The organism is Leifsonia sp. HAY1-4F, assembly GCF_056755275.1.
This window is the reverse complement of sequence record NZ_JBNDHX010000020.1, coordinates 1-46,131: the sequence shown is the minus strand read 5'-3', so window position 1 is coordinate 46,131 and position 46,131 is coordinate 1. Positions and strand designations below refer to the sequence as shown.

The 46,131-nt window shown below is 70.0% G+C and carries 40 protein-coding genes; 30 read left to right on the top strand and 10 right to left on the bottom strand.

The features are described 5' to 3' along the window. Positions 1–227: tyrosine-type recombinase/integrase (locus ACPYOG_RS06495; RefSeq protein WP_481293427.1), on the top strand; the 227-nt coding region annotated here is incomplete at its 5' end. Positions 228–234: 7 nt separating this feature from the next. On the opposite strand, the gene ACPYOG_RS06490 is transcribed toward ACPYOG_RS06495, so the two are convergent. Next, the gene (locus ACPYOG_RS06490; protein ID WP_481293426.1) at positions 235–822 is read right to left on the bottom strand and encodes a M23 family metallopeptidase; all 588 of its coding nucleotides are present in this window, start codon (positions 820–822) and stop codon (positions 235–237) included. A gap of 338 nt (positions 823–1,160) precedes the next feature. Here ACPYOG_RS06490 and ACPYOG_RS06485 point away from each other — a divergent pair, with 338 nt between their 5' ends. The 10 genes from ACPYOG_RS06485 to ACPYOG_RS06440 all read left to right on the top strand — a co-directional run bounded on the left by ACPYOG_RS06485 (position 1,161) and on the right by ACPYOG_RS06440 (position 9,565). Beyond that, positions 1,161–2,597, top strand: a complete 1,437-nt coding sequence (locus ACPYOG_RS06485; RefSeq protein ID WP_481293430.1) for a sugar porter family MFS transporter — start codon at positions 1,161–1,163, stop codon at positions 2,595–2,597. 224 nt (positions 2,598–2,821) lie between these two features. Beyond that, on the top strand, positions 2,822–3,811 hold the full coding sequence (rpsB, locus tag ACPYOG_RS06480) for a 30S ribosomal protein S2 (protein WP_481293425.1): 990 nt from the start codon (positions 2,822–2,824) through the stop codon (positions 3,809–3,811). Positions 3,812–3,858: 47 nt separating this feature from the next. After that, positions 3,859–4,689, top strand: coding sequence for a translation elongation factor Ts (tsf, locus tag ACPYOG_RS06475; RefSeq protein WP_481293424.1), 831 nt, complete (start codon positions 3,859–3,861; stop codon positions 4,687–4,689). Positions 4,690–4,816: 127 nt separating this feature from the next. Beyond that, the gene (pyrH, locus tag ACPYOG_RS06470) at positions 4,817–5,545 is read left to right on the top strand and encodes a UMP kinase (protein WP_481293423.1); all 729 of its coding nucleotides are present in this window, start codon (positions 4,817–4,819) and stop codon (positions 5,543–5,545) included. A 57-nt stretch (positions 5,546–5,602) separates the two neighbouring features. Then, a complete protein-coding gene (gene frr / locus ACPYOG_RS06465; protein WP_090040203.1) occupies positions 5,603–6,157 on the top strand; it encodes a ribosome recycling factor in 555 nt (184 codons plus the stop codon). A gap of 3 nt (positions 6,158–6,160) precedes the next feature. After that, complete coding sequence (locus ACPYOG_RS06460; RefSeq protein ID WP_481293422.1) at positions 6,161–7,135, top strand: phosphatidate cytidylyltransferase; 975 nt, start codon at positions 6,161–6,163, stop codon at positions 7,133–7,135. A gap of 12 nt (positions 7,136–7,147) precedes the next feature. Further along, complete coding sequence (locus ACPYOG_RS06455; protein ID WP_481293421.1) at positions 7,148–7,693, top strand: DivIVA domain-containing protein; 546 nt, start codon at positions 7,148–7,150, stop codon at positions 7,691–7,693. 54 nt (positions 7,694–7,747) lie between these two features. Further along, positions 7,748–8,440: an aggregation-promoting factor C-terminal-like domain-containing protein gene (locus ACPYOG_RS06450; RefSeq protein ID WP_481293420.1), complete on the top strand. Its 693-nt coding sequence runs from the start codon at positions 7,748–7,750 to the stop codon at positions 8,438–8,440. Positions 8,441–8,474: 34 nt separating this feature from the next. After that, positions 8,475–8,774, top strand: a complete 300-nt coding sequence (locus tag ACPYOG_RS06445) for a hypothetical protein (protein ID WP_481293419.1) — start codon at positions 8,475–8,477, stop codon at positions 8,772–8,774. A gap of 11 nt (positions 8,775–8,785) precedes the next feature. After that, a complete protein-coding gene (locus ACPYOG_RS06440; protein WP_481293429.1) occupies positions 8,786–9,565 on the top strand; it encodes an alpha/beta hydrolase in 780 nt (259 codons plus the stop codon). Here the strand turns inward: ACPYOG_RS06440 and ACPYOG_RS06435 are convergent. Then, a complete protein-coding gene (locus ACPYOG_RS06435) occupies positions 9,562–10,599 on the bottom strand; it encodes an AI-2E family transporter (RefSeq protein ID WP_090040191.1) in 1,038 nt (345 codons plus the stop codon). The genes ACPYOG_RS06440 and ACPYOG_RS06435 overlap by 4 nt on opposite strands. Positions 10,600–10,675: 76 nt before the next feature. Continuing rightward, a complete protein-coding gene (locus tag ACPYOG_RS06430) occupies positions 10,676–13,510 on the bottom strand; it encodes a DivIVA domain-containing protein (protein WP_481293418.1) in 2,835 nt (944 codons plus the stop codon). Positions 13,511–13,697: 187 nt separating this feature from the next. Between ACPYOG_RS06430 and ACPYOG_RS06425 the strand changes: the two genes are divergently transcribed. The 3 genes from ACPYOG_RS06425 to ACPYOG_RS06415 all read left to right on the top strand — a co-directional run bounded on the left by ACPYOG_RS06425 (position 13,698) and on the right by ACPYOG_RS06415 (position 17,635). Beyond that, entirely contained in the window at positions 13,698–15,605 is a 1,908-nt protein-coding gene (locus ACPYOG_RS06425; RefSeq protein WP_481293417.1) for a DUF8094 domain-containing protein, read from the top strand. 129 nt (positions 15,606–15,734) lie between these two features. After that, a complete protein-coding gene (locus tag ACPYOG_RS06420) occupies positions 15,735–16,712 on the top strand; it encodes a tetratricopeptide repeat protein (protein ID WP_481293416.1) in 978 nt (325 codons plus the stop codon). Between the two features lie 125 nt (positions 16,713–16,837). Continuing rightward, positions 16,838–17,635: an SDR family oxidoreductase gene (locus tag ACPYOG_RS06415; RefSeq protein WP_481293415.1), complete on the top strand. Its 798-nt coding sequence runs from the start codon at positions 16,838–16,840 to the stop codon at positions 17,633–17,635. Positions 17,636–17,699: 64 nt separating this feature from the next. On the opposite strand, the gene glgB is transcribed toward ACPYOG_RS06415, so the two are convergent. Together glgB and ACPYOG_RS06405 are read right to left on the bottom strand one after the other, a co-directional pair. Beyond that, complete coding sequence (gene glgB / locus ACPYOG_RS06410) at positions 17,700–19,961, bottom strand: 1,4-alpha-glucan branching protein GlgB (protein ID WP_481293414.1); 2,262 nt, start codon at positions 19,959–19,961, stop codon at positions 17,700–17,702. Between the two features lie 41 nt (positions 19,962–20,002). Continuing rightward, positions 20,003–21,985: an alpha-1,4-glucan--maltose-1-phosphate maltosyltransferase gene (locus ACPYOG_RS06405; protein ID WP_481293428.1), complete on the bottom strand. Its 1,983-nt coding sequence runs from the start codon at positions 21,983–21,985 to the stop codon at positions 20,003–20,005. 265 nt (positions 21,986–22,250) lie between these two features. Between ACPYOG_RS06405 and glgP the strand changes: the two genes are divergently transcribed. After that, entirely contained in the window at positions 22,251–24,824 is a 2,574-nt protein-coding gene (gene glgP, locus ACPYOG_RS06400; RefSeq protein WP_481293413.1) for an alpha-glucan family phosphorylase, read from the top strand. A 136-nt stretch (positions 24,825–24,960) separates the two neighbouring features. Here glgP and ybaK read toward each other — a convergent pair whose 3' ends face one another. Both ybaK and ACPYOG_RS06390 read right to left on the bottom strand, forming a co-directional pair. Next, positions 24,961–25,449, bottom strand: coding sequence for a Cys-tRNA(Pro) deacylase (gene ybaK / locus ACPYOG_RS06395; protein WP_481293412.1), 489 nt, complete (start codon positions 25,447–25,449; stop codon positions 24,961–24,963). Beyond that, the gene (locus ACPYOG_RS06390; RefSeq protein WP_481293411.1) at positions 25,449–27,653 is read right to left on the bottom strand and encodes a glycogen debranching protein; all 2,205 of its coding nucleotides are present in this window, start codon (positions 27,651–27,653) and stop codon (positions 25,449–25,451) included. The genes ybaK and ACPYOG_RS06390 overlap by 1 nt, the downstream gene beginning before the upstream one ends. A gap of 48 nt (positions 27,654–27,701) precedes the next feature. On the opposite strand from ACPYOG_RS06390, the gene ACPYOG_RS06385 reads away from it, so the two are divergent. The 10 genes from ACPYOG_RS06385 to ACPYOG_RS06340 all read left to right on the top strand — a co-directional run bounded on the left by ACPYOG_RS06385 (position 27,702) and on the right by ACPYOG_RS06340 (position 39,826). Continuing rightward, entirely contained in the window at positions 27,702–28,889 is a 1,188-nt protein-coding gene (locus ACPYOG_RS06385; protein ID WP_481293410.1) for a cysteine desulfurase family protein, read from the top strand. A gap of 270 nt (positions 28,890–29,159) precedes the next feature. After that, positions 29,160–30,260: a tRNA 2-thiouridine(34) synthase MnmA gene (gene mnmA / locus ACPYOG_RS06380; RefSeq protein ID WP_481293409.1), complete on the top strand. Its 1,101-nt coding sequence runs from the start codon at positions 29,160–29,162 to the stop codon at positions 30,258–30,260. 54 nt (positions 30,261–30,314) lie between these two features. Next, positions 30,315–32,573 (top strand): NAD-dependent DNA ligase LigA, encoded by a 2,259-nt coding sequence (gene ligA, locus ACPYOG_RS06375; protein WP_481293408.1) that lies wholly within the window; start codon positions 30,315–30,317, stop codon positions 32,571–32,573. Between the two features lie 352 nt (positions 32,574–32,925). After that, on the top strand, positions 32,926–34,134 hold the full coding sequence (locus tag ACPYOG_RS06370) for an alpha/beta hydrolase (RefSeq protein ID WP_481293407.1): 1,209 nt from the start codon (positions 32,926–32,928) through the stop codon (positions 34,132–34,134). 120 nt (positions 34,135–34,254) lie between these two features. Next, positions 34,255–34,566, top strand: a complete 312-nt coding sequence (gene gatC, locus ACPYOG_RS06365) for an Asp-tRNA(Asn)/Glu-tRNA(Gln) amidotransferase subunit GatC (protein WP_481293406.1) — start codon at positions 34,255–34,257, stop codon at positions 34,564–34,566. Between the two features lie 4 nt (positions 34,567–34,570). Beyond that, on the top strand, positions 34,571–36,118 hold the full coding sequence (gene gatA, locus ACPYOG_RS06360; RefSeq protein WP_481293405.1) for an Asp-tRNA(Asn)/Glu-tRNA(Gln) amidotransferase subunit GatA: 1,548 nt from the start codon (positions 34,571–34,573) through the stop codon (positions 36,116–36,118). Beyond that, positions 36,118–37,638 (top strand): Asp-tRNA(Asn)/Glu-tRNA(Gln) amidotransferase subunit GatB, encoded by a 1,521-nt coding sequence (gene gatB, locus ACPYOG_RS06355; protein ID WP_481293404.1) that lies wholly within the window; start codon positions 36,118–36,120, stop codon positions 37,636–37,638. Before gatA ends, gatB begins: the two co-directional genes overlap by 1 nt. A 118-nt stretch (positions 37,639–37,756) precedes the next feature. Further along, positions 37,757–38,311, top strand: coding sequence for a YbaK/EbsC family protein (locus tag ACPYOG_RS06350; protein ID WP_481293403.1), 555 nt, complete (start codon positions 37,757–37,759; stop codon positions 38,309–38,311). 50 nt (positions 38,312–38,361) lie between these two features. Continuing rightward, positions 38,362–39,306 carry an oxygenase MpaB family protein gene (locus ACPYOG_RS06345; RefSeq protein ID WP_481293402.1) on the top strand — a complete coding sequence of 315 codons (945 nt, stop codon included), beginning with the start codon at positions 38,362–38,364 and terminating at the stop codon, positions 39,304–39,306. Between the two features lie 4 nt (positions 39,307–39,310). Beyond that, positions 39,311–39,826 carry a PaaI family thioesterase gene (locus ACPYOG_RS06340; protein WP_481293401.1) on the top strand — a complete coding sequence of 172 codons (516 nt, stop codon included), beginning with the start codon at positions 39,311–39,313 and terminating at the stop codon, positions 39,824–39,826. 3 nt (positions 39,827–39,829) lie between these two features. Here the strand turns inward: ACPYOG_RS06340 and ACPYOG_RS06335 are convergent, their stop codons facing one another. Next, a complete protein-coding gene (locus tag ACPYOG_RS06335; protein ID WP_481293400.1) occupies positions 39,830–41,542 on the bottom strand; it encodes a long-chain-fatty-acid--CoA ligase in 1,713 nt (570 codons plus the stop codon). Between the two features lie 10 nt (positions 41,543–41,552). Continuing rightward, positions 41,553–42,215: an SDR family oxidoreductase gene (locus ACPYOG_RS06330; protein WP_481293399.1), complete on the bottom strand. Its 663-nt coding sequence runs from the start codon at positions 42,213–42,215 to the stop codon at positions 41,553–41,555. A 99-nt stretch (positions 42,216–42,314) separates the two neighbouring features. Here ACPYOG_RS06330 and ACPYOG_RS06325 point away from each other — a divergent pair, with 99 nt between their 5' ends. The 4 genes from ACPYOG_RS06325 to ACPYOG_RS06310 all read left to right on the top strand — a co-directional run bounded on the left by ACPYOG_RS06325 (position 42,315) and on the right by ACPYOG_RS06310 (position 44,594). After that, entirely contained in the window at positions 42,315–42,617 is a 303-nt protein-coding gene (locus ACPYOG_RS06325; protein ID WP_481293398.1) for a DUF6412 domain-containing protein, read from the top strand. A gap of 90 nt (positions 42,618–42,707) precedes the next feature. Then, positions 42,708–43,481: a YidC/Oxa1 family membrane protein insertase gene (locus tag ACPYOG_RS06320; protein WP_481293397.1), complete on the top strand. Its 774-nt coding sequence runs from the start codon at positions 42,708–42,710 to the stop codon at positions 43,479–43,481. Between the two features lie 34 nt (positions 43,482–43,515). Beyond that, on the top strand, positions 43,516–43,839 hold the full coding sequence (locus ACPYOG_RS06315; protein WP_481293396.1) for a hypothetical protein: 324 nt from the start codon (positions 43,516–43,518) through the stop codon (positions 43,837–43,839). Between the two features lie 53 nt (positions 43,840–43,892). Next, positions 43,893–44,594 carry a hypothetical protein gene (locus ACPYOG_RS06310; protein WP_481293395.1) on the top strand — a complete coding sequence of 234 codons (702 nt, stop codon included), beginning with the start codon at positions 43,893–43,895 and terminating at the stop codon, positions 44,592–44,594. 13 nt (positions 44,595–44,607) lie between these two features. On the opposite strand, the gene ACPYOG_RS06305 is transcribed toward ACPYOG_RS06310, so the two are convergent. Beyond that, a complete protein-coding gene (locus ACPYOG_RS06305; RefSeq protein WP_481293394.1) occupies positions 44,608–45,612 on the bottom strand; it encodes an aldo/keto reductase family protein in 1,005 nt (334 codons plus the stop codon). Positions 45,613–45,824: 212 nt separating this feature from the next. Between ACPYOG_RS06305 and ACPYOG_RS06300 the strand changes: the two genes are divergently transcribed. Continuing rightward, positions 45,825–46,131 (top strand): Y-family DNA polymerase (locus ACPYOG_RS06300; RefSeq protein ID WP_481293393.1); only part of this gene is annotated, 307 nt, incomplete at its 3' end.

Here is a 46,131-nt window from a genome sequence, read left to right as displayed (position 1 = left end):
TCTACCAACTGGTGGCCGGGCTCCTGGCCGATATCCCTGGGCGCGGTCCCTCCGGACCCCACGCCCTCCGCCACACCGCTGCCACGCACCTCCTCGACGGCGGAGCCGACCTCCGTGCTGTGCAGGAACTCCTCGGACACGCGAGCCTCGGCACCACGCAGATCTACACCCACGTCTCCACCGAGCGCCTCAAGGAGGCCTACCGCCTGGCGCACCCGCGGGCGTGAGGCCGCCTCATCGATTTCCGAGGGGGAGGAGGATCGCCGGCGGCACCCGAGCGAAGAAGAGCAGAGGTGAGACGTACTCGCCGTCCACTCGTACGCCGACGTGCAGGCACGCCGCCTGGCAGTGACCGCCGCCTGCGACGGCGCCCACGACGGAGCCCCGTGCGACCACGGTGCCCACCGGCAGTTCCGATGCGACCGGCTCGTAGCTCGAGAGGATGCCGCCGCCGTGATCCAAGGTCAGCACCGGTCGATCGACGACGACGCCGGAGAAGCGGACCACCGCATCGTCCGGCGCACTCACCGGCGTGCCCCTGACGGCGGACAGATCGATGCCGCGATGCCCTGCCGCGTACCGGGTCGCAGGGGCGGCGTAGGGAGCCGTCAGCGAATGCGATGCCAGCGGCCACTCCCATCGCGGTTCCGCGTCCGGCAACATGGTTGAGCTGAGTGAGGCGGTGGTGACCAGTGCCGCTGTGCCAGCGTCTCGCCATTCCACCTCTGCGCCCGCCGACGGCCCCACGGCCGACAGCACGAGAAGGATGAAGGACAAGACCCCGCCCGCCGCCCGGCCTGCGGCCCGCTCAACCACTCTCATCAGCCGCATCCCCGGCCCCCTTCCTTCCACCGAATCGCCCGCTCCCGCGTGGCAACGCCCGATTCGACCACCCTGCCTCCGTCTCGGCATTGAGCGGTCGTCACGGCCTGACTCTGTGGACAACTCCCGCATCCGGCGCCTTGTGAGCACCACTCCACCCCGACATCCCGACTCTTCTCCGGTGCGAGATCGGGGCGTACCGTGACGTCTGCCCCTGGCGGCGCCCCCTCCCGGCACCGCTAAATGCGGGGCGCGACGCGAAGAGGGATGACATGGCTGACGAGAGCAGGAACGTAACCGTAACGACGGACGACAACGCACCACGGCCGACCCCGGCGATGCGGAGGAGGGTCACGGGACTCGCGATCGCCGCGGCCGTCGGTGGATTCTTGTTCGGCTTCGACTCGTCCGTCATCAACGGCGCGGTCAACTCGGTGCAGCACAATTTCGCGCTGAACGCCGTCGTCACCGGCTTCATCGTCGCGATCGCCCTCCTGGGCTGCGCGGCCGGCGCCTTCGCCGCCGGACGGCTCGCCGATCGCTGGGGACGCCTGCGCGTCATGCTGATGGGCGCGGTCCTCTTCCTGGCGAGCTCCATCGGTGCCGGTCTCGCGTTCTCGGCCTGGGATCTGGGCTTCTGGCGCATCGTCGGCGGTCTGGGAATCGGGATCGCCTCCGTCGTCGCGCCCGCCTACATCGCGGAGATCTCGCCGAGGCAGTCGCGCGGCCGTCTGGCCTCATTGCAGCAGCTCGCGATCACCGTCGGAATCTTCGTGGCGCTGCTCTCCGACGCGCTCCTCGCCGGCGTGGCCGGTTCTGCCGACGATCAGCTGTGGCTCGGGCTCGAGGCCTGGAGGTGGATGTTCCTGGTCGGCGTCATCCCGTCGGTCGTCTACGGCATCCTGGCGCTGACGCTGCCCGAGTCTCCGCGGTTCCTGCTCGCCACGGGCCGTCGCGACGAGGCCCGTCGCATCTTCACGACCCTGGTGCCGGAGGACGACGTCGACCGGCAGATCGGGGACATCCAGCGCGCCATCGAGGAGGACAAGGAGGGCGCGAAGGCCACCCTCGCGGGAAACCGGCTCGGCCTCAAGCCGATCGTCTGGATCGGGATCATCCTGTCGGTGTTCCAGCAGTTCGTCGGTATCAACGTGATCTTCTACTACTCCACGACCCTCTGGCGGGCGGTGGGGTTCACCGAGAGCAATTCGCTCCTCATCACCGTGATCACCTCCATCACCAACGTGCTCGTCACGATCGTGGCGATCCTCCTGGTGGACCGCGTGGGCCGGAGGCCGATCCTGCTCACCGGCTCCGTCGGGATGGCCCTGTCCCTCGGCGTCATGGCCCTGTCGTTCGCGTTCGCGGTCAAGCACGACGGTGCCGTGTCCCTCCCGAGCCCCTGGGGGCCGATCGCGCTGGTGGCGGCCAACGTGTTCGTGGTCTGCTTCGGCGCCTCGTGGGGCCCGCTGGTCTGGGTGCTGCTGGGAGAGATCTTCCCGACCCGGATCCGCGGGAAGGCGCTGGGGGTCGCGGCCGCCGCGCAGTGGGTGGCCAACTTCCTCGTGACGGTCTCCTTCCCGGCGATGTCCGACTTCTCGCTACCCTTCACGTACGGGATGTACGCCGTCTTCGCCGCGCTGTCGTTCTTCTTCGTCTTCTTCAAGATCCCGGAGACGAACGGGATGGCGCTGGAGCACGCCGAGACCCTGTTCCGCGAGGCGGGCGGTCGCGCGCGCGGCGTCCAGGTGCGCTCCAGCGGGGACTCGGCCTAGTCCGGCTTCCTGCTACGATGTCTGAAGCACTCCGCTGATCGGAGTGACTACGCGTGCCCGAACGCCCTGCCGGTTCTGCTGGTCGGGGTGGGGCGCGCATCCACCGGTCTCCCATCCATTCTCACGGCGACAGTCGTGCGAGCGGAGGGATGCGGATGCGCGCGGGGCACCAGGAGTGGCGGCCGCCGGCCGTCGCAGACAACCGCAACAAAAGGAGAACGGCAATGGCCGTCGTCACCATGCGCCAGCTGCTCGACAGCGGCGTCCACTTCGGACACCAGACCCGCCGCTGGAACCCGAAGATGAAGCGCTTCATCCTCACCGAGCGCTCGGGCAGCTACATCATCGACCTCCAGCAGTCGCTGGCGTACATCGACAAGACGTACGACTTCGTCCGCGAGACCGTCGCCCACGGCGGCACCATCCTCTTCGTCGGCACCAAGAAGCAGGCTCAGCAGGCGATCGCCGAGCAGGCGACCCGCGTCGGCCAGCCCTACGTCAACCAGCGCTGGCTGGGTGGCCTGCTGACCAACTTCTCGACCGTGTCCAAGCGCCTCGCGCGCATGAAGGAGCTCGAGGAGCTCGACTTCGAGGGCACCACGAGCGGCTTCACCAAGAAGGAGCTGCTCATCAAGAAGCGGGAGCTGGACAAGCTCCACAAGTCGTTGGGCGGCATCCGCAACCTCAGCAAGACGCCGAGCGCGCTCTGGGTGGTCGACACCAAGAAGGAGCACCTCGCGATCGACGAAGCCAAGAAGCTCGGCATCCCGGTCATCGGCATCCTCGACACGAACTGCGACCCGGACGAGGTCCAGTACCCGATCCCGGGCAACGACGACGCGATCCGCTCCGTGACCCTGCTGACCCGCATCGTGGCCGACGCCGCGGCCGAGGGCCTCATCCAGCGTCACCAGAAGCCGGAGGAGGGCGCAGAGCCCGCCGAGCCGCTGGCCGAGTGGGAGCAGGAGCTCCTGCAGACCTCCGACGAGGTCCAGGCGAGCGCCGAGACCACAAAGGCTGCCGACGCCGATCTGGCTGAGGCCAAGACCGATTCGGCCGAGGTCGTCGCCGAGGGTGAGGCCATCGCCGAGGTCGTGGCCGTCGAGGGCGAGTCCACCGAGGCCGCCGCCACCGAGGTCGAGGCCGCCGAGGTCACCGAGGTCGAGCCGGCCGTCGAGGCCGCCGACGCGGACGCGGACGCCGAGTCCAAGTAATCGCGTCCCCCAGAAGTCTTCGAGTAGAAGAAGGTTCCAGTCAGAACATGGCAAACATCAGCATCGCCGACATCAAGTCACTCCGTGAGCAGCTCGGCACGGGCATGGTCGACACCAAGAAGGCGCTCGAGGAGGCCGATGGCGACATCGAGAAGGCCACCGAGATCCTGCGCCTGAAGGGTGCGAAGGGCAACGCGAAGCGCGCCGACCGCTCCACGAGCGAAGGCCTCGTCGCGGCCAAGAAGAACAGCAACGGCACCGCCACGATGATCGAGCTCGCCTGCGAGACCGACTTCGTCGCGAAGGGCGAGAAGTTCATCGCCCTCTCCGAGAAGGTGCTCGACGCGGTCGCAGCCGCCGGCGCGACCACCGTCGAGGAGGGCCTCGCGGCCCCCGCCGGCAGCCAGACCGTCGCCGAGCTCATCGGTGACGAGGCCGCCATCCTCGGCGAGAAGGTGGAGCTCCGCCGCATCGCCGTCGTCAACGGCGAGAACTTCGCGATCTACCTGCACAAGACCTCCAAGGACCTGCCGCCGCAGGTCGGTGTCGTCGTCGGCTACGCCGGTGGCGACGCGGAGACCGCCCGCAGCATCGCGCAGCACATCTCGTTCGCCAACCCGACCTACCTCACCCGAGAGGACGTCCCGGCCGACGAGGTCGAGAACGAGCGTCGCATCGTCGAGGAGATCTCGCGCAACGAGGGCAAGCCCGAGGCCGCGCTCCCGAAGATCATCGAGGGTCGCCTCGGCGCCTTCTTCAAGCAGGTCGCCCTGCTCGAGCAGGAGTACGCCCGCGACAACAAGCTGACCATCGCCCAGGTGCTGAAGGATTCGGGTCTCACCGTCTCCGGCTTCGCCCGGTTCAAGGTCGGCGCGTAAGCAGACGATGAAGGAGTCCGGATCGTGACAACGATCCGGACTCCTTTTCTGTGCGCGGGACGCTCTCCGGCTTCAGCGCGCACCCACTAGCGTTAATCAGAACCACACGGAAGGACGCTCCTCACGCATGTCGGCAGCCACTCAGAGACATCCAGCACAGCGACGCAGGGTCCTTCTCAAGCTCTCGGGCGAGGCGTTCGGAGCCGGCCAGCTGGGCGTCAACCCGGACGTCGTCAGCGGCATCGCGCGTGAGATCGCGCAGGCGGCCGAGGACGTCGAGATCGCCATCGTCGTCGGCGGAGGCAACTTCTTCCGCGGCGCAGAGCTCTCGCAGCGCGGCATGGACCGCGGACGCGCCGACTACATGGGGATGCTCGGGACGGTCATGAACGCGCTGGCCCTCCAGGACTTCCTGGAGCAGGCGGGCGCCGAGACGCGCGTCCAGTCCGCGATCGCGATGACCCAGGTGGCCGAGCCCTACATCCCTCGCCGTGCCGAGCGGCACCTGGAGAAGGGCCGCGTCGTGATCTTCGGGGCGGGCGCGGGCCTGCCGTACTTCTCGACCGACACGGTGGCCGCGCAGCGCGCGCTCGAGATCAGTGCCGATCTGGTCCTCGTCGCCAAGAACGGCGTCGACGGGATGTACGACGACGACCCCCGGACCAATCCGGATGCCCGCAAGATCGAGCAGATCTCGCATCAGGAGGCGCTGCAGCAGAACCTGAAGGCGGTCGACTCGACCGCTCTCAGCCTGTGCATGGACAACGGGATGCCCATGCGGATCTTCGGGATCGAGCCGGCGGGCAACGTCACCGCCGCCCTGCTCGGCGCCGAGATCGGGACACTGCTCGGCTGAGCGGCGCGAGGCGCGCAATAGACTAGACAGCGACCCACCGATGAACAAGGAGACACCGTGATCGCGGATGTGATTTCCGACGCCCGTCAGCGCATGAGCAAGACCGTGGACGCGGCTAAGGAGGAATTCGGCACCGTGAGCGCGGGCCGGGCGAATCCGACTCTGTTCCAGAAGGTGCTCGTGGACTACTACGGCTCGCCGACGCCCCTCGCGCAGCTGGCCGGGCTGCAGAACCCGGAGGCGCGTGTGCTCCTGGTGACGCCGTACGACAAGTCCGCGCTCAAGGAGATCGAGAAGGCGATCGTCAACATGCCGAACCTGTCGGCGAACGTCGGCAACGACGGCGAGATCGTCCGTGTCACGCTCCCCGAGCTCACCGAGGATCGCCGCAAGGAGTTCGTCAAGATCGTGCGCGGCAAGGGCGAGGACGCCAAGGTCGCTCTCCGCAACATCCGCCGCCGCTCCAAGGACGAGCTGGATGCGCTGAAGGGCGAGATCGGCGAGGACGAGCTGGCACGTGCCGAGAAGGAGCTCGAGACCATCACCCGTACGCACGTCGATGCCGTCGACGAGGCGTTGAAGCGCAAGGAAGCCGAACTTCTCGAGGTCTAGCCGATGAGCGACGACAGCAGCCCCGGCCGCCGGGGCAAGGCGAGATCGCGGGAGGAGTTCCGCGCCCAGGTGCAGGCCACCCGTGCGGACTTCGAGAGGCAGGTTCAGGCGCGCAAGGCGCAGCTCGATGCCACCAACGAGCGGATCGCCGCGCGTACCGGACGGAACCTCGTCGTCGCGACGATCATCGGCCTCGCGGTCGGTGCCCTCGTGGTAGTCAGTCTCATCTTCATCAAAGAGTTGTTCCTGGTGTTCGGGATGACGATGGCGGGCTTCGCCACCTTCGAGCTCCTCCAGGCCTTCCGAGGCTCCGGGCGACGGGTGCCCCGGATTCCGTCGGTGGTCGCAGCGGTCGGGATCGTGCCGGCGACGTTCTTCCTGCACGCCGGCGGCCAGCTGGTGTCGCTTTCGGCCGGCATCCTCGTCGTCGTCGTGTGGCGGCTGGTGGAGGAAGTGGCCGTCCCGCGCTCGCGGCGCGGTCCGCGAGCGGTCGGCAAGGACGTCCTGTGGGCCGTCTTCGTGCAGCTGTACGTCAGCCTGCTGGCCAGCTTCACCATCCTGCTCCTCGCGGAGCCCGGTGGGGAGTGGTGGGTGCTGGCGTTCCTCATCCTCGTCGTCTCGGTGGACACGGGGGCGTACGTGAGCGGTCTGTCGTGGGGCAAGCACCCGATGGCCCCCACCATCAGCCCGAAGAAGACCTGGGAGGGCTTCGCCGGGGCGGCCGCCGCTGCGGTGATTGCAGGTATTCTGCTGTCCGTTTTCATGCTCGGCGAGTCGTGGTGGTTCGGCATCGTGTTCGGTGTCGTGCTGCTGCTGACGGCGACGGCCGGCGACCTGGCGGAGTCGCTCATCAAGCGCGATCTGGGCGTCAAGGACATGAGTTCGTGGCTGCCGGGGCACGGCGGCTTCCTCGACCGGCTGGACTCCATCCTCCCCTCGGCAGCGGCCACCTACGTCCTCTTCCTCGTCTTCCGATGACAGAATGGGGGAGTGAGCACCTTCCCCCGAAGCCCCAAGTCCAAGCCGGGCTACAACGTCGATCAGGTGGATGAGTTCCTGCAGACGGCGCGCCGGGCCTACGACGGCGACCAGGACACACCCGAGCTGATGGCCGATGACATCCGCCATGTGGCCTTCGCGATGTCGAAGGGCGGGTATTCGACGACACACGTGGATGCGGCGCTCGAGCGACTCGAAGACGCCTTCGCGGCGCGCGAACGGGAGACGACGCGGGCGAAGCACGGTGACACAGGCTGGTTCGAGGAGGCGCGCACCACGGCGCAGGTCGTGCTGAACCGGCTGGACCGCCCTCTCGGCCACCGGTTCGATCGCGTGAACGTCCTCACGCTCGGGTACAACCGCAACGACGTCGACCGGTTCGCGAACCGTCTGGTGCGCTATTTCCAGGACGGACGGCCGATGAGCGTCGAGGAGGTGCGGACGGTCACCTTCCGCGAGCAGCGTGGCGGATATCGCGAAGTCCAGGTCGATCTGCTGCTCGACAGTGTCACCGATGTCATGCTGGCCGTTCGCTGAATGCGCGGCTCGATTCTTGGGTTTCGGCCGAATCTCCGTTATCGTTCTGTGATCGTGGGTAGACGAGAAGCAGCAGAGATCGTGCCGCTGACTCCGGCCAACCCGGTCGGCGTCGCGTTCAGACGTTCCCGGCGTCCGCACATCCGGTCACGGGCCGCCCTCTGGGGATTCGCATTCACGGCAGCCGTAGGCTTCGCGCTGGTGAACGTGGTCGACCCGTTCTCCGGCACGACCACCACGCCGGCCTACGCGGAGGCGCAGCAGAACATCCCCGCATCGTCGCGTTACGGCGGCGCTCCGACCCAGACGTTGACGGCGCCCGAGTCCGCAGCCTTGACGGTGACGCGCGACACCCTGGCGGTCAAGCAGAAGCCCACGCCGACACCGACGCCCACTCCGACGCCGACCAAGTCGTCGTCCGGCGGAGGCGGCGCCCCGTCGGCGCCTGTCCCCGACCCCGGCACCGCGAAGGCGATCGCCTACCAGATGGTCCACGACCGGGGATGGGGAGACGACCAGTATTCCTGCCTCGTGCAGCTGTGGAATCACGAGTCGGGCTGGCGTGTCAACGCGTCCAACCCGAGCGGCGCCTACGGCATCCCGCAGGCTCTCCCCGGAAGCAAGATGGGTCCGGGGTGGGAGACCGATGCGGGCGTTCAGATCACGTGGGGCCTGGGCTACGTCGCCGGTCGCTACGGAACCCCGTGCGGTGCCTGGTCGGTGTGGCAGTCCCAGGGCTGGTACTGACCGGGCCGGTTCTGACCGCACCTAGACTGGAGAGATGCCGCGCAGCAACCGACCCCGAGGCCGCCAGAGCGGCCCGAGGGACGAAGAGCCGGACGGCCTGGAGCGCCTGCTCAGCGGCTGGCGGCGCACCGAGACCCGACGTGGCGTCGAGTGGAACGTGCAACCCGTCTCTGCGGCGCAGGCCCAGAAGAGCTACGTCTGCCCGGGGTGCAGCCGCGACATCCCGCCCGGGGTGGCGCATCTCGTCATCTGGCGGGCTGACGGCGTCCTGGGCGACGCGGCGGATCTCGCGGCACGCCGACACTGGCACGAGTCCTGCTGGAGGATCGTATGAGCACCGACCCGATGAGCACCGACCCGGCCGGCACCGACCCGAACGGGACGGTCGCACCGGTGGAGATCCGCGGGGGCGTGGAGCTGCCCGCTCGTCGCGAGGACATCGAACTTCGCACGCGTGACGGCCTGATCCTCGTCGGCGAGCTCTCCAGCCCGCTTGAGCGCGAACCGGCCGCGACGCTGGTCACGCTGCACCCGCTCCCGACCGGTGGCGGGTTCATGGATTCGCACATCCTCCGGAAGGCCGCAGGACGCCTCCCGGCGCTGGCCGACATCGCGGTGCTCCGGTTCAACACCCGCGGGACGTCGTCTCCGCGAGGCCGTAGCGAGGGCGCCTTCGACGAGGGCATCGGCGAGCGCTTCGATCTGGAGGCGGCGATGGCGTTCGTCACCGAGCGCGGCCTCCCGCACCCCTGGCTCCTGGGATGGTCCTTCGGAACCGAGCTGGCGCTGATGTACGGGCGGGGGTTCCCGGTGGACGGGGTCATCCTGCTCTCCCCGCCGCTGCATCGCGCGAAGCCGGAGCACCTGGCCGCCTGGGCGGGGGACCGGCGGCCGATCGTCGCCCTCATCCCGGAACACGACAACTATCTCCGGCCGGCAGAGGCGGAGAAGCGCTTCGCCCCGTTGCCTCAGGTCGAGCTGGTGGATGTGGAGGGCGGCAAGCACCTGTGGGTGGGGGAGAACCAGACCCGCCGCGTGCTCAGCGAGATCGTCGAACGTCTCAACCCGTCGGCCCTGCCTCTGCCGGCGCAATGGCCTCCGGTGGCGGAGAGTGCTCCGCTCTAGAGCTCGTTCTGACGGGGGATGAGGACCTGTTTGACGATCAGCAGGATCGCCGCGGCGAACGGGATGGCGACCAGCGCGCCGAGGATGCCGAGCAGCGTGCCGCCGGCGAGGGCGGCGACGACGACCAGTGCGCCCGGGACGGAGACGGCCCGGTTCATGATGCGCGGACTGAGGAAGTACGCCTCCACCTGCATGTAGGCCAGGTAGTAGATGGCGGCGGTGATGGCAGTCGGCGGTCCGGAGAGGAAGCAGACCGCAACGATGATGACCGAGCCGGTGATCGTCCCGACCAGCGGGATCAGCGAGAAGAAGAAGGCGATCGACGCGAGCAGGATCGGGAACTTCGCGCCGATCACGGTCAGGAAGATGGCGCTGAGCACGCCGTTGACCAACGCCAGCGCGACCTGCCCCATGACGTACTTGCCGACGGCGTCGGTGATCTGGTCGCCGAGGTCGGCGAAGCGCGCCCGGCGGGAGGCCGGAACGAGCTGGTAGGCGGAGCGTTTGATGCTCGGCAGCGACGCGGTGAAGTAGATCGTCAGGATGACGACGATGAGCACGCCGAACAGGCCCTGGACGATGCCGACGCCGGTCTGCAGAACCTTCGACGTGATGTCGGGCAGGTTCTGCTGCAGCCATTGCGTGACAGCATCGATGTTCTGCTGGTTGACCACGGAGGGGAACTGATGCTGGAGGCCGAGGAACCAGTTCTCGGCTCCGCCGTTGTTCACCCAGGTGATGGTGTTCTGGACCAGCTGGGTCGCCTGGCTGACGGCGACCGGAACGATGGCCCAGATCAGGCCGATGAAAGCGCCGATGATCACGACGAGGGAGACGACGAGAGCCAGCCAGCGCGGGAAGCTGCGACGCTCGAGGAACGCGATCAGCGGTTCGATGCCCAGGGCGAGGAACAGTGCGGCACCGATGTAGGTGATGATCGTCGCGAGGCTCGTGACCGAGCTGAGGATGAGGATCCCGAGCCCGACGCCGAGCGTACCGATCAGGCCCACGCGGAACGGGTTCTGGATCTTCACGTATCCCCCAAGGTTCGAGACGCCGGCTGTGATCGGACGCCGGCTGTGATCGGACGTCGGCTGCGACGCCGGATGGTCAGTCGCGGTCGGAGGACACCTGCTCGGCCTGCTGGAGCACACCTCGAAGGTTCTCGAAGTAGCCGGCCACCGCCTCGCGCTCAATCCTAATCTGGGCGAGTCGCTCTTCCGCGTCGGCGACCAGGCGTTGCGTCCGCTCCTCGGTCTCCTCGAGGATGGCAGCGGCCCGCTCCTCCGCGTCCCGGACGATCCCGGCGGCGACCTCCTCGGCCTGCTTGCGCGAGTCCGTCACCGTGCGGCGGCCCTCGATCTGGAAGGCCTCCGCCTCCGAGCGGGCCTGGGCCGTCCGCTTGACGGCATCGGCGAGCTGCAGGTTGGCCTCGTCGAGGTACTTCTGGGTCTGGGCGACCGCTTCCTGGTGGCGCGCGAGGTGCTCCTTCTCGGCTTCGTCGCGCCGGGCGCGCAGTTCGACGTCGAGGTCGATGCGTGCCTGCTCGATCTCGCGGGTGCGCGCAGCGACCTCATCCAGGGTCGTGGTGCGCAGCTGCTCGAGCTCGCCGTCGAGCGCCGTGCGGTTGTTCACGGCCTCCTCCTCGAAGGCCGCCTTGCGCTCGGCGAGCTCCGCCTCCAGCGCCGTGCGGGCCTCGGCGAGCTCTCGCGCCAGGGTGGCGCGCGCCTCGGCCGTCTCCTTCTCGAGGGCGGCCCGGGTCTGCTGCGTCTCGTCGGCGAAGGCCACCCGGAGGCGCTCGGACTCGCGCTCGAGCTCCAGTCGCTGCTGCTCCCGCTGGTCGGCCAGCTCGTTCGCGGTGGATTCGCGCTGATCAGCCAGCTCGAGCGCGGTACGCCGGACGTCCTCGGCGAGACGGCTTCTGGTCTCCTCCGTCTCGGCGGCAAGGGTCGCCTTCGTCGTCTCGACGTCCCTCGCCAGGCGCTTCGTGGTCTGCTCCACCTCGGTGGCGAGAGCCGACTTCGTCGTCGCGACCTCGGTCTCCAGGGCGGACTTCGTCTGCTCCACTTCGGCGGCGAGCTCGTTCTTGGTCTGCTCGACCTCGGCTGCCAGTTCGGTCCGTGTGCGCTCGACCTCGTCGGCCAGCGCGGCCTTCGTGGTGGTGACCTCGGTCTCGAGGGCCGACTTCGTCTGCTCGACCTCGGCGGCGAGAGCGGCCTTGGTCGTCGTCACCTCGGTGTCGAGGGCGGACTTCGACTGCTCGACCTCGGTGGCCAGCGCCGAGGTCGTGGACTCGACCTCGGCGGCGAGGCGGGCGCGCTCCGCGGTCAGCTCCGCCTCGACGGCGCTTCTCTCGCGCGCGATCTCGTCGGCCAGGGCGGTACGCGCCGTGTCGACCTCTGTGGCCAGCTGCGCTCGCAGCTCGGCTGCCTCCGCATCGAGTTCGCGGCGCTGCCGGTCCGCCTCGGCGGCAAGACGCGCCCGGGCCTGCTCGATCTCGGTAGCGAGCTCGCTCGCCGTCTGCTCGCGGTCGGCCGCGAGCTGCGCGGTGGTCGCGGCGCGGTCCGCCTCGAGCGTGGCGCGGGTCTCGGTCTTCTCCTTCTCCAGAGTGGTTCGGGTCTGGAGCGTGTCATCGGCGAGCCGCTTCGTCGTCCGCTCGACCTCCTCGGCGAGGGCCGACTTGGTGGTGGTGACCTCGTTCTCGAGGGCGGCGCGTGTGGAGGTCACCTCGTTCTCGAGCGCGGAGCGCGTCGTCGTGACCTCGGTCTCCAGCTCGGACTTCGTCCGGGTGACCTCCTCGGTCAGCGCGGAGCGGGTGCGGGTGACCTCGTCGGCCAGCTCTGCTTTCGTCCGCTCGACCTCGTCCGTCAGCGCGCGGCGTTCGGCGCTCACGTCGGCCTCGAGCGCAGAGCGGGTCTGCGTGACCTCTGCGGCAAGCGCCGCCTTCGTCTGCTGAACCTCTGCGGCGAGGGACTTCGTGGTCTGCTCGACCTCGGTGGCGAGTGCGAGGCGGCGGGTCTTCTCCTCGTTCTCCAGGTCGGCGCGGGTCTGTGCGACGTCGGAGGCGAGGACGGAGCGCTGCTCCTCGACCTCGGCGGCGAGGTCCGCCCGGGCCTGGGCGGCCTCAGCGGCGAGGGTGTTGCGGGTCTCGGCTTCCTGAGCCGCGAGACGATCCGCGGTCTCCGCCACACGGCGGTCGAGCTCGAGGCGGGTCTGCGCCGCTTCGCGTTCGAAGGCGGCGCGGTCATCCGCCAGTGCGTTCTCGAGCTCGGAGCGCCGCGCAGCGATGGTGCGGTCGAGCTCGGCGGCTTCGGCGCGCGCCGCCTCGGCCTCACGGGAGGCGACGGCCTTCAGCTCTGCGGCCTCGCGGTCCGCCTCCGCGCGGACCGCTGCGGCCTCGCGCTTGCTCGTTGCGCGCACCTCTGCGGCTTCCGTGGCGACCGCCCCGCGGATGGCCGCAGCCTCGCGCATGGCGTCGTTGAGCAGGGTCTCCTTGTCGGAGCGCGTCTTCGCGAGGAGCTCGCCGGACTCGATCTGGGCGTCCTCGAGCAGCGTGGTGGCGCGGGCCTGGGCGTCGGCGAGCACCCGCTCGGCCTGGGCGGCGGCCGCCTTCTTGATCTTCTCGATCTCGGCGGCGACACCGGCGCGCAGCCTCTCGGCGTCGATGTCGGCCTGGGCGATGAGGCGCGTCGACTGCTCCTCGGCCACCCGGAGCGTGTTCTCGAGCTTGGTGCCGAGCCCCGAATAGGTCGGGCTGCCGACTTCCTCGATCTCGGCGTTCAGGTCCTCGATCCGCGCCTGCAGCCGCTTGACCTCCTTGAGGGCGTCCGCAGACTGCGTGTTCGACTTGATCAGTTCGCGCCGCAGCTCCTGCAGCGCCTTGTCGACCTCGTCCTTGTCGTAGCCTCGGAAGACCTGCGTGAAGTTGGATTCGTCGGTGGCCACTGTTGCTACTCCTGGGGGATCTTCGGGTCGACTCGCCGCGCGCGTGCCGGGTCGATCCTACAATTCAGGGGTAGGCGCCCGCACCGCATGCGCCTGTGCGCACGGAAGGGTTAGCTGCCTCTCAGGCATGTCCGATATCGTCGGGTGACTGTGCCCGCCCCCGAACTACGGCACACGAGGAGCTTTTTTGCGTTTCGTACTCGCCATCGTCGCGTTCGTCGTCGCCGCGGTCATGATCGTGGCCGGGATCGCCCAGCGTACCGTCTTCGCACCTCCCACCCATGTCGAAGCCGGCACGTCCATCGCCGGAGACGCGCGTTTCGTGGTGATCGACGGGTCCGTGCTGAACGCGCATCCCGGGCAGCAGACCCTCCGGGTGACGGGTGCGCCCGACCCCACCAAGCAGGTGGTGGCTTACGGCCGCACAGCGGACATGAAGGCGTGGCTGGAAGACCAGAAGTACGTCGCCGTCGGGTATCGGAAGACCACGGGCACCCTGACGACGAAGAGCGTCACGGCCAAGCCGGCGCCGTCCGGCGACGTGCACAGCAGCGGAACGGGGACTCCGGCGCCGACGGAGACGCCTGCACCGACCCCCAGCCCGGCGCCGTCCGCGTCCGCCGGCGCGACCGCCGCTACGGGGTCGACCACGAAGACCAGCGGCCCGAACCCCGCCGGCTCCGATCTCTGGCTCGAGGAGTTCGACGGGACGGCCGCGCAGGTCACGCGGATGAACATCCCGAACGACGTCAGCGTGATCGTCGCCTCGGACGGCAACAAACCGGCGCCCTCGCACGTGACGGTGACCTGGCCGGTGGATTCCAGCACCCCGTGGGCCTTTCCGCTGATCATCGGTGGCCTCGGCCTCCTCCTGATCGGCATCGTCCTCTATCTGTGGGGGCTCTACACCCACCGCCGCGCGCGCGGCCCACGGCGCAAGAGCGGTCCGAAGATGCCCAAGCTTCCGAAAGCCCCGAAGTACAAGCCGACGGCGATGATCGAGACCACCCCGCGCGGACGCCGTTCCACACGGCGCGCCCGCGTCATCCTCCCCGCCGCCCTCGCCGGAGCCCTGGCGCTGACCGGCTGCACGGCCGGCACGAGCGCGTCGAACACGCCGGCGAAGACGGCCACGCCGCTCACCACCCAGGCGCCGAACCCGAAGGACCAGCTGCCGCCGGCGGTCACCGTCCCGCAGCTCGAGCGCATCGTCAAGCGGATCTCGGATTCGGCGACCCAGGCCGACGCCAAGGCCAGCCCCGACCTGGCGAAGGTCCGCTTCACCGGTCCGGCGCTCCAGCTCCGCGAGGCGAACTACGCCATCCGCGCGAAGAAGGCGGACGAGCCGCCGCTTCCGGCCATCCCGGCCAGCCCCATCGTGCTGTCGCTGCCGCAGGCGACCGACACGTGGCCTCGGATGGTCGCGGCCGTGATCCAGACGCCGAAGGATGCCAAGGGCAACGACCAGGCGCCGATCGCCCTCACGATGGTGCAGGCGACGCCGCGCGAGAACTATCAGGTGGAGTACGCGGTCTCGCTCGAGCCCAAGGCCAAGGTCCCGAACCTGGCGCCGGCGAGTATCGGCTCCGCGGTCGTCCCGCCCGACTCGAAGCTGCTCGCCCTTCCCCCCGGGAAGCTGGCGGCTGCGTATTCCGACATCCTGATGAACGGCGAGAAGAGCCGGTACGCGGACCTGTTCGACAGCGCGTCCGACCAGTTGCAGCCGCAGGTGGGAGCCGCATGGAAGCAGAAGCAGCAGCAGCAGCTGGCCGCGCAGTTCGGGAACACCTCGTCCCTCTCGTGGACCCCGGGCACCGGTCCCGGCGACGTGATCGCCATGGCGACGAACGACTCCGGCGCCATCGTGTGGGTGAACCCGCGCGAGACCCAGCTGCACAAGGTCACCGAGGCGGGAGCCCAGGTGATCGCGGGTGCGACCACGGCGGCGCTGAGCGGCGTGGCCTCCTCCAACACCGGCATCGAGTCGGTGTTCGACTACCAGCTGGCGTTCTACGTCCCGCCCGCCGGCTCCAAGGAGAAGATCCGGCTGCTCGGCTACGCACAGGGCCTGGTCTCGGCGAAGCAGGTCGGCTGAGCCGAGCCGGCCCCGGCCGCAGTGGCCGCCTGGCCGACCCGGGCCGCCCGGGGCGGACCGGGGGAGCGCGACGCGAGTATCCTTGATACTGGTGCTGCACCGCTTACGAAGCGCGCATCTGGAGGAACAATGAGCAACGTCCCGCCCCCGCCCACCAACCTGCGCGGAGCCGTCGACCTCAGCTCGCTGGTCAGCCGGCAAGCCCAGGCCGGCACGCCGGCCGAGTCGGCGACCGGCCAGCCGCCCGCCGAAGCTCTGACGCTGCCCAGCCTGTACTTCGAGGGCACCGACGCGAACTTCAACGACTTCATCGACCTGTCGATGCGCGTGCCCGTGATCGTCGACCTCGGCGCCGAGTGGTCGGAGCCGTGGAAGCAGCTTACGTCGCTCCTCGACCGTCTGATCGCCGGCTTCGGCGGCCGCCTGGTGATCGTGAAGGTCGATGTGGATGCGAATCCGCAGCTCGCGCAGGCTTTCCAGGCGCAGTCGGTTCCGGCTGTGGCGGCCCTCGTCGCCGGGCGTCCGGTGCAGCTGTTCGTCGGAGCGCCGCCGGAGGACCAGCTCCGCGACGTCTTCGAGCAGCTGCTCGAACTCGCCGCCCAGAACGGCGTGACCGGCACGGTCACCGTCGAGGGCGGGGAGGCGCCAGGAGACGTGGAGGGTGCGGCCGCGGAGCCGGCGCCCGAACCGCCGCTGCCACCGCTGCATGCGGAGGCGTACGACGCGATCGAGCGTGGCGACTTCGAGGCGGCGATCCAGGCGTACCGCACGGCGATCGCACAGGATCCGCGCGATTCGCTCGCGGTGGCCGGCCTTGCGCAGGTGAGCCTGCTTGCGCGGCTGAGCGGCCACACGTCGGACGAGTTGCGCGCTGCGGCGGCCGAGGCGCCGAAGGATGTTGCGGCGCAGCTCGGCGTCGCCGACCTCGACATCTCCGGTGGGCACGTCGAGGACGCGTTCGACCGCCTCCTCAAGCTCTTCCCGACACTCGACGCCGCGGGCAAGGAGGAGGTGCGCACGCGCATCCTCGAGTATTTCGAGATCGTCGGCGCTGACGACCCGCGTGTGGGCAAGGCGCGGGCTAGGCTGGCCTCGCTGCTGTACTGAGCCGCCCCCCTGCACGTCCCCCCGCGCAGCGGCCGACGGCCGTCCATCGCCCGTCTCGCTGTCGGCCCTCCCACGGGAGGCCGGGTTCCGCCACGGGCTCGCCCCCAATGGAGGAGTGACTGCGCATGTCCCGTGTTCTCGTCGTCGGAGGCACCGGCCTGGCCGGTCGGGCCGTGACCGCTGAAGCGATCGAGCGGGGGCACGACGTGGTGGTCGCCGCACGCCGGGTTCCCGACGACGACGCGGATCCGTACGTCCCGGGGGCGTCGTACGTCACCGCCGATCTCGTGACCGGAGTCGGGCTGGAGGAGGCGGTGGATGGCGTGGATGTCGTCATCGACACGAGCAACGCGCTGGGCAAGCAGGCGGCGAACGTGTTCGCGACGGGTGCCCAGAACCTCGTGCACACTGCGGCACGCTTCGGCGTGAGCCGGGCGGTGCTGCTCTCCATCGTGGGCGCCGATCGCTCCGCCTACGGCTACTACCGGGCCAAGGTCTCGCAGGAGCGGGCCTATCTGGACTCGGCGCTCGACACCTGCATCGTCCGGGCCACGCAGTTCCACGACTTCGTCACCGCCATCATCGACCGTGGCCGGCCCTTCGGCGCGTTCCTGTCGCCCACCAGGACGAAGTTCCAGCCCATCGCGGTCACGGATGTCGCCCGCGTCCTCGTCGACGCCGGGGAGAGCATGCGCGAGGGCAGGGCGCAACCGGACACCATCATCCACATCGGCGGCCCGCGCGTGGAGTCCGCCCGGGCGCTCGCCGAGCAGCGCAAGCGCGCCACGGGCAGCCGCCGCTTCATTCTGCCGGTCCGGCTCGGCGGTCCCCTCGGCGCCACCTGGCGCGCTGGGCGCAACCTCGTTCCGGAGAATGCCGTGGACGGCGTCCGCTACGGCGCCTGGCTCGACTCAGGCGCCTGAACGGCGCGTCAGCCCGTCAGCCCGTCGGTTCGTCCGTCGGTCGGCCCGTCAACCCGTCGGCCCCTCAGCGTCGCGGCTTGAGCCAGAGCGCTCCGAGCGGCGGCAGGTTCAGCACCGCCGACGCCGGGCGTCCCATCCACGGCTCGTCCACCGCGGTCACCGCGCCGAAGTTGCCGACACCGGAGCCGCCGAAGGTCTCCGCATCCGTGTTGAGGAGCTCCTCCCACTCGCCGGCGAAGGGCAGCCCGACACGGTAGTCGTTGTGCGGGTTGCCGGAGAAGTTGAACAGCACGGCGATGGGCTCGCCGTCCCGGTCCTTCCGCAGGAACGCGAGGACGTTTCCCTGCGCGTCCGATCCGTCCAGCCATTCGAAGCCGCGCGGCTCGTTGTCGCAGATCCAGAGCGCCGGATTGTCGCGGTAGACGGCATTCAACTGCGCCACGAGCTTCCACAGGCCGCGGTGGGCCGGCTGGTCGAGGATCCACCAGTCCAGCCCCCGCTCCTCGCTCCATTCCGAGGGCTGGCCGAACTCCTGACCCATGAACAGCAGCTGCTTGCCGGGGTGCGCCCACATGAACGCGAGGAACGCCCGGACGTTCGCCAGCTGCTGCCAGTGGTCGCCCGGCATCTTGGTCAGCAGCGAGCCTTTGCCGTGCACGACCTCGTCGTGACTGATCGGCAGCAGGAAGTTCTCACTCCAGGCGTACACGAACGAGAACGTGATCTCGCTGTGGTGGTAGCTGCGGTACATCGGGTTCTCGTGGATGTACTGCAGCGCGTCGTGCATCCAGCCCATGTTCCACTTCAGGCCGAAGCCGAGGCCGCCGGAGGAGGTAGGGGCGGTGACGCCGGTGTAGCTGGTCGACTCCTCGGCGATCATCACCGTGCCCGGGTTGCGCTTGTAGGCGGTCGCCGTGACCTCCTGCAGGAAGCCGATCGCCTCCAGGTTCTCCCGGCCGCCGTGGATATTCGGCTCCCACTCGCCGTCCTCACGCGAGTAGTCGAGGTAGAGCATGGAGGCGACGGCGTCGACACGCAGCCCGTCGACGTGGAACTCCTCCAGCCAGTACAGAGCGTTGGCGACGAGGAAGTTGCGCACCTGGGAGTTGCCGTAGTCGAAGATGTAGGTGCCCCAGTCCTTGTGCTCTCCGCGCCGCGGGTCCGGGTGCTCGTAGAGCGCCTGGCCGTCGAAGCGGGCGAGCGCCCAGTCGTCCTTGGGGAAGTGGCCGGGGACCCAGTCGAGGATGACGCCGATGCCGGCCTGGTGCAGCCGGTCGATGAGGTACTTGAGGTCGTCGGGCGAGCCGAACCGGCTGGTCGGGGCGTAGTAGCCGGTCACCTGGTAGCCCCACGAACCGCCGAAGGGATGCTCCGACAGCGGCAGGAACTCGATGTGCGTGTACCCGAGGGCGCCGACGTAGTCGATGAGCTCGTCGGCCGCCTCGCGGTAGCCGAGCCCCGGCCTCCAGGAGCCGAGGTGGAGCTCGTAGACGCTCATCGGGCCCGCGTGGGGGTCGCGCCCGGCGCGGGCGCGCATCCACTCGTCGTCGGCCCACTCGTGGCGGCTGACGGTGATGCGGGAGGCCGTGGCCGGCGGGGTCTCGGCGAACTGGGCGACCGGGTCGATCTTTCGGACCCAGCGGCCGTCCTGACCGAGGATGTCGTACTTGTAGATCTGGCCCTCGGTGAGCCCGGGGATGAACAGCTCCCAGACGCCGGAGGCGCCCATGTTCCTCATGGCGTACAGGGTGCCGTCCCAGCCGTTGAAGTCGCCGACTACGCGGACCGCGCGGGCGTGCGGCGCCCAGACGGCGAATCCGGTCCCGACGACACCGCCGAGGTCGCGCACGTGCGCGCCCAGAGCCGTCCAGAGGGTCTCGTGGCGTCCCTCGGCGATCAGGTGCAGGTCGAGCTGGCCGATGGTCGGCAGGAAGCGGTACGGGTCGTCCGCGGTCCAGACGCTGCCGTCCCCGTACCGCGCCTCGATCTCGTAGGCGCCGGGGCCGACGATGTCGATGCCCTGCCAGACGCCGTGCCCGATGTGGCCGAGCTCCAGGTGGGCGCCGTTCGCGAGGATCGCGAAGACCTCGGTGGCGAGGGGCCTGAGGGTGCGGATCACGGTGACCGGGTCGGCGATCCCAGGCGATGTGACCTCGTGCTGGCCGAGCACCGCGTGGGGGTCGTGGTGGCTGCCCGCCGCGATGGCGGCGAGCACAGCGTCGTCCAGGGCAGGCAGGTCGACGACGGCGGCACCGCTGTAGTTCCTGGGCTCGGGGCTGTACGGCTCAGGGCTGTGCGGGTCGGACTCCGGACGGATCGTGGACATGCGCGAACTCCTCAGGTCTCGGTTCAGGTCTCGGTCGGCGGTCACAGCGGACGGACGGACAGGATGTGGACGGGCTCGGTGAACGCATCCAGGCGGACGTAGTCGTCGGCGCCCCACGTCCAGCGCTGACCGGTCACGTGGTCCTTCACCTCGAACTGCGCTCCGAGCGGGATGCCGAACGCCGTCACATCCAGGTGGACGATGGTCTCGCGGACGGAGTGCGGGTCGACGTTGGCGACCACGATGACCGCGTCCGACTTGCCCGTGCGGGTGAACCGGCCATCCAGATACTTCGAGTAGACGAGGATGCTGTCGTCCTCGCTGGTCTGCAGGTGCAGGTTGCGCAGCTGGCGGAGCGCCGGGTGCTCGCTTCGCGCCCGGTTGAGCATCGCCAGGTAGCCCGCGAGCGAGCGGCCCTGCGCCTGCGCCTTGGCGTAGTCGCGGGGACGGAACTCGAACTTCTCGTTGTCGATGTACTCCTCGGCGCCGCTGCGGGCGACGTTCTCGAACAGCTCGTAGCCCGAGTAGACGCCCCAGGTCGGCGCGGCCGTCGCGGCGATCGCCGCGCGCACCTTGAAGGCGGCCGGCCCGCCGAACTGCAGGTACTCGGTGAGGATGTCCGGCGTGTTGACGAACAGGTTCGGGCGCAGGTAGTCGGCCGTCTCGTGGGCGATCGAGTCGAGGAACTCCTCGAGCTCCTCCTTCGTGTTCCGCCAGGTGAAGTAGGAGTACGACTGCTGGAACCCGGCCTTGGCGAGAGTGCGCATGACGGCCGGGCGGGTGAACGCCTCCGCCAGGAACACCACATCCGGGTCGGTGGCGTTCACGGTGTGGATGAGCCACTCCCAGAAGTGCAGCGGCTTGGTGTGCGGATTGTCGACGCGGAAGATGCGGACGCCGAGCGACATCCAGTGGCGGACGATGCGGAGCACCTCCTGGCGGAGGCCCTCGTAGTCGTTGTCGAAGTTGATGGGATAGATGTCCTGGTACTTCTTCGGCGGGTTCTCGGCGTACGCGATGGTGCCGTCGGGAAGGGTGGTGAACCACTCCGGGTGCTCGGTCACCCAGGGGTGGTCCGGTGACGCCTGCAGCGCGAGGTCGAGGGCGACCTCGAGGCCCGCCTGCTTGGCCTTGCCCAGGAAGTAGGTGAAGTCCTTCTCCGTGCCGAGGTCCGGGTGGATGGCGTCGTGCCCGCCCTCGGCGGAGCCGATGGCCCACGGCGAGCCCGGATCGTTCTCGCCGGCCTCGAGCGTGTTGTTCGGGCCCTTGCGGAACGTGCGCCCGATGGGATGGATGGGCGGGACGTAGACGACGTCGAAGCCCATGGCGGCGACCTCGGGGAGGCGCCTGGCCGCGGTGCGGAAGGTGCCGGACTGCCACGAGCCGTCGGGCAGCTTCTTGGCGCCCTCGGAGCGGGGGAAGAACTCGTACCAGCTGCCGACGCCGGCCCGGGTCCGCTCCACCAGGACGGCCCGGGTGGCGGACAGCGACGGGAGGCTGACGACGGGCCGCTCGGTCAGCACCTTCTGGATGCGATCGTCGATCGACGCCTGGAACCGCTCATCCACGGTCCGCTTCTCATCGGCGACGACCTTGGCCGCCTCGGAGAGGTGACGCCGCTCGGCGGTGCTGCGCCGCTTGTCCTGGGAGGCGCGCAAGAGCAGGTCGTGACCCATCCTGAGCATCAGCTCCACATCCATCCCGGCGGGCACCTTCACCTCGGCGTTGTGCCGCCAGGTCGCGTACTCGTCGGCGTACGCCTGGACGCGGTAGCGCCACAGCCCCGTCTGCTCGAGCTGCACCTCCACTTCCCAGCGGTCCGTGCCCGGGGTGAGGGAATGCATGTGGTGCTCGGTCTGGACGCCGGAGGGGTCGAGCAGCAGCAGGTCGACGCCGATCTTGTCGTGCCCCTCCCGGAAGGCGGTCGCGCGGAAGGGGATCACCTCGCCGCTGAACGCGCTCGCCGCCCAGAGGCCCTCATCGACCTGGGGCGACAGCTCCAGGATGGGGATGCGGGGGAGCAGGGGCTCGTACGATCCCGCCGGCGCATCGGTGGGGCGGGCGGTGACGATCTCGGGCGCGTTCGTCCGATCCGTTCTCTCCGTCGCGCTCTTCCGCGCGTTCTTGGATGTGTTCGTCTCGGGTCCCGCCGCGTCATTCCGGGCGGGCGGTTTCACCGTGGCCGCCTCTGTCGCTGCGGCTGCTGACCTGGTCGCTGCGTTCTTCACCACGCCCCCGACCGTACACTCATTAACCCGCCCGACATGCGCCTCCCTTACAGTGGACCGAGTGAAGGCCATCCGAAGATTCACCGTCCGAGCCGTACTCCCCGAGAACCTCTCCGCATTGGAGGAGATCGCAGGCAACCTCCGCTGGTCCTGGCATGAGCCGACCAAGGAGTTGTTCGCCCGCATCTCGCCGGAGCTCTGGCAGCAGGTGCGGCACGACCCCATCGCCCTGCTGGGCGCCGTCGACCCCGCGCGCCTGGCCGAGCTGGCGGGCGACCAGGGCTACGTGGACTGGGCGAACCACATCCGCGACGACCTCCACGCGTACCTCCGCGAGCCGCGCTGGTACCAGTCGCTCGGCGAGGACGCGCCCAAGACGATCGCCTACTTCTCGCCCGAGTACGGGATCGCGGCAACTCTGCCGCAGTACTCCGGCGGCCTCGGCATCCTCGCCGGGGACCACCTGAAGGCGGCCAGCGACCTCGGTGTGCCGCTCGTGGCGGCCGGCCTGTTCTACCGCTCCGGCTACTTCTCCCAGGCGATCACACCCGACGGCTGGCAGCTCGAGCGCTACCCGGTCCTCGACCCGGACGGCCTGCCGCTCAGTGTACTGCGCGACCCGGACGGATCGCCGGTGCAGATCACGCTGGCGCTGCCCGACGGCGTCCTCCATGCGCGCGTCTGGCAGGCTGCGGTCGGCCGGGTGACGCTGCTCCTGCTCGACACGGACATCCCGGACAACGAGGAGCGACTGCGCTCGGTGACCGACCGCCTCTACGGCGGTGGGGGAGAGCATCGGCTGCTGCAGGAGCTGCTGCTCGGCATCGGCGGCGTGCGCGCCGTGAAGGCCTGGACCGAGCTGACTGGGGCGCCCGAGGCGGAGGTCTTCCACACCAACGAGGGCCACGCCGGGTTCCTCGGACTGGAGCGCATCTCCGACCTGATCGGCGAGGGGCTGACCTTCGACCAGGCGCTGCAGGTGGTGCGTGCCGGCACGGTGTTCACCACGCACACCCCCGTCCCCGCCGGCATCGACCGGTTCGACCGGCCGTTGGTCCAGCGGTACTTCTCCACGACGCTGCTCCCCGGTGTGACCGCGGACCAGGTGCTCCCGCTCGGCGCGGAGGACTACCCGGGAGGATCGCCGGACGTCTTCAACATGGCGGTCATGGGCCTGCGGCTCGGCCAGCACGCAAACGGCGTGTCGCAGCTGCACGGGGAGGTCTCCCGCCAGATGTTCAACGGCCTCTATCCCGGGTTCGACCCGCAGGAGGTGCCGATCGACTCGGTCACCAACGGCGTCCACGCGCCCACCTGGACGGATCCGATGCTGCGAGCGCTGGCGCTCGAACGGCTCGGCACCGAGGACACCACGCACGCCGACTGGGGCAACGCCGGCACGGTGAGCGACGGCGACCTGTGGGGTGTCCGCAACCGGATGCGCGAGCAGCTGGTGCAGGACGCCCGGCGGCGGCTCGAGGCGGCCTGGGAGGAGCAGAACCCGGGCGGGATCGCTCCGGCCTGGATGGAGGATCTGCTCGACCCGAATGTCCTCACCATCGGCTTCGCCCGGCGCGTTCCCACGTACAAGCGGCTCACCCTGATGCTGCACGACCCCGACCGGTTGCGCCGCATCCTCACCGACCCCCACCGGCCGGTGCAGTTCGTGATCGCCGGCAAGTCGCATCCGGCCGACGACGAGGGCAAGCGCCTGATCCAGAAGCTCGTGCAGTTCGCGTCGGAGGCCGACATCCGGCAGCGGATGGTGTTCCTGCCCGACTACGACATCGGCATGGCGCAGCTGCTGTACCCGGGGACGGATGTGTGGCTCAACAACCCGCTGCGCCCCCTCGAGGCGTGCGGCACGTCGGGCATGAAGGCGGCGCTGAACGGCGGGCTGAACCTGTCCATCCTCGACGGCTGGTGGAACGAGTTCTACGACGGAGAGAACGGCTGGGCGATCCCGTCGGCCGACGCGGCCGGCGACGGCGCCGAGCGTGACGCGCTCGAGGCCGAGGCGATGTACGACCTGATCGAGCACCAGATCGCGCCGCGCTTCTATGAGCGCGACGGCGACGGCGTGCCGACGGCCTGGGTGGCACGCATCCGTCACACGCTGGCGACCCTGTCCTCGCCGCTGTCGGCGGAGCGGATGGTGCGCGAGTACGTCGAGCGCCTGTACCTGCCGGCGGCCGGCTACGAGGACCGCCTCAGCGCGGACGACTACCTCGCAGCCCGCGACCTCGCTGCATGGAAGACGCGGGTGCAGGCCGCCTGGCCGGGCGTCAACGTCGCGCATGTCGACGCGGGAGGGCTGGACGCGGTGCCGCAGGTCGGCGACGAACTGCACGTCCGCGCGCTGGTGCACCTCAACGGCCTGGCGCCGGAGGACGTGCAGGTGCAGGTCGTCTACGGCCGCAGTCACGACGGCGGCGACCTGATCGATGTGCACCGGCAGCCGCTCACGGTCGACTCCGCCATCCCGGGGATCGGCGATCCGTCGGTGGCGCACGAGTTCGTCGGCACCGTCCGCCTCGCCTGGGCCGGCTCGTTCGGCTACACGGTCCGCGTCGTCCCGGTGAACGACCTGCTCCTCACCCCCGCAGAGCTCGGCCTCGTCACCACCGCCTCCTGACGCCCCGCCCCCCACCTGACGCCCCGCCCCCCGTCGAGCCCGCCCCACCGTCGAGTCCGCACAGATTGCACGTCGGAAGCGCTTTCCGTGTGCAGTCTGTGCGGACTCGGCGGTGGGGCGGAAGCGGAGTGAGGGGCTACTTGGCGATCGGGGCGTAGGCGGCGGACGTTGCCGTGAGGAGGGCGGCGGGCGCGAGCTCGAGGTCGAGGCCGCGCTTTCCGCCCGAGACGAAGACGGTGTCGAAGAGCTGCGCGGTCTCGTCCACCACGGTCACGTGGCGCGTCTTCTGGCCGACCGGGCTGATGCCGCCGACGACGTAGCCGGTGCGGCGCTCGGCGACCGCGGGGTCGGCCATGGTCGCACGTTTGGCTCCCACGGCGGCGGCGAGGGCCTTCAGGTCCAGCATGCCGGTCACCGGGACCACGCCGACGACGAGCCCGAGATCCGTGTCGGCGAGCAGCGTCTTGAACACGCGGTCGGGCTCCACGGCGAGCGCCTCCGCCGCTTCCAGACCGTAGGACGGCGCTGCCGGGTCGTGCTGGTACGGATGCAGCGTGAAGGGGATGCCCGCAGCGGTCAGCGCGACCGTCGCCGGCGTGCCGGCGGTCGCCTTCTGCCGGGCCATCAGCCGTGAGCCGCCGCAGCGGGGGTCCCAGCGGCAGCATCCACTCCGGTCGCCGCGACCGCCGGCTCCACGCGCGGCCCATGCGCGCGGTACAGCTGCATCGACGTCCCGCCGACGAGCCGCGCCGCGCCCGGGGCGAACTCGGTCGCATCCTCGGGGATGGGCACCTCGGTCGCCGAGTCCCACAGCAGCCGGTAGCCGGTGACCCCGGGCGCGACCGGGAGGGACACCTCCACATCGTCCTCGACCCCGTGGACGATCAGGAGGACGCGGTTGAACTCCTCTTTGTCGGGGGTGGAGGCGGCGAGGTACTGCAGGGTCCGGTTCTCGGGGGAGTTCCAGTCCTCGTCGTCCATCCGCTGCCCGGTCGCGTCGTACCAGTCCATATGGCTGGCATTGGGTGTCGTCTGGCCGTCGACCGCGTACCGGCTCGGGCGGAGCGCCGGATTGTCGCGGCGCAGCTGCAGCAGACGTTTCGTCGTGTCGTACAGCTCGCGCTGCTCGCGGGTGCGCAGCCAGCCCATCCAGGTGAGCTCGCTGTCGTGGCAGTAGGCGTTGTTGTTGCCGCGCTGGCTGCGACCGTACTCGTCGCCCGCCGTGAGCATGGGCACGCCGGCCGAGAGCAGCAGCGTCCCCATCAGGTTCCGGACGGCTTTGGCGCGCGTCATCAGGATGGCCTCGTCCGTCGTCGGTCCTTCGACCCCGTGGTTGAACGACCGGTTGTTGTCGGTGCCGTCGCGGTTGTTCTCGCCGTTGCCGAGGTTGTGCTTCACGTCGTAGACGGTGAGGTCGCCCATGGTGAAGCCGTCGTGCGCGGTGATGAAGTTGACGGAGGCGAGCGGTCCGCGCTCCGGTGAGAAGGTGTTCGAGGAGCCGGCGAGCCGCGTCGCGAAGCCTCCGATGCCGACGGGCGCCTGGCCGTTGCGCCGGGCGTCGGAGATGTCCGCCAGCCAGAAGTTGCGGACGCGGTCGCGGTAGCGGTCGTTCCACTCGGACCAGCCGTCGGCCTGCGAGGCGCCGGTGCCCGAAGCTGCGGCGCCCGAAGCGCCTGAGCCCGACGCTCCGGCGACCAAGGTGGGACCGGGGAAGTTGCCGGTCTGCCAGCCTCCCAGCCCCACATCCCACGGTTCGGCGATGAGCTTGACGCCCTGGAGCGCCGGGTCGGTCTGTGCGGCGGCGAGCAGTGGATGGTCGCGATGGAAGGACGCGTCGGTCCCGCGCCCGAGCGTCGCCGCCAGGTCGAAGCGGAATCCGTCGATCTGCATCTCGTTGGCCCAGTAGCGGAGGGAGTCGAGCACGAGCCGCTGGGGAACGGGGTTCCCGAAGTCGACGGTGTTGCCGCATCCTGTCACGTCGATGTAGGCGCCGGTGCCGTCGTGCCGGTAGTAGGTGGCGTTGTCGATCCCGCGGAAGCTGGTGCGCGGTCCGCCGATGCCCTCCTCGGCCGTGTGGTTGTAGACGACGTCGAGGATGACCTCGATGCCGGCCAGATGGAGCAGCTTCACCATGCCCTTGAACTCGGCCAGGACCGCCGCCGGCCCGGCCGCCTGCGCTCCGCGCGAGGCGTAGTGCGTGTGCGGGGTGAAGAAGTTGAGGGTGTTGTAGCCCCAGTAGTTGGTGAGGCCCTCCTGGATGAGGCGCTGCTCGGACACGAACGCGTGCACCGGGAGCAGCTCGACCGCGGTGACACCGAGATCCTTCAGGTACCCGATCGTCGGCTCGTGCGCGAGGCCCGCGTAGCTGCCGCGCAGTTCTTCGGGAACCGCCGGGTTGAGGCGGCTGATGCCCTTGACGTGCGCCTCGTAGATCACGGTGTGATCGAGCGGCGTCGCGGGCTTCTGCGCGTCCCCCCAGTCGAACCCGTCGGCGACCACGACCGATCGCCAGCCGTCAGACGCCACCCGGATGAGGCCCCGGGCATACGGGTCGAGCAGCAGCGCTTCCGGATCGAACATGTTGCCGGGAGCAGCAGGGCCGGACACGCGGACCGTGTAGCGGGTGCCGACCGCGAGCGACCGGGAGCGGCCCATCCAGACGCCGTTCGCATCCCGCGTCATCGGGACGGTCTTCACCAGCCAGTTGGGGTCGGTCTCGTCGAACAGGCACAGTTCCATGGCATCCGCATTCGCAGAGAACACCCGGAGCTCGCCCCCGTGCGGCCCGAGGCGGACGCCCAGATTGCGCAGGGGATCGGTCGAGGTCATGCGCTCTAGAGTAGTGATACACGCCTGGATGAACCTGCGGAGGGCATTGTGCCGGTCTACCTGGACCACGCCGCCACCACGCCGATGCGCCCGGAGGCGATCGCCGCCTACACCGAGGCCATGGGCGTCGTCGGCAACCCGTCCAGCATCCACAGCCAGGGCCAGCAGGCCCGGAGGATGCTCGAGGAGGCGCGCGAGACGATCGCCGCAACGCTCGGGGCGGAGCCGATCGAGGTCGTATTCACCTCCGGCGGGACCGAGGCGATCAACCTGGCCATCAAAGGGATGTACTGGGCCCGCAACAGCGGCGCGCGGCGGCCGCGCATCCTGGTCCCGGGAGGGGAGCACCACGCGACGCTCGACACCGTCGAGTGGCTGGAGCGCGCCGAGGGCGCCGAGCCGTCCTGGCTGCCGCTCGATGGGGAGGGAGCCATCGTGGTCCCGGACGGCATCGACGGGTCGGACGCCGCCCTGATGACCTTCCTCGCCGTGAACAACGAGGTCGGCACGGTGCAGCCGGTGGCGGCGCTCGCCGAGGTCGCGCGGGACGCCGATGTGCCCGTCCATGTGGATGCGGTGGCCGCGTACGGGCACCTGCCGCTCGACTTCGCGGGGCTCGGGGTGGATGCGCTCAGCGTCTCCGCGCACAAGATCGGGGGGCCGGTGGGGATCGGAGCGCTCGTCCTGAACCGGACCTCGACGGTCGTGCCGCTCATCCACGGCGGAGGGCAGCAGCGTCAGGTGCGGAGCGGGACGCAGGATGTGGCGGCAGCGGTGTCATTCGCGGTCGCTGCGCGGGCGGCCGAGGCGGAGCGCGAGGCGGAGACCGTGCGGCTGACGGCGCTGCGGGACCGCCTCATCCACGGGGTGCGGGCGGCCGTGCCGGAGGCTGTGCTGAGCGGGCCGGAGCCTGAGGGGGCGCGTGCCGCGCGGGTTGCATCCAATGTCCATTTCACCTTCCCCGGTGCGCAGGGGGACTCGCTGCTGTTCCTGCTCGACCTGGCCGGCGTGTCGGTGTCGACGGGCTCGGCGTGTCAGGCGGGCATCCCCGAGCCGTCGCACGTGCTGCTGGCGATGGGGCGCAGCGAGACCGAGGCGCGGAGTGCTCTGCGATTCACCCTGGGGCGCACGTCGACCGACGCCGACGTGGATGCGCTGCTCGCGGCGCTCCCCGGCGCCTACGCGCAGGCATCGCGGGCGGGGCTCGCCGAGCGCTCGCCGCGGCTCGGCCGCTAGCGCCGTCTCCCTTTGTGCGCCGGTCCCGCTGCGGCGCGCCCGGCACATTCGTGACGAATGTCGCCCTGAGCCGCGTGCAGGTGCACATTCGTGACGAATGTCGCTTTGCCCTGGCGTCGGGTCTAAGTGCACATTCGTGACGAATATCGCCCTGAGCCGCGTGTAGGTGCACATTCGTGACGAATCTCGCCGGGAGGGAGGCGGGAGGGAGCGATTGAGGAGTCGGGGCTGAACGGAGGAGGGGCCGGCGAGCGCGGGTAGAATCGCCGGGTGAAAGTTCTGGCGGCGATGAGCGGCGGTGTCGACTCGGCGGTGGCGGCGGCGCGTGCCGTCGAAGCCGGGCACGACGTGGTCGGCGTGCACCTCGCGCTCTCGCGGATGCCGGGGACGCTGCGCACCGGCAGCCGGGGCTGCTGCACGATCGAGGACTCGATGGATGCGCAGCGCGCGGCCGACATCATCGGCATCCCGTACTACGTATGGGACTTCTCCGAGCGCTTCAAGCTGGATGTGGTGGACGACTTCATCGCCGAATACACCGCCGGCCGCACCCCCAACCCCTGCATGCGCTGCAACGAGCGCATCAAGTTCGCCGCACTGCTGGAGAAGGCGCTCGACCTCGGTTTCGACGCTGTCTGCACCGGGCACTACGCGGCCATCGTGACCGACGAGGACGGCAACCGCGAGCTGCACCGGGCGAGCGCCTGGGCGAAGGACCAGTCCTATGTCCTCGGCGTGCTGACGGCGGAGCAGCTGGCGCACGCCATGTTCCCGCTCGGCGCGACGCCGTCCAAGGCGGAGGTGCGGGCGGAGGCGGCGGCGCGCGGCCTGAGCGTCGCGAACAAGCCGGACTCGCACGACATCTGCTTCATCCCGGACGGGGACACGCGCGGCTGGCTCGCCGACCGCGTCGGCACGTCGACCGGCGACATCGTCGACCGGGAGGGCAACCGCCTCGGAACGCACGAGGGAGCCCACGCTTACACGGTCGGGCAGCGGAAGGGCCTGAACGTGGGCTACCCGTCGCCGGACGGCCGCCCCCGCTTCGTGCTCGAGGTGCGGCCGAAGGAGAACACCGTCGTCGTCGGTCCGCGCGAAGCGCTGGACATCGCCGAGGTCGCCGGGTCGCGCTTCACGTGGGCGGGGATGCCGCCGGCCGACCCGGCCACGCCGTTCGCGTGCGAGGTGCAGATCCGCGCGCACGCGGATCCCGTGCCGGCGGTGGCCTCCGTGACCGGCGGCGAGCTGGTGGTCCGGCCGGACGTGCCGCTCAATGGAGTCGCACCCGGGCAGACCGCCGTGGTGTACGTCGGCACGCGGGTGCTCGGCCAGACCACGATCGACCGCACGGTGTCGGCCGTCCCGGCCTGAGTCCGCCCGCGGCCCACCGGCACCACCGTCGGGGGTCACGAATAAGCTGGGCGCGTGGCGATCGAGACGACGACCGACGACCAGCTCGCGCAAGCGGGGGCCGAGGCACAGCAGCTGACGACGCGCATCCTCGAGCTGCGTGACGCGTACTACGAGCGCGACACGGTGCTCGTGAGCGATGAGGAGTACGACCGCATGATGCGGCGGCTCGAGGAGCTCGAGCGGCTCCATCCCGAGCTCCAGTCGCAGGACAGTCCCACGCAGACCGTCGGCGGCCGCGCCCAGACGACGCTGTTCGCCCCGGTCGAGCACGCCGAGCGGATGCTCAGCCTCGACAACGTCTTCTCGCTGCAGGAGTTCGAGGCCTGGGCCGCGCGTGTGGAGCGCGACGCCGGGCGCCGCGTCGACTACCTCTGCGAGCTGAAGATCGACGGCCTGGCGATCAACCTCCGCTACGAGCGGGGTGTACTCGTCTCGGCCGCCACCCGCGGCGACGGGGTCGTGGGGGAGGACGTGACCGAGAACATCCGCTGGATCCCGGCCATCCCGAGCCGCCTGGCCACCGATCAGCCGCCCGTCCTCGTGGAGGTGCGGGGCGAGGTCTTCTTCCCGGTCGCCGAGTTCGAGGAGCTCAACGCCCACCAGCTGGAGGCGGGCGAGCGCGTCTTCGCCAACGCCCGCAATGCCGCGAGCGGATCGCTGCGCCAGAAGGCCGAGGGCAAGAACCCGGCCCAGCTGGAGTTGATGCGCAACCGTCTACGACGCCTCCACATGCTCGTGCACGGCATCGGCGCCTGGCGCAACCCGCCCGTCGAGGCGCAGTCCCAGGTGTACGAGCTGCTCCAGGGCTGGGGACTCCCGACCTCGTCGCACTACCGCGTGATGGACGACCCGAAGAAGGTCGACGAGTTCATCGAGTACTACGGCGCTCACCGCGGGGCCGTGGAGCACGAGATCGATGGAATCGTCATCAAAGTGGATGAGCTGGCTCTGCACGACGAGCTGGGTGCGACCAGCCGAGCCCCGCGCTGGGCCATCGCGTACAAGTACCCGCCGGAGCAGGTCAACACGAAGCTGCTGGACATCGTGGTCAGCGTCGGCCGCACCGGCCGTGCCACCCCGTTCGCCGTGATGGAGAAGGTGCGTGTCGCCGGATCCGAGGTCCGCCAGGCGACCCTGCACAACCAGGAGGTCGTCAAGGCGAAGGGCGTGCTCATCGGCGACACCGTGGTGCTGCGCAAGGCGGGGGACGTCATCCCCGAGGTGCTCGGCCCAGTGGTGGAGCTGCGCGACGGCAGCGAGCGCGAGTTCGTGATGCCCGAGAACTGCCCCGAGTGCGGGACGAGGCTCGCTCCGGCCAAGGAGGGCGACATCGACCTGCGCTGCCCGAACGCCGAGTTCTGCCCCGCCCAGGTGCGGGGCCGGGTGGAGCACATCGGCTCGCGCGGCGCGCTCGACATCGAGGCGCTCGGAGAGGTCGCGGCGGCGGCGCTCACCCAGCCGCGGTTCCCCGAAACGCCTCCGCTGCCGACGGAGGCCGGACTGTTCGGGCTCTCGCTCGCCGATATCTTCCCGATCCAAGTCGTGGTGCGGGATTCGGAGACCGGACTGCCCAAACTGACGGACTCGGGCGAGGAAAAGGTAGACACTCCGTTCCGCCGTCGGCGGCAGAAGAAGGATGGACCGTTCGACCCCGGCGCGGAGGAGTTCTCGGGCGACGAGCTGTACGTGCCGTCGAAGAACGCCACGGAGCTGCTGAGCAACCTGTCGGCCGCGCGGGAGAAGCCGCTGTGGCGCATACTGGTCGCCCTGAACATCCGTCACGTCGGCCCGGTCGCCGCGCGCGCCCTCGCCAATCACTTCGGTTCGCTCGACCGCATCCGGTCGGCGTCGCGCGATGAGCTGGCCGCAGTGGATGGTGTGGGAGGCATCATCGCGGACGCCGTTCTGGCCTGGTTCGAGGTCGACTGGCACCGCGAGATCGTGGAGCGCTGGGCGGCAGACGGCGTGCAGTTCAGCACGCCGGGGCACCCGGGTCCGGGTCACGCCGGGGAGGCCGGCGGAGTGCTCGCCGGACTGACGGTCGTCGCCACCGGCTCGCTCGACGGCTACAGCCGCGAGGGCGCGCAGGAGGCCATCATCGCGGCGGGCGGCAAGGCGGCATCCAGCGTGTCCAAGAAGACGGATTTCGTGGCGGCTGGTCCTGGCGCGGGGTCCAAGCTGGCGAAAGCCGAGGAGCTCGGGGTCCGCATCATAGACGCCGTGCAATTCAAGAAACTGGTCGAGGAGGGTCCCGCAGCCCTCGAAACGTGAGTTTTCGGTCCTCCATTGCGCCGACAGGACTCGAATTCTCCCCCTGAATCGGGGGTAGAACGGGTTGCCGTCCGCCACCCGTTCACGGGTAGAGTCGACACGTGCGCTTGGCCCGAGCGCACGCGCATGAGCTTAGCTCGCTCGCTCTCGGAGGGACCCGGACGGAGTGCTGGTCGGCTTTGCAGCTGTACTGATTACCTCGGTCGTCTCCGGACTGACCGGGGCTTCTGTGCTGCCCGCGGAGGCGGCGCCGGCCCCGGTCGCATCCATCTCTTCTGCGGCATATCTCTCGACGGCTTCCTCCGCATCTTCTTCCGCTTACGTTTCATCCGTCTCCGGCCCGGTCTCCGACGTGCCTGCCGGACCGGTCCGCGGCGGCGCATCGGCCGCCGTTCTCAGCACGCTCGCGGGAGTGAACGCGTCGGCCCTGCCGTCCTTCCTCGACGCCAACCGGGCGAAGCTCCAGGCCTTGCTCGTCCAGGCGCCGGCCGCCGCAGAGGTGAGCCGGCTCTGGAATCTCATCGACCCCGCCAAGCAGAAGCTCCTCATCAAGGCGGCGCCGCACGTGATCGGCAACCTGGAGGGGGTGCCGTACGCGGTTCGCGGCCGCGCCAACGCGCTCGACCTGACCCAGACGATCGCCGGCGTCACGAAGACCCTCACCTCAGAACACGGGCGGACGGAGCGCGTGACCCTGCAGCGTCAGCTCGAGACGCTGGACAACGTCAAGAAGGCGCTCTCGAAGCACGACGGCGTCACGCGCACGCTCGTCACTCTCGACCCGTCGCCCGACGCCAAGGCGGCCATCGTCGTCGGCGATCTCCGGACGGCGGCCTACGTGAGCGTGCTCGTCCCCGGGATGTACATGTCGGTCGGTGAGCAGATCGAGGCGTGGGCCCAGGTCGCTCAGGAGCAGTACGACCTGCAGACCGGCGTGCTCCGCCGCATCCTCGGACCGCGTGGCAGCGCCACGGCGCCCGGCGTCGCGGTGGTCGCCTGGATCGGCTACCAGACTCCGGTGCTCACCAACATCGGCGGGACCGCGCTCGCCACGCAGGGCGCTGACAGCCTGGAGCGGACCCTGCAGGGGATCCGCGCGCTGCGCGACGGCGACCAGCCGTTCCTCAGCGTCTTCGCTCACTCCTACGGCTCGACTGCTGCGCTGATGGCGCTCGAGCGTCACACCGTCACCGTGGATGCGCTGGCGCTGATGGGCTCGCCCGGAAGCGCCTCCCAGACGGTCGCCGGCCTCTCGGTCGTAGGCGGCAACGTCTTCGTCGGCGAGGCTCCGATGGACCCCATCGTGAACAGCGCGTTCTTCGGCAGCGACCCCGGCTCGCCCGGGTACGGCGCGAAGCCGATGGGTGTGGGCGGCGCGGTCGACCCCCTTACCCATGCGACCCTCGCCGGTTCGTCGGGGCACAACGCGTACTTCACCGCAGGCACGGAATGCATGCGCAACCTGGCGATGATCGGGATCGATCGCGGCGACCTCGTGCTCGACGGCAACGGCGTCCCCGAGGACGGGCCGGGCTCGAACGCAGCGCACGCGTCGCGCTGAGACCCTGGCGACGAGGTCGGCATCCGGGGCACGGGCCGTTCGGCTCGCTCTAGAATCGAGAGAGGCGGGCCGCGACGCGAGCTCCGCCACTTCACCACCGAATCCCACGGAGACGCACCCTTGTCTGAAACCAGCGCAGGCGAAATCAGCGCGGAGCAGGTCGCGCACCTGGCGAACCTCGCCAGGATCGACCTCAGCCCGGAAGAGCTCGAGAGCCTCACGAAGGAGCTCGGCCAGATCGTCGAGTCCGTCGCCAAGGTCCAGGAGGTGGCCGGTCCCGACGTTCCCGCGACCAGCCACCCGCTGCCCCTGACCAACGTCTTCCGGCAGGACGTGGTCCGGCCGTCGCTGACGGTGGAGCAGGCGTTGTCCGGAGCGCCGGAGCGCGAGGGCGACCGGTTCTCGGTCGCCACCATCCTGGAGGAGGAGTAAGCGCATGACCGATCTGACCAGGCTCTCCGCCTCCGACCTCGCCGAGCGGCTCGCCGCCCGGGAGGTCTCCTCCGAGGAGGCCGTCCGCGCGCACCTCGACCGGATCGAGGCCGTCGACGCCGACGTCCACGCGTTCCTCCACGTCGCTGCCGACAAGGCACTGCGCACCGCCGCCGAGATCGACGGCCGCCGCGCGGCGGGCGAGCGGCTCGGTCCGCTGGCCGGCGTCCCGATCGCGATCAAGGACGTCCTCGCCACCGAGGACATGCCCTCGACCGCCGGGTCGAAGATCCTCGAGGGATGGCTCCCGCCCTACGATGCGACCGTCGTGCGCCGCCTGCGCGAGGCGGACCTCGTCCCGCTCGGCAAGACGAACATGGACGAGTTCGCGATGGGGTCCTCCACCGAGCACTCCGCCTACGGCCCGACCCGCAACCCGTGGGACCTGGAACGCATCCCGGGCGGTTCCGGCGGCGGTTCGGCCGCGGCCGTCTCGGCCTTCGAGGCCCCGATCGCGCTGGGCTCCGACACCGGCGGCTCGATCCGTCAGCCCGCGGCCGTGACCGGCTCGGTCGGCGTCAAGCCGACCTACGGCGGCGTGAGCCGCTACGGCGCGATCGCGCTGGCCAGCTCGCTCGACCAGGTGGGCCCGGTCTCGCGCACGGTCCTGGATGCCGGCCTCCTGCACGACGTCATCGGCGGTCACGACCCGCTCGACTCCACCTCGCTCAGCGACTCCTGGCCGTCGATGGCCGACGCCGCGCGTGCCGGCCGCCGCGAGGGCGCCCTGTCCGGGGTCCGGGTCGGCGTGATCCGCGAACTCGCCGGTGAGGGGTTCCAGAAGGGCGTCAAGCAGCGCTTCGACGAGGCGCTCGTGCTGCTGGAGTCCGCCGGAGCCGAGATCGTCGAGGTCGGAGCCCCCAGCTTCGAGTACGCGGTGTCCGCCTACTACCTGATCCTCCCGGCGGAGGCGTCCAGCAACCTGGCGCGGTTCGACTCCGTGCGGTTCGGGCTGCGGGTGAACCCGTCCGACCCTCCCGTCACCGTGGAGCGCGTCATGGCGGCGACCCGCGACGCGGGCTTCGGCCCGGAGGTCAAGCGCCGCATCATCCTCGGCACCTACGCCCTGAGCGCCGGCTACTACGACGCCTACTACGGCAGCGCGCAGAAGGTCCGCACGCTCATCCAGCGCGACTTCTCCGCGGCCTTCGAGAAGGTGGATGTGCTGGTCAGCCCGAGCGCGCCGACCACCGCCTTCAAGCTCGGCGAGAAGATCGACGACCCGATGGCGATGTACCTCAACGACATCACCACGATCCCGGCCAACCTCGCCGGGATCCCGGGTATGGGACTGCCGATCGGGCTCGCGCCCGAGGACGGCCTCCCCGTCGGGATGCAGCTGATGGCACCCGCCCGCGCAGACGCCCGCCTCTACACCTACGGCTCGGCGCTGGAGCGCCTGCTGGAGGAGCAGTGGGGCCACACGCTGCTCAGCCAGGCGCCGGACCTGAGCGCCACCGAGATGTTCGCAAGCGAAGAGGGAGCCGTCTGATGGCGAACAGCACTGCCCGGAAAGTGCAGCTGATGGATTACGACCGCGCGCTCGAGCTGTTCGAGCCCGTGCTCGGGTTCGAAGTCCACGTCGAGCTGAACACGAAGACCAAGATGTTCTGCGGCTGCGCCAACGAGTTCGGCTCCGGTGCGAACACGAACACCTGCCCGACGTGCCTCGGCCTGCCCGGCGGCATGCCGCAGGTGAACGAAAAGGCCATCGAGTCCAGCATCCGCCTCGGACTGGCGCTCGGCTGCGAGATCGCCGAGTCGAGCCGGTTCGCCCGGAAGAACTACTTCTACCCGGACCTGGCGAAAGACTTCCAGACCTCCCAGTACGACGAGCCGATCGCCTACGACGGCTCCATCACGATCGAGCTGGAGAACGGCCGCGAGATCACCATCGCGATCGAGCGCGCCCACATGGAGGAGGACGCCGGCAAGCTGACCCACGTCGGCGGCGCGACGGGCCGCATCCACGGTGCCGACCACTCACTGGTGGACTTCAACCGCGGCGGCGTGCCACTCGTCGAGATCGTCACCAAGATCATCGAGGGCGCCGAGGCCGATGCGCCGGAGGTCGGTCGCGCCTACGTGCGGGTCATTCGGGACATCGTCAAGGGACTCGGCATCTCCAACGCCCGGATGGAGGAGGGCAACGTGCGCTGCGACGCCAACATCTCCCTCCGTCCTCGTGGCACGACGAAGCTCGGCACGCGCACCGAGACGAAGAACGTCAACTCGCTGCGCTCGATCGAGCGCGCCGTGCGCTACGAGATCCAGCGTCAGGCGGCGATCCTGGAGGCCGGCGGCACCATCGTCCAGGAGACGCGCCACTGGCACGAAGACTCGGGCACCACCAGCGCCGGCCGTCCCAAGTCGGACGCCGACGACTACCGCTACTTCCCGGAGCCGGACCTCGTGCCCGTCGCGCCGAGCCGCGAATGGGTGGAAGAACTGCGAGGCACGCTGCCCGAGCCGCCCGCCACGCGCCGCAAGCGTCTCACCGCCGAGTGGGGGTTCACCGCACTCGAATTCCAGGACGTCGCCAACGCCGACCTGCTGGACGAAGTGGAGGCGACGATCGCCGCGGGCGCCGGCCCGGCCGCGGCCCGCAAGTGGTGGACCGGCGAGATCGCCCGCCTGGCGAACGCGCAGAACGTTCCCGCCGGCACGCTGGTCAGCCCGCGGCACGTCGCCGAGCTCGCTGCCCTGGTGGACGCCGGAACGCTCACGGACCGCCTCGCCCGACAGGTGCTCGAGGGCGTCATCGCGGGCGAGGGCGGCCCGCAGGAGGTCGTCGACGCCCGAGGGCTCGCGGTCGTCTCCGACGACGGCGCGCTGATCGCCGCGATCGATGAGGCACTCGCCGCACAGCCCGACGTGCTGGCGAAGATCCGCGACGGCAAGGTCCAGGCCGCCGGGGCGGTCATCGGTGCCGTGATGAAGGCCATGAAGGGGCAGGCGGACGCCGCCCGCGTCCGCGAGCTCGTCCTCGAGCGCGCTGCCGCGACCGAGTAGCCCGTCCACCGACCGACGAGTCGACGCACACACGCCGTCTCCGCGCCCTGCGGGACGGCGTGTTGCGTCGACTCGTCGCGGATTGCGGATTCCCAGCCGCCGTGTGCAGAGTAGGCGCATGGGCGTGTTCACTCTCGGCGGCCTCACGACCGCTCCCGCTTCCTCCCGCACCGATGTGCTCGCTCCCTCCACGCTGGCGATGCTCGACGCTCTCGGCCGGCTGGACGAGGTCGGGGTGGTGGAGATCGACCCCGGCATCTCCGACACCGCTGCGACGCGCGACGAGTTCGGCCTGGACCCGGACGACCTCGCCAACTGCGTCGTCGTCGCAGGCAAGCGCGAAGGCGTGGAGCGGATCGCCTGCGTCGTCCTCTCGACCACGCGCGCGGATGTCAACAACACCGTGAAGCGCCTGCTGGATGTGCGCAAGGCGTCGTTCCTCCCGATGGACCGTGCTGTGGAGCTCACCGGGATGGAGTACGGCGGGATCACGCCGATCGGCCTGCCGCACGGCTGGCCGGTGCTGGTCGACCGGCGGGTCGCCGAGCGGGACGTTGTGATCATCGGTTCCGGCGTCCGCCGCTCCAAGATCCTCCTTCCCGGCCGATTCATCGCCGAGCTTCCGGGTGCGCAACTGATCGACGGCCTCGGCCTGGAGGCGACAGCGCGATGAGCACACCGCGATGAGCACCGCGATGACGGCAGCGCGATGACCGGTCCGAAATGATAGGACCAGTCGTCGACCGCGTCCTCTCGCCGGTCCGCTCGCGTCTGATCGAGACCCTGGCCGGCCGCTCGGACGAAGTCCCCGCCTGGATCCTGCGCCTCGAGGAAGGCGAGGACGCAGGCTTCTTCGCCCCCGGCAGTGCGGCGTGGGCGGTGCACGGCGGGATGCCGACCCTGGTCGCCGGTGTCCGCGCCCTTCTGCTGCAAGCACTGCACCCGGGAGCGCTGGCCGGGGTGCGGGACCACTCGCGCTACCGCGAGGATCCGCTCGGGCGGCTGGCCGGCACCATCCAATGGATCCACACGGTCACCTTCGGCAGCCGCGGCCAGGCCGCCGCCGCCTCGGACATGGTCCGCGTACTGCACCGCCGGGTCACCGGCCGGTATGTCGACGGGCACGGGGTCGAACGACCGTACTCCGCGAACGACCCGGACCTCGCGCGCTGGGTGCACCTGTCGTTCACGGACGCGTTCCTGACCGCCCACGAACGATGGGGCGACCCCATCCCGGGCGGACCGGACGCCTATGTCGCCGACTGGGCGACGGCGGCGGACCTGATGGGCGTTGAGGACCCTCCGCGGACGGCCGCCGGGCTGCGCGCCCAGATCGACGCGATCACCGAGGCCGGCGACCTGCGCGGAGGGCCCGAGGTCGACGAGATCGTCCGGTTCATCCGTCGGGCGCCGCTTCGCCCGGTGCTGCGCCCGTCGTACCGGATCGTGTTCCGCGCGGCCGTGTCGACTCTGGATCCCCGCCACCGCGCGCTGCTCGGGCTGCCACGGACGCGCTGGGAGCCGCTGCTTCCCATCCACTCGGCCACCGCGACGGTGCTCCGGGGCTCGCGCATCCTGCTCGGGCCGCACACCCAGGCGGAGCTGGCGGCCCGCCGGCGCCTGGCACGCCTCGCGGGTGCGGCGGCGGATCCCGATACGAGAGGATGACCGTATGGATGAGGCCACCACCGAACGCATCGAACGCACCCGGACGGTCACCTGGGAGGATCCGGCGCCCGGAGTCACCCTGATGCCGACGATGACCGGGCTGGAGTACCTGCGCTCCATGATCCGCGGCGAACTGCCGCCCCCGCCCATCACCGCGCTGATGCGGATGACCCTCGTCTCCGCCGATCCCGGGACGGTGACCTTTTCCTGCGAGCCGGACGAGTCGCACTACAACCCGATCGGGACGGTGCACGGCGGCTTCGTCTGCACCGTGCTCGACTCGGCACTGGGATGCGCGGTGCAGACGACCCTGCCGCAGGGACAGGGCTACACGTCCATCCAGATCACGGTCAACTACCTGCGGCCCGTGTTCGCCCACACCGGTCCGCTCACCTGCACGGCCACGGTGACGAAGCCCGGAAATCGCGTGGCCTTCGCCGACGGCGTCGTCACGGATGGCGCGGGCAAGACGGTCGCGACCGCCACGGGATCGCTGCTCGTCTTCCCGATCGGGGACTGACGCTCACGACCCCTGGGCAGCCAGCAACTGGTCCCGCACTTTGCGGCGGATCACCTTTCCGACGATCGAACGCGGCAGCTCGTCCACCTGCACCACATGCTTCGGCACCTTGTAGGGGGTGAGGCAGTCCCGGCCGTAGGCGCGGATCGCCTCCTCGTCGAACGACGCCCCGGCCTCCATCACGACCGCGGCCACCACATCCTCGCCGCCGCGGCGGTGGGGGAGACCGACGACCGCGACATCCGCCACGCCCGGGAACGAGCGCAGCGCGTCCTCGACCTCTGTCGGCGACACGTTGAAGCCGCCGGTGACGATGAGCTCCTTGATGCGGTCGACGATGCGGACGAATCCGTCCTCATCCATCGTCACGATGTCGCCGGTGCGGAACCAGCCGTCGTCCGTGAACACCGACGACGACTCGTCCGGCTTGCGCCAGTATCCCGAGAACACCTGCGGACCGCGGGCGAGCAGTTCGCCCTCCTCGCCGAACGGCCGGTCGACCGACGGATCCTCCGGATCGGCGACGCGCAGGTCCGTACTCGGCAGCGGCAGACCGACGGTCCCCGGCTTCCGCGTCGCCCCGACCGGATTCGCCATCAGCACGGGGGAGCACTCGGAGAGCCCGTAGCCCTCCACGAGGTAACCGCCCGTCTCTTCCTCCCACAGGTCGACGATGCCCTGCGGCAGGCTCATCGCGCCCGAGATCGCGATCTGGATGCCCGAGAGCGACACCTTCCGCCTCTCCGCCGCCTGCACCAACCGCTCGTAGATCGGGGGCACGGCGGGCAGGAAGGTCGCCGGCCGCTTCTTGACCACATCCAGCACCAGGTCCGGGTCGAACTTCGGGAAGAGCACCAGCCGCGCGCCCATGCTCATCGCGAAGGTGAGACAGAGGGTGAGACCGTACGCGTGGAACAGCGGAAGCACCGCGTAGACGACGGAGGTTCCCCGCTCGATCGTGGGAACCCACGCCCGGGCCTGTGCCGCATTCACGGTCAGGTTGCCGTGCGTCAGCATGGCGCCCTTCGGACGGCCGGTCGTCCCCGACGTGTACTGGATGAGCGCGAGATCGTCGCGCTCGGGCCGCGGTGAGGAGGCTTTCAGGCGACGGGAGGTCACCAGCGAGTCCCAGCGGATTGTCCCCGAGACCTTCGCCGTCAGCTGCTCCCGCGCTGTGCGGGCTGCCGGGACGGGAAGGCTCAGCGCGAACCGCTTGGAGGCCGGCATGGCGCGCGTCAGGTCGACCGAGACGACCGTGGTCACGCCGAGGTCGGCAGGGAGATCCTGGACGGTCGCGGCGACCTTGTCCCAGACGATCGCCACGGTCGCTCCGTGATCCTCGAACTGGTGCCGGAGCTCGCGCGGCGTGTAGAGGGGGTTGTGCTCGACGACGACCGCGCCGAGGCGGAGGACGGCGTAGAAGGCGGCGACGTGCTGCGGGCAGTTCGGCAGCACCAGCGCGACACGGTCTCCCTTGGAGACGCCCAGCTTGCGCAGGCCCTCCGCGGCGCGGGCGATCTGGTCGCCGAGTTCGGCATAGGTCGTCGTCGCTCCGAAGAACTCCAGCGCCACGTGCCGGCCGTAGGTGCGGACGGAGTCGTCGATGAGGTGAGCGAGGGAGCCGTCGGGCACCTCGACCTCGGCCGGGACATCCGCCGCGTACGAAGCCACCCAGGGCCGCGCGTCGTAGGGGGAGTGGTCGTTGTCCGCTGTCACGCGCGCAAGCCTACGCGGACGCGACCAGCGCTCGCACAGCCTCCTCGATGGGAGTCTCGCCGCCGACGACCTCCCATTGCCGGCCGATCGTGCGCGGCTCGTCCAGGGCCGCGGCGATCAGTCGCGCGACGTCCTCACGGGCGATGGTTCCGCGCGGAACGGCGTCGCCGAGTGTGACCGACCCGGTGCCCTCCTCCGTCGTCAGGCCGCCGGGCCGCAGGATCGTCCAGTCCAGAGTGGATGCGCGCAGCGCCGCATCCGCATCCCGCTTCGCCTCCACATAGGCCTTCCACACCGGGTCGGTGTCGTCCACCGGAGCGTCGACTCCCCAAGCGGAGATCTGGACGAAGCGGCGGATCCCGGCCTGGGCGGCCGCCTCCTGCGACTTCGTGGACCCGGCGAAGTCGACCGTCCGCTTGCGCTCGGCTCCGGAACCCGGGCCGGCTCCGGCGGCGAAGACCACCGCGTCGCAGCCCGTGATCGCGGCCGACAGCGTGTTCGCCTCCGCGCTCTCCAGGTCGACGAGCGCGCCCTCACCGCCGAGGCGGTAGACGTCGTCGGCGTGCTCGTCGTTCCTCACGACGCCGACGAAGTCATCACCGCGGTCGTAGAGCACTCGCATGAGCTGCTGAGCGACTTTTCCGTGGGCACCGATGATCGCGACTCGAGTCATGCCTCCATCCTTCCACCGTGCCTCCGGAAGATGCGACACACGTCCGCCTGACGCGAACGCACTCGGATTCCTGCCACCTCCTCTGTTAGCGTCATCACCATGACCGCCCTGCTCGAGCTGCTCGGACGCTCCCTCGCGTCCGCCCTCGGGATGCTGGGCATGCACAGCCCGGCCGGCGTGATCGCCCTCGTGGGCGTCGCCGGAGCGCTGGGTCTCGTGGCTGTGGTAGCAGCGGCCACATTGCGGTCGGTGGCGGCGCTGGCCGCCTCGCTCCGCCTCCAATCGGTGTGGTCCCGCTCCGTGGTGCCGGTCGCCGGCTGGCTCGCCGAGAGCCAGTCCGCGCCGGATGCGGACGGCCGCCCGCGCCCGAGGGCGCCCGCGCTCTCCCTGCCGGTCGCGTAGTCCGGCGTCCGCCCCGCCGCCGGCGGGACGATGCCCTGCGCGACCAGACGCGTCCACCACTCGTCCGACCCGCAGGGAATCACTTCACTCATGGACTTCTTCACCTGGCCGCCCATCGCGGCCATCCTCGACGGCGCCTACCGTCTCGTCACCGCTCTTTCCGCCGCTGTGGAGCCGCTCGCCGGCACCGCCGCCGGCCTCCTCGCCATCGTCGTGCTGACCGTGATCGTGCGCGCCGTCCTCCTCCCCGTCGGCCTCAGCCAGGTGCGCGCCGAGTACAACCGCCGGCGTCTCGCCCCCCGGCTCGCCGAGCTGCAGCGCCGGCACGCGGGCGATCGCGAGACCCTTGCGCGCAAGACGATGGAGCTCTACCGGGAGGAGCAGGTGTCGCCCTTCGCGGGGATGCTGCCCCTTCTCGCGCAGCTTCCCGTGGTCACGCTCGTCTACGCCGTCTTCACGCATCCCACCATCGCCGGCCACGCCAACGCGCTGCTCGGACAGCACGCGTTCGGCGCGCCCCTCGGCACGAGCTTCGTCGGGCTGACCGGCGCGGGCGCCGGCGTCTGGCCGGCGGTGCTGGTCTACCTCGGCGTGCTCGCCCTGATCGCGATCGTCATGACGGTCTCGCGCCGCGTGCTGACGCTGCCGCAGGCCCCGGGCGCAACTGCGGCGACCGGAATGCTGCGCACCCTGTCGTTCCTGCCGTACGTCACGGTCGTCTTCGCCGCATTCGTCCCGCTGGCAGCCGCCGTGTACATCCTCACCTCGTCGGCGTGGACGGTGGGTGAGCGGTGGATGCTCCGCCGCCTCCTCGATCCGCAGCGGCGCGCCGGCGGCAGCCCTCGTGCGACGACCTCGCACTGAGCGCCCGCACATCCCGGGGTGCCACGATGGGTCCATGTGGAAGCGCAGCGCCAAGGACACGGGACCCGTCGACGCGAACGATCAGCGTCAGGACGTGCCCGGACTGGGCGTCGGCGTCCAGGTGTGGGTGAAGGAGAACGTCCCAGCGGCCTCCGATGACTGGGTGGGAGAGCCGACCGGCGTGATCATCTCGGCCGGGGACCGCAACCTGCGCACCGTCTACGGGCCGCTCGACAGCTGGACGACCTGGACCGTCGCCTTCTCCGAGCCGCAGTACCGCCGCGATGGCCGCGGACCGTACGAGACGGCGGTCATCCCGGCGTTCCTGCTGGTCGCCGCGGAGCCCGCCGCCGACTGAACCGGTTCGCCTGACCACTACCTCCGCACTCGGCGCGAATCTACAATGACTTCATGTTCGTCGAGGGCACCCTTCGATGGCAGGTCACGGAAGACTGCCCGTGGGACCTGCTCGTCGCCCTCGCCGTGCGCGACCTGGCCGGGATCGCCGCCCTGGCTCAGCCGCCTCTGCCGCGACTGGAACCGGCCGTGACCCCGGTGCTGCAGCCGCATCCCGAGTCCCATCCTGCGCAGCCTGTCGACGGGCGGACTCGACCCCGTCCCGCTCCGGTGCTGCGCCCGCACCCTGCACGTCCCGCAGGCGACCCCGTGAGCACGGGAACAGTGGAGGCCCTGGCGGTCCAATGGCAGGCGTGGTTCGAGGTGGCGGCGGACCGGCACCGGCGCCTGTCCGCTCCGCTCCTGCATCCACCGCACTTCGAGGCGTTCGACCGCGCCATCGAGCTGCAGGATGCGGTGATCGCGCACTACGCCGCCGCGGCGGACTGGGCGGCCGCCCGGCATGCGGAGTATGCGGCCGTGAGCGCCGAGTCCCACCGCCTCCGCGCCGCCGACATCGTGGATGTTGTGCGCGAGCGGGAGCACGAACTGCGGAGGCAGGCCGGCTACTTCCGGCTCGACCTCGAAGTGCTCCCGCTCGCGGAGAAGGGCGCGTGGATCATCGGTCCGCACACGGTCGCCGTGAGCACCTCCCTGCGCGAGGACTCGGCCGCCTTCCGCGCCTGGCTCCGCCCCCTCGTATCCGCCCTCGTCTGACCCGGGCCAGCGCTCAGGCGGGACGCTTCGCGGGGGAGACGGTCAGCGCCGGGTCGGTCTCGGCAACATCCCCGACGGCCTCGTCGATGCGCGCCAGCACGTCGCCGGAGAGCTTCACCCCGGCCGCGGCGGCGTTCGACTGCACCTGCTCGGGGCGGGAGGCTCCCACGATCGCGCCGGCGACGTTGGGGTTCTGCAGGACCCACGCCACGGCGAGCTGCGCCATGGTGATGCCCAGTTCGTCGGCGATCGGCTGGAGGCCCTGGACGGCCGTCAGCACATCCTCCCGCAGGAAGCCGCGGATCGCGTTCGCTCCGCCCTTCTCGTCGGCCGCCCGGCTGCCTTCCGGCGCCTCCTGGCCGGGCTTGTACTTACCCGTCAGCACACCCTGAGCGACCGGCGACCACACGATCTGCGAGATCCCCAGCTCAGCGGAGGCCGGGACCACCTGCTTCTCGATGACGCGCCACAGCATCGAGTACTGCGGCTGGTTGGAGATCAGCTGGATGTTCAGCTCCTTCGCCAGGGCGTGCCCCGCCCGCAGCTGGTCGGCCGTCCACTCGCTCACGCCGATGTAGAGGGCCTTCCCGCCGCGCACGACGTCGGCGAACGCCTGCATGGTCTCCTCGAGCGGAGTCTCGTGGTCGTAGCGGTGGGCCTGGTAGAGGTCGACGTAATCGGTCCCGAGACGCTGCAGCGAGCCGTCGATCGACTCGAGGATGTGCTTGCGCGAGAGCCCGACGTCGTTGTGCCCCTTCGGGCCGGTCGGCCAGTAGACCTTCGTGAAGATCTCGAGGGAGGCGCGTCGCTCGCCCTTCAGCGCATCCCCGAGCACCTGCTCTGCGGCGGTGTTGGCGTAGGCGTCCGCTGTGTCGAAGGTGGTGATCCCGGCCTCGAGAGCGGCCCGCACGGACTGTGTCGCGATGTCGTTCTCGACCTGCGATCCGTGGGTGAGCCAGTTGCCGTAGATGATCTCCGAGATCTTGAGTCCGCTGTTGCCGAGGTACCTGAATTCCATGACTCCAACGTATCCCGATTGCACATTCGTCACGAATGCGGCCATGGCGGCGGTGGAGGTGCACATTCGTCATGAATGTGGCCCTGGCGGCGGTGGAGGTGCACATTCGTCACGAATGTGGCCCTGGCGGCGGTGGAGGTGCACATTCGTCACGAATGTGGGCGCTTCGCAGGGAGGGTGCGGGCGTCGGGTGCGGGTGAGAAGGTAGGGAGGTGGGACGAGCGGACGGCAGCCAGCGCCAGGTGAGCGCGTCCGACGTCGACGACTCGGAGGCCGCCATCCTGCACGTCGACATGGATGCGTTCTTCGCCTCCGTCGAACTGCTGGAGCGCCCGGACGCACGCGGCAAGCCGGCGATCGTCGGCCACGTCGGCGGCCGTGGCGTGGTGACGAGTGCGACGTACGAGGCGCGCCGCTACGGCGTCCGCAGTGCGATGCCGATGTCGCAGGCTCTGCGCCTGTGCCCGAACGCGATCATTCTGACCCCGCACTACGAGCGCTACACCCAGTACTCGGCCG

Bases quoted from the DNA above. Each gene is read 5' to 3' on its own strand.
- ACPYOG_RS06490 (WP_481293426.1), bottom strand. From the start codon at position 822: ATGAGAGTGGTTGAGCGGGCCGCAGGCCGGGCGGCGGGCGGGGTCTTG.
- ACPYOG_RS06485 (WP_481293430.1), top strand. From the start codon at position 1,161: ATGCGGAGGAGGGTCACGGGACTCGCGATCGCCGCGGCCGTCGGTGGA.
- rpsB (WP_481293425.1), top strand. From the start codon at position 2,822: ATGGCCGTCGTCACCATGCGCCAGCTGCTCGACAGCGGCGTCCACTTC.
- tsf (WP_481293424.1), top strand. From the start codon at position 3,859: ATGGCAAACATCAGCATCGCCGACATCAAGTCACTCCGTGAGCAGCTC.
- pyrH (WP_481293423.1), top strand. From the start codon at position 4,817: ATGTCGGCAGCCACTCAGAGACATCCAGCACAGCGACGCAGGGTCCTT.
- ACPYOG_RS06460 (WP_481293422.1), top strand. From the start codon at position 6,161: ATGAGCGACGACAGCAGCCCCGGCCGCCGGGGCAAGGCGAGATCGCGG.
- ACPYOG_RS06445 (WP_481293419.1), top strand. From the start codon at position 8,475: ATGCCGCGCAGCAACCGACCCCGAGGCCGCCAGAGCGGCCCGAGGGAC.
- ACPYOG_RS06440 (WP_481293429.1), top strand. From the start codon at position 8,786: ATGAGCACCGACCCGGCCGGCACCGACCCGAACGGGACGGTCGCACCG.
- ACPYOG_RS06420 (WP_481293416.1), top strand. From the start codon at position 15,735: ATGAGCAACGTCCCGCCCCCGCCCACCAACCTGCGCGGAGCCGTCGAC.
- ACPYOG_RS06415 (WP_481293415.1), top strand. From the start codon at position 16,838: ATGTCCCGTGTTCTCGTCGTCGGAGGCACCGGCCTGGCCGGTCGGGCC.
- glgB (WP_481293414.1), bottom strand. From the start codon at position 19,961: ATGTCCACGATCCGTCCGGAGTCCGACCCGCACAGCCCTGAGCCGTAC.
- ybaK (WP_481293412.1), bottom strand. From the start codon at position 25,449: ATGGCCCGGCAGAAGGCGACCGCCGGCACGCCGGCGACGGTCGCGCTG.
- ACPYOG_RS06390 (WP_481293411.1), bottom strand. From the start codon at position 27,653: ATGACCTCGACCGATCCCCTGCGCAATCTGGGCGTCCGCCTCGGGCCG.
- gatA (WP_481293405.1), top strand. From the start codon at position 34,571: ATGACCGATCTGACCAGGCTCTCCGCCTCCGACCTCGCCGAGCGGCTC.
- gatB (WP_481293404.1), top strand. From the start codon at position 36,118: ATGGCGAACAGCACTGCCCGGAAAGTGCAGCTGATGGATTACGACCGC.
- ACPYOG_RS06350 (WP_481293403.1), top strand. From the start codon at position 37,757: ATGGGCGTGTTCACTCTCGGCGGCCTCACGACCGCTCCCGCTTCCTCC.
- ACPYOG_RS06345 (WP_481293402.1), top strand. From the start codon at position 38,362: ATGATAGGACCAGTCGTCGACCGCGTCCTCTCGCCGGTCCGCTCGCGT.
- ACPYOG_RS06340 (WP_481293401.1), top strand. From the start codon at position 39,311: ATGGATGAGGCCACCACCGAACGCATCGAACGCACCCGGACGGTCACC.
- ACPYOG_RS06330 (WP_481293399.1), bottom strand. From the start codon at position 42,215: ATGACTCGAGTCGCGATCATCGGTGCCCACGGAAAAGTCGCTCAGCAG.
- ACPYOG_RS06325 (WP_481293398.1), top strand. From the start codon at position 42,315: ATGACCGCCCTGCTCGAGCTGCTCGGACGCTCCCTCGCGTCCGCCCTC.
- ACPYOG_RS06320 (WP_481293397.1), top strand. From the start codon at position 42,708: ATGGACTTCTTCACCTGGCCGCCCATCGCGGCCATCCTCGACGGCGCC.
- ACPYOG_RS06315 (WP_481293396.1), top strand. From the start codon at position 43,516: ATGTGGAAGCGCAGCGCCAAGGACACGGGACCCGTCGACGCGAACGAT.
- ACPYOG_RS06310 (WP_481293395.1), top strand. From the start codon at position 43,893: ATGTTCGTCGAGGGCACCCTTCGATGGCAGGTCACGGAAGACTGCCCG.
- ACPYOG_RS06305 (WP_481293394.1), bottom strand. From the start codon at position 45,612: ATGGAATTCAGGTACCTCGGCAACAGCGGACTCAAGATCTCGGAGATC.